Below are 57,671 nucleotides of genomic sequence, written 5' to 3'. Positions count from 1 at the left end.
ACAGCCTTTTCCGCTATACGGCATTCCTCCACATTTACCCCCAGAGGTTTATCGGAAAATACATGTTTTCCCGCATCTAACGCTGCTTCTATCTGCCAGCAGTGCTCTCCGCTGGTTGTAACAATTGCAACCGCATCAATATCCGCCTTTGCCAGCATCTCCCGGTAATCGCTGTACACATCTTCCACACCCAGCACTTCTTTTGCATAATCAAGTTCCGCCGGCATAATGGAACATGCTGCCGTCAATTCTGCATTAGGAATCTTAAATGCCAGATTTTCTGCATGTACTTTTCCTAACCTTCCCAAACCTGCAATTCCAACTTTAATTTTTTTCATAAATGATACCTCTCTTCTTTTCATGTTATTGTTTTTCACTATTTTCCAAGTCCCAGTGGGGAGAAGATAATATATAATACTACAAGCCCTGCCACGCAGAATACAGATGCCGCTTTAATATGTTTCCAGGGCGTTAAATCTACCGCTTTTACATCCTCCAGGACAAAATCCGTTTCTCTTGGATGAATCTTTCCTATAAACAGTAATACCAGCACATCGATGATGAACAATACGCTTAAGATATATAAATAATGGACATTCAATGGCAAAAACTTTGAAATACTATATAAGATAACATGTGAAATCAAAACAATTTTCGGTGCTGATGCCGGAACCTTTTTTGAGAAAATTCCCACGATCACCGCAGCCAGAATCGGCATATTATAAAATCCAAAACAAGACTGAAGGAAATCATATAATCCGGTAGGTGCAAAACTCACCAGAGGTGCTACTACGATGGAAAGTGCTGCCAGTCCGAAACCGAACCGCCTTCCTATTTTAACCAGGTCTTTATCCGTTGCATCCGGATTAAATAATGGTTTATGTATATCCAGTGTGTACATGGCAATGGAACCATTCAATGCGCCGTTAAAGGAGCTTAAGATTGCACCGAATAATACCGCTGCAAAGAATCCCAGTAATGCTTTCGGTAATACATCTAAAACCAGCATTGGATATGCCAGATCGGAATTAGTAAGTGTCGTTCCGAATTTTCCATATGCTATAATGCCGCAGAAGGTAATGAAGAGTGGTGTCAGCAGCTTGAATGCTCCAGCCAGCAAAGCTCCTTTTTGTGCTTCTTTTAAATTCTTTGCTGCAAGCGCTCTCTGAATAATAGACTGATTGGTACACCAGTAAAACAAGTTATTAAACAGCATACCTGTGAAGAGCAATGGCCACGGAACCATAGGCGCCTGTGCATTTGCAGGATTGATCGCATTAAATTTTTCAGCTGGAATCAATTCAATCAAATGCTGGATTCCTACCAGCGGATTTCCTCCTCCAAGAGACGCCAGACCTAATAGCGGAATCATAAACCCGCCAATAATTAATCCAACCCCAAAGATACTGTCTGCGGATGCAGATGCTTTCAAACCGCCGATAACAGCATAAGTGGCTCCAATAATGCCCAAAGCCGTAGCTGTAACTACCACACCCATAAACTGGGAACTTCCCAGCATTTTATCAATTCCGAAAATCTGATTAAATACCAGCGCCCCGGAATACAATACAGTAGGCAGATAGCAGAATAAGTAACCCAGAAGAAATAATACAGAGACAATTCTCTTTACCCTTCCATCATACCTTTTTTCTAAGAACTCTGGTATCGTTGTAATACCCGCCTTAAGATACCTTGGCAGAAAGAGCGCTGCCAGGAAAATAGTTGCGATACAGGAAGTAGCTTCCCATGCCATAGGCCCCATATTCGCCGCATATGCCTGACCGCTTTGTCCGATTAACTGTTCTGTAGACAGGTTAGTCAAAATAATCGAACTTGCAATCACTGGAGCGGTGAGTGATCTGCCTGCCAGAAAGTAACCATCCTGTGTATCCAGGCTTGACTTTCTTGTTTGTTTTACAACATAAAACCCCACTAAAACCATACAAAGTAAAAAACTAAATACCGTAAATAACATTTCCTTACCGCCTTTCTTTCTCCATCTGATGTCTATATTCTAGCTGATATCAAAAGATTTTCCAGTAAGGGAATTTTTAGATTTGTATGTTATTTTTATGGGTCTTTAATTAGGTATGCATATATTTTACCAGATCCAGAATCTGATAATTATCTTGTTGTAATATTTCTATATTTTTGTGTCTTATTTTTAGGTCTGCATATATTATGATGATGTTTCTTTTATTTTTTGATAATCTTCTACATTTTCATTTGTTATAACTTCTACCGGAAGTATCTTCTGATCCTCCTGGTCACTTCCCTTTTTATGATTGACGATATACCGGACGGTCTCCTCCCCAATCTCATAACCGGACTGGGATGCAAGTGCCGCTATCCCACCGTTTTTCACCGCCTCAATGGCATCCTCCTGAGCATCCACCGTTACAATGGCTACCGGACTTCCTTTCATATACTCCATAATACCCAGGGCAGTCACGGCGCTGGTAGCAAGAATGCCGGAAATATCCGGATTTTCATTCATAAGCCTGGTTATTTCCCGTTCGGACATCTGAAGATTACTATACCCGCTTTCCACAAATGCCACCTGAATATCTGTATTTTTCTGTATGTAGTCTTCAAATCCCTTGATTCTGCCAGCATGTGCCATCTGTTTCAAATCCCCGGAAATAATGCCAACTTTCCCCTTATTATGAAGCTGTTTTGCCATATATTTCCCAAGCTCCCATCCGGTTTTTTCATTATCAATCCCAATATAAGGCACCTTGGCATCCGCTATCTGCGTGTCATATGCAAAAACCGGTATCCCCATCTCATTTGCTTTTTTAATATAATCTGCATTACTGTAGGAATCAATAGGAGACACCGCCAATGCATCCACCTTTTTATCCAGAAGGTCCTGAATCATTTTCTTCTGAAGCACGGCATCCGTTTCCGTATCCGGCGAAACAATCAAAACGGAGACTCCTTCCTCATCAGCTGCTTTTTCCATACCGGAACAGACCGACATCCAATACTCACTGTCTCTTGATTTCGTAACAACGCCAATCACATAAGCATCGTTTTTCGAAACTGACTCTTGTCGGTTACTGCATCCAGCCAATAGTACCATACACAATACCCCCAAAAAGAAAATCCCTGTTTTCTTCATACATCTTACCCCGCCAAACCATTTTTATATAGAAAAGAGAGGTTGAAATAACTTTCCTGCCTCTCTCTTTGTCTTTTTTTATTATATCGAATATCCGGCAGGTAAACAAGTGGAGATTCATTTAATTACCTAGAGCGTGTTCTGAAATTACTTTCTGACAGCCGTACGTCACAGTTTGTGGGAGATTTGTCCCAGATAAAGGGCACGTAGCAGGCTACATAACCTGAAACCGGGGCAAATATGCCGCAAAGTGGGGCGTGCAGATGGCGAGAATGAATTTCAAACACGCTCTGGTACTCCATCCGGAAATTCCAGATGTCTCATCTATTTTTATAAATCGTTTGAAATACTTCAATATGTCGTTTGACATTCTCAAACACCCCAGATTCCATTGCCGTATTTAAATCAAAATAATTATGTTTTCCATCCGTACCTATATACGCTTCCACTTTCTCTATCAGACTGTTAAAGCTCGCCGTAGCTATATTTACTTTGCAGATTCCAAGAGAAATTGCCCTTTGAAAATCTTCGTCAGTAATGCCGCTTCCTCCATGGAGCACCAGCGGAACGTTCGTATTTTGATGAATTTTCTCCAGAACATCAAATGCAAGTGTGGGAGCAACAGGATAATTGCCATGGGCATTCCCTATTGCTACTGCCAATGCATCCACGCCTGTTTTTTCACAGAAAACCCTTGCATCTTCCGGATCCGTGCAGCGAATCCCATGGTCACAGCTTCCATCTTCACTACCGCCAACCAATCCCAGTTCAGCTTCTACTGTTGCCTCATATTTTTTGGCTAACTCCACGACCTCTTTTGTCTTAGCCATATTTTCTTCAAACGGGCAGGCAGAACCGTCAAACATCACAGAGGTAAATCCAAATTCCAATGCCTTTTTCACTGTTTCCATTGTCAGACCATGATCCAGATGCACCGCTATATCCACTTTTGCTTCTTTTGCAGCCTGCACCATCATCGGTCCCATTAATTCCAGAGGTGAATGTTTTAACCTCACCTCTGCAATCTGCAGTATAATCGGGGTATTCGTCTCTTCCGCCGCCCGTACGGCACCTTTTACCATTTCCATATTTCCCACACTGAATGCTCCGCATCCCGTTTTTTCCGCCTTTGCTCTTTCTAAAAGGTCTTTCATTTTTACTAATGACATATTCTGATTCCTCCTTATCATAGTTTTAATTTTACAAGTTACTAATTTCTATTCTGGCATAATTTCAATTTTTGCATAAATTCTATTTTGCCGTAAATTCTATTTTGCTGTAATTTCTATTTTGCTGCAATTTCTATTTTGCTGTAATTTCTATTTTGCTGTAATTTCTATTTTGCTGTAATCACCCTTGCTGGTTCCTTTTCTTCGTCGTTTTCCAAATTCTTTCCTGTACTCTTATCGGCCAATTCTCTTTCTAAGAGAATGATAAACATAACGGACAGAGCAGCACATATTATCCCAACTATAAAACCCATGTTTGTATCAAATCCATTGGCTATGATTAAATTTGCAACAAAGGGTGCCCCAAGGGTAGCAATTACAATTCCTGACATAACAAATCCATAGTTTTCTCCTGAATGGGCAAGTCCAAATATAGAACTGGTCAGCGACGGGAAACTCCCCATAATCCCCCCATAGCAGCCATACATCAGCACAATTGCAATAGTAGTAAACACAGATTTCGATAAAACCAGCATCACCATAGCTGCAACAGATACCGTAAGTACTCCTTTTACACATTTCACTCTCCCTATTTTATCTGCGATGGACGGGAGGAACAATCTTGCTGAAGCATTCATTATAGAACCAAACATCACGGCTGATACAGCAATGGACACCGAGATGCCCCGTTCTGTCTGCACTCCCTGCGCAACCGGTGAAATCATAAAATAGGAAATCAGGCCGAAAAGCATTGTGGCAACCAGATAATAAAACTTTCTGGTACGTATCATCTCTTTGGATGTATATTGCTTTTGCAATTTTAGAGCTGCCGTTCCATCCGCAACCCATCCCGGTTGATTCAACGGCCTGACACCTGCCTGTTTAGGATTTTTAATAAAAATGCAGCCCAAAACCCAGGATAGGGCAATGACACTTCCAATCACTAAAAACGCAGTTTTTGGACCACTCTCTGCCAAAATCATCCGGCTGACTGGAGCAAGAAAAAATCCACACAGACCATTTGCAGTAACTACAATTCCCGACGCAAATCCAAGTTTATTGGGAAACCACTTTTGCGCTGTAGAGAGAATGGTCGTATACATCATTCCCTGACCAAATCCCTGCATTACTCCATAAGTAAAATACATAGGCAAAGGCGATGGAATAATCAAAAAAGCTGACAACAAAATACCTGCCGCAAAAATCCCGCCGCCTGCAGCAATTGCAATCTTCGGATTATACTTATCCTGAATACGCCCCCCAAAAATATTTCCAAATACAAACGTTAACATAGACAAATAGAAACACATGGACGTCTGTCCTTCAGTCCATCCCGTCAGTTCCCGGATATAGGGCTGATATAAGGACCATATATGTGGATACCCAGTAAAAAATATAGCAAATGCTCCAAATACCATCATCAGCACCCGTTGCTTTTTCTGCCTGCTGTTTAAATGCATCTTTTTTCCTCCCATGACTCCAAATCAACTGTTTAATAATTGTTAAATAATTTTTCAATAACTGTTAAATAGCTTCTTATTACATCTGATTTGTTTTTTGGATATGTATTGATCATTTTTATGCATTCATCCTAGCATGTTTTGATATTCTTGTCAATTGTTTCTGGTGATCTTTTAATTTTATTTTGGTTATATCATGATTTTCTTATCAAAAAGTCAGAAACATACTACTTGTATAACATAAATAACTCGAATCTATATATCAATGTAAATCACTTTAAATATATTGAAAACTATCAGGTATACTAAGAATTTAATAGAATTTATCAGATACACAATGGTATTTAAAATATATAATATATTAATTTTTTAACTATTTGCATTATTTAATATTTATTTTGATATTAATTTAGGTTTATTCCTTTTTTATTGTATCTATATTTGTTGCGTTTTTTGAAAATTATATAACATTAAGATACATACTTTGTATTTTCTGGCATACACACCCTTAAAAGTAAAAATTCAACAAAATATACCTTTTCAACTTACCCAAAATATACTATAATATACTCATCATTTAGGAGAGGGAACGGACTTATGCGTACAAAAAGAATTGACTCAATTGAACAATACATATTAGAACAAAAATCGGTATCTCTGGATACGCTTTGCGAACAATTTGCCGTATCGAAAAATACCATACGAAGAGATATCGACACCCTGGTAAAAAAGGGAACCATTAAGAAAGTTTACGGCGGCGTCACAGTAGCAGAGGCTCCGCCAATCAGCGACGTCATTCCTTTTGAAGAACGTCATACAAAATACGCTGCCGAGAAAGATGCCATATGCAAAATTGCAGCCGGATTTGTCAAAGACGGAGATATTATTTATATAGACACAGGCACTACCTGTATCAATATGATTGATTATATTTCCCACAAAGAATGTACCATTATCACCAATAGTGTTCAGGTCTGCCTGAAAGCAATTCCTTATCCGAATCTGACCCTGATTTCCCTTCCGGGTACTTTAAAACGGGAAACGCTGTCATTTGTGGGTAATGAAGTAATTGACTATTTAAAAACCTACAATATTACGAAAGCATTTATGGCATGTACCGGACTTACCATCGCAAACGGCCTTACTAATGCAACCCGAGAAGAATACACGGTTAAAAAGGCAGTGATAGAAAACAGCCATACTCATTTCCTGTTAGCCGATCATACTAAATTCGGTCACTTTTCTCTAATGACCTACTGCCCTATGAGCCAGGTAGACCATATTGTTACAGATGAAATGCCGCCTCAGGAATATTGTGATTATTGCCGTGACAACCACATTGAAATACATTATTAGATTGTTTTCAAAATAAGATAAGAAAAGCTCCCACCTGCCGGTGAGAGCTTTTCTTATCTTATTTTTGTTACTTTGTTATTCTGCTATTTTTGCATTATCACAGTTATTCTCTGTGCTGTCTGCGTTTGGATCTGGTTCTTACAACTAATACCACGATCACTGCACCAGATACTACCAGTAATATAACCATCAGCATAATCGGATTTACATCTCCGGTTTTAACTCCTGTCTTATTGGTTGTATTCTTGTTGGTAGATGATGTTGTGGTTGAAGTTACAACTTTGTAGGAAACTGATTTCGTATCCTTCGTTGATGTCTCATTTACCCAATTTGTTCCATCATATTTCTGTTTTTGGAAAGAAACTGACAAAGTATAACTACCGGAACTATTCAACTTAAAACTGCCGCTGTTAGAAGATGCATTATTATCCCAGGTTCCGTTCACATAAGAAGTCCAACTTACCGGAATATATCTAACATCATCTAACGAAGGTGACTGAGATGGAGATTTAATCTCTGATCCCGCTCCCGTTGCTGTAAAGGTTAAAGTAGACCCTGTCTTGTAACTGGTTGTGGTCTGTACTCCTGTAACCTTATTATTCTGCGGATTGCTGATAATTGGGTTACGCAATGTAGTTTGCTCTACCGATACAGATTTGGATGCTTCATAATTTGTTGATTCTTTGTATCTTGCTAAGATTTTATAAGAGGTTTTTTCTTTCAAACTCTTAAAGGAACCTGTGCTGGTCCAGTTGTCACCATCATCGATGGAGTATTCAACTCCGGAAGCCGTCTTCATTGTGATTGAATTGTAGGTAGGAGTAGAAACTTTTACATCTTCCGGCTTCTTGGTGTTTTTCGCTTTGTAGATCTTAGCTGAAGTTGTTTTATTCTTAATGGATGTTGAACTTAATACGTAATTCTTATCAAATCCACTACCCAGTTTAATATCTGAAACACTAACTGCTTTTTTTGTTCCGGCATCAGCACTGTCAAATACAAATTTTCCTGTTGCTGTCGGTTCGTCATTTCCAAAACTGTAACCGTTTGGTGGTGTGAGTTTCAGTTTTCCTTTTGCATTTTTGCTCTTATCATATGTCTTTGATTCAACGGAATCAATTGATGGAGTAACTTTCATTTTATTTACAGTTAATGATACTTCTGTGGTAGCTGTCTGACCATTATTATAAGCTACAACTACTGATGCATTATATATACCAGTATCTAAACCTGTTTTAATCTGTACAGCGCCTAATACCTTACCTGTACCTGTAGTTGTATTAGCAGGAACTGTCAAGTCAGAACTTTTATTAATAATTTCAAATGCATCTTTACTAGCGCCGCTTAACGTTATGTCTGTTATCACCGCGTCGGCATCTCCAGTATTTTTAACTGAAATATTTAAAGATGCAACTTTGTATCCATAATACTTTTCAGAAAAAACTGGTTTTGCTATGGACAATTCAGCTTTTGTATTTACGCTTACCGTAGCCGCTGCTATCTTACTTGCAAATGCTGCATTCGTAGCTTTTACGCGAACTTCGTATGAACCTGCTGCTAAACCAGTAGCTTTACCAGCCGTCATATCTGCCCAAGTACCACCCTTAATACGATACTCATATACTGAACTTCCCGGGTTTGTAACTGTCAAAGTACCATCTGTCTTATCTTTAGCTGACGCATTCCCAGGCGTTACATTCGGTGCATTATCTATACCTGGAATTTTAAATTCATTCCCGTCAGCTTCAGTCTTCAGTTTAATCCAAACAGGTTTATTCAACATTTCATCCGTAATCTTCATACCCTGACCATCTGCCACACAATTTTTCCAGCTTACTTTATTATCAACACTGTACTCCATATCTGATGTAACATTCGTCAGCGTCCCATTAGCATAATCAATCTTAATATTATCAACTGCCGATGCTTTATGCGATCCATTCGTATCAGTCGTTTCTGATTCACCCGGTGTCGTCTTATTGCTGTCTGTCTGACCCGTTGTTTCAGTTGCTTTCTGGCTCTCTGTAGTAGGTGCTTCCGTATCCGGTACTTTGCTATCTTCTGTAGCCTTCGTATCCGTTACCGGCTCAGTTTCCGGGGACTTCTTTTCTGTTGATTCGGTTGGCTCTGTAGCATCCTCTGTTCCCTTCGCCGTTTCTGTCTCAGAACTTGCAGTTGTTTTTTCAGTAGCCTTTTCGGTAGCTTTTTCTGTTGCTTTATCTGTAGTCTTCTCAGATTCTGTCTTTGCCGGAGGTGCTGCAAATGCATTGTCATCATTCGCGTTTACGGTTCCGGAAAAACTAACATCATTTACTGTAATTGATGTTGTCTGGCCCTTGGCATTTGCCGGAAGTTTTAGATAAAGGACTCCTTTATCATCCGTCTTTAAATCTTTGTAGTCATATGTGTAATCTTTCCCGTTTTGTTTAACGGATAATGATTTTACACTTGTTGCCGCTGTGATACCAGGTAATGTAAGTTTTACTTTGTAAAGCGTTGATGTACTGCTTGTAGTTTTTTCTGTTGTTGCTTCGGTAGTAACTGTAGTCTGTGGCGTATTCTCTGTACCCGCTGCTGTAACCGGTAATCCCGTTCCAGCTATCATACTTATTGATAAGCAGATCGCCAACAGTTTATTTACGATCTTTCTCTTCATAACGACACCTTCTCTCCTTTATATTTTATTTTTCGATGACATTCGTCATAAAGCCTGAAAACAAATTGATGCAGCCGAATTATATCTATGAATCATATCTATATTGCCGGCCGGCTCATGATTTTAGAATTAGAGTCTTAACAAGTATCTGTCTGCATACCTATCCCTCATCACAATTGTTTCTATATTCTTATAATACCCGTTAGAATCCTGTTTGTCAACAATTCCCAGACATTATAGGAAAAATTAAGAAAAGGCTTCCCATAATTATAAAAAATTAAGAAAAGAGGGTCTGCATAGTCTGACAACACATCTAAATGTCATAACAGACCACGCAGTACCCTCCTGCTATTAATCTTCAAAAGTTTCTTTTAATTTATCCATAAAGCCCTTTTTCTTTGGCTTTTCCGCACCCGCATTCTTCTGGTTTAAGGAATTTCCGGTTGCTGCATCAAAGCTGCGAAGCGCTTCTTTTGCATCTTCATTCAGCTTGGTCGGTACCTGTACCACCAAGGTTACATAGTGGTCTCCGCGAACAGATTTATTGCGCAGTGAAGGCACGCCTTTTCCTTTTAAACGCACTTTGGTATCTGTCTGGGTACCTGGTTTTACATCATACAGAATATCACCGTCTACGGTACTGATCCGTACTTCACCACCCAGAGCTGCCTGTGCAAAAGAGATCGGTGCTGTTGAGAAAATATTCATATCCTGTCTCTGGAAAATAGGATGTCTTGCAACTCTTACTTCCACCAGAAGGTCTCCTCTTGGACCGCCGTTTGTGCCAGGCTCACCTTTATCACGAATACGGATGCTCTGACCGTCATCAATACCTGCCGGTACACTGACAGCAATTTTCTTTCTGCTGGATGTATAGCCGCTTCCATGACAATCGGTACATTTTTCTTTTACTATCTTACCTGTTCCGCTACAGTCCGGACAGGTCTGCACATTACGAACTGTGCCAAATAAGGACTGCTGTGTAAATACAACCTGGCCTTTACCACCGCATTTCGGACAAGTCTCAGGACTTGTTCCCGGTTTTGCACCGGTTCCGTGGCAGGTTTTACACTCATCCTTTAAATTTAAATCCAATTCCTTCTCGCAGCCAAACACAGCCTCTTCGAAGGTTATACGTACACTGGCGCGAAGATTGGCACCTTTCATAGGACCGCTGTTCGCACTTCTTCTTCCGCCGCCAAATAAATCGCCAAAGATATCTCCAAAAATATCTCCCATATCGGCGCCGTTGAAATCAAATCCACCGAAGCCGCCAGCTCCGCCGCCTCCCTGGTCAAAAGCTGCATGACCAAACTGGTCGTACTGCCTCTTTTTATCAGCATCACTCAGAACTGCATATGCTTCTGAAGCCTCTTTAAATTTCTTTTCCGCCTCTTTATCTCCGGGATTCATGTCAGGATGATACTTTTTGGCTAACTGTCTGTATGCTTTTTTAATCGTAGCATCATCAGCGCCTCTGTCTACGCCGAGGACCTCGTAATAATCACGTTTGCTCTCTGCCATTTTGTTCACCTTTCCTAATACAGATTCTGCCTGATGTAGCCATCAAACAGTTTCCCTGTTAATTCCATTCATATCAATGACTTCAGCAGCCAGATGCTGCTGAAGTCATTGTTTCAAGTATCTATTCTACACTTCTTTGTAATCGCCGTCAACTACATCATCTGCCTGGTAAGCTTCGCCGCCTTCCGGAGCCGGGCCTGCACCTTCTGCTCCTGCCGCTCCCTGAGCCTGCTCATATACTTTTGCAAATAATTTCTGAGCGCTTTCCATTAATTTTTCTTTTCCAGCCTTGATTTCAGCAACCTGAGCTTCAGTCATTTCTTCCGGATTGGATTTTTCAATTAATTCTTTTAATGCTGCAAGATCAGCTTCCACAGCGGTCTTGTCATTAGCATCAATCTTATCGCCTACTTCTTCTAATGCTTTTTCTGTCTGGAATACCATAGAATCTGCATCATTGCGGGCATCAATTGCTTCTTTACGTTTTTTGTCCTGTGCTTCGTATTCAGCAGCTTCTTTTACTGCCTTATCGATTTCATTGTCAGACATATTGGAACCGGAAGTAATTGTAATATGCTGTTCTTTGCCTGTTCCAAGATCTTTTGCAGATACGTTAACAATACCGTTTGCATCGATATCGAAAGTAACTTCGATCTGAGGAACACCTCTTCTTGCTGGTGGGATTCCGTCCAGTCTGAACTGTCCAAGAGATTTGTTATCTTTGGCAAACTGTCTTTCACCCTGTACTACATGGATATCAACTGCTGTCTGGTTATCTGCTGCAGTTGAGAAGATCTGGCTCTTCTTTGTAGGAATTGTTGTATTTCTCTCGATCAATCTGGTAGCAACGCCGCCCATTGTTTCGATAGAAAGTGACAATGGTGTAACATCCAATAATAAGATATCGCCTGCGCCTGCATCGCCTGCTAATTTACCACCCTGTACGGATGCACCTAATGCAACACATTCATCCGGGTTTAAAGTTTTGCTTGGCTCTTTACCTGTCAGGGATTTTACTTTGTCCTGTACAGCCGGGATACGTGTTGATCCACCAACCAATAATACTTTAGATATTTCGCTTGCTGTTAATCCTGCGTCTTTTAACGCTGTTGTAACAGGTGTAGCTGTTCTTTCTACTAAATCATGTGTCAGCTCATCAAATTTAGCTCTTGTCAGGTTCATATCAAAATGTTTTGGACCTTCTGCTGTAGCTGTGATGAATGGCAGGTTGATATTTGTTGTAGTTGCGCTGGAAAGTTCTTTCTTAGCTTTTTCAGCTGCTTCTTTTAATCTCTGAAGAGCCATCTTGTCATTAGATAAGTCCACACCTTCATTTTTCTTGAATTCTGCTAACATATAATCTGTGATCTTCTGGTCGAAGTCATCTCCACCAAGTCTGTTATCACCTGCAGTAGATAATACTTCGATAACACCTTCACCGATTTCAATAACGGATACGTCGAATGTACCGCCACCTAAGTCATATACCATGATTTTCTGTTCTTTTTCGTTGTCAAGACCATAAGCAAGAGCTGCTGCTGTTGGCTCATTGATAATACGTTTTACATCTAATCCTGCAATTTTACCTGCATCTTTTGTTGCCTGACGCTGAGCATCATTGAAGTAAGCAGGAACGGTAACAACTGCTTCCGTAACCTTTTCACCAAGGTATGCTTCCGCATCTGCTTTCATTTTCTGAAGGATCATAGCAGAGATTTCCTGTGGTGAATATTTTTTATCATCAATAGCTACTCTGTAATCTGTACCAATATGCCTTTTAATAGAAGAAATTGTTTTGTCTGCGTTTGTTACTGCCTGACGTTTAGCAGGTTCACCTACCAGTCTTTCTCCTGTTTTTGTGAATGCCACTACGGATGGTGTAGTTCTGGCACCTTCTGTATTGGCGATAACTACTGGTTTACCACCTTCCATAACTGCTACACAGCTATTTGTTGTTCCTAAGTCGATACCGATAATTTTTCCCATTGTTGTTTCCTCCTAATTTAATATATTATGATTTGAGATTGTTATTTACTATTTAAAAGAGGTGACTGTTACATCACACAATTTGCTTAATTTGCCACCTTAACCATGCTGTGTCTTACTACATTTTCACGGTAGGTGTAACCTTTTTGGAATTCCTCGGCAACTATATTATCACCAAGTTCTTCATCTTCAATATGCATTACCGCATTGTGGAAATTCGGATCAAATTCCTGTCCCACAGCCTCAATTGCCTTTACTTCTAATTCTTCTAAAGTTCCTATAAGCTGTTTGTAGATTTTTTCCATTCCTTCAGCAAAAGGATCATCTTTTTTATCTTCTGGAACTGCTGCCAATCCTCGTTCGAAATTATCTACAACCGGAAGCATTTTTTCAATTACACTTTTTGCTCCCACTTCAAACATTGCGCTCTTTTCTTTTTCCGTTCTCTTACGGAAGTTATCAAATTCTGCCATCTGGCGTTTCAGCCTGTCTGTCAGTTCTTCAATTTGAACGTCTTTCTTATCTTTCTTGTCTTTTTTCTTGCCAAAGAAACCTTTTTTTACTTCTTTGCCGTCTCCTGATTCTTTTTCAGCTTCTTCTTTTTCTGTATCTTCGTCAGCTTCTTCACTTTCAGGAGTTTCGTTTAAAGTTTCTGCGGCTTCCTCTTCCGCATTTTCTTCTACTGCTTCCTCTGTGGCCTCATCTACCTTGTCTTCCACAGATTCTTCCATTTCTTTTTTTAAATTTTCGTCTGCCAATTTTGTTACCGCCTTTCCCTAGCTTTTATCAAATAATTCATCCAGCTGCACCATTAATGTTTTCAATGTATTCACAACCTTCTCGTAATCCATTCGCTTTGGGCCGATAATACCTATCGTACCCTGCATTCCTTCACCTAATTCATAGGTAGCTGTTACTACACTGCAGTCTTTCATATTCTTCACCGGTGTTTCATCACCGATATAGACTTGTATGCCATTGTGCTCCCCCTCGGACATGGTTTCATGTACAAGGCTTACCAGCTGCTGCTTCTCTTCCAATGCACTGATCAGCTCGCTGGCCCTTTCACTGTCGCTAAGCTCCGGATATTTAAAAATATTAGTTGCGCCGCTGGTATAAATCTCCAGATCGTCGTCATCCAGTCTTATTGCTTCTGCTACAGCGTCCAGAACACTGTTTACTACCTGGCTGTGAATGCCTGCCTGTTCTTTTAATTTCGCAATCATCCCAAGATTGATCTGTTCTATAGTCAATCCGTTTAAGCTTGTGTTTAGTAAAATATTCAGCTTCAGGATGGTCTCATTATCCAGGCAGTGTTCTATATGAAGCATCTTATTCTTGACTACATTACCTTCTGTCACAACTACGGCCAGTATCTGGTCTTCGCTTACCATAGACAGTTGAATGAACTTAAGCTTCGTCCGGTGATACTGAGGTGCCGTTATCATGGTAGCATAGTTGGTATTTAACGCCAGAACCTTTGCCACCTGTTTTAACACCAGATCCATCTTATCCTGCTTCTGAATCATCAGTTCTTTCATTTCGGTAACTTCCCGCTCTTTTTCCTCCATCATCCGGTCAACATATAATCGGTAACCTTTATCAGAAGGAATCCTGCCAGCTGAAGTGTGTGGTTGAATGATATACCCCAATTCCTCCAGATCTGACATTTCATTGCGAATTGTTGCGGAACTCAGATTCAAATCAGCATACTTAGATATCGTTCTGGATCCTACCGGTTCTCCGGTTTCCAGATACGTTTTTATAATGGCATGAAGAATTTTCGTCTTTCTTTCATCTAGCTGCATCCTTAAATCCTCCTTCCTTTTTAGTTGTTGTTAGCACTCGTCTGAGTGGAGTGCTAACATCTATGTACATAAAATAGCACTCTGCCTTTTTTTTGTCAATAGTATTTATACTTTTTTTAGAAATTATTTTAATTTTTATATTTAACAAAGTATATCATGGATTTAAAAAAGCTTGAACTATTTGACATTTATAGGTAAAATAGTATAGTGAATTTTATCGTTCATGCAATTTCTAACTGCTTTGGTACTAAATACAACAGGATAAGACTAGGAAAGGATACTGCCCACCCGGCAGCATGAATATTATGAAAAAAGGAAATACGCTGATTGTGATCTTTGCATCATTATCAATAGCAGCTTTACTGGCGCTGTCCGCCATTCTGATGCTCTATATGATGGAAGATACAAACCCACTCAAGAAATACCTCCCTTTTTATGAAAATGCCCAAAATGGAGGAAATAATGCCTTTAAAAGTGAAAATGAACAAATGTCTGCTGATCATTTATCCAACCAGGCAAACGGCAATTCTGCAGCAGATGCGGATTCTTCTTTCGTTCTGGTAGGGGATTCCCGAACTGTCGCTATGAAAGAGGCCATGAAATCTGATTCTTCAGATTCTACTGTATATATTGCAAAAGAGGGCGAAGGATATGAATGGTTCAAGCAGACAGGCCTGACGGAGTTAAAAGGTGTCCTGGCTGAATCACCTGACGAGACAGTCGTCTTCAATCTGGGCGTCAATGATGTAGAAAATATCAGTCTTTATCTGACACTATTTAAGGAATTGATTCAGAGCTATCCCGATGCATCTTTCTATTTTATGTCTGTGAATCCTGTAAATGAAGAAAAGTGCAAGGGAATCACAAATGCTGAAATCCAAAATTTTAATGGATCTCTTCAGGAGATATTCAGTAACCGATACCTGGACTGCTACAATTATCTCATAAAGAATGGATTCGATACAGTGGACGGTCTTCATTATACTCAGGATACTTCAAAAGCCATCCATCAATATCTGACTGATCAAATATTCCACTCATAATAAAATGCCTTAGCAAAGACCATCTCGTCTCTGCTAAGGCATTCTTTTTCACTGGATCCTGTCCTAAAACTGGTACAGGCTTTCCAACTCATCCTATATTAAATATATGTATCCTAAAATTCTTCTTCCAGCACCCCACTCATACATATTTCCATAGTGGAAAGATATATTCGAAGCAGTTGGTTTTACACTAGTCATGCTGTATCCGGATTCGGAAACGTATGGCACACCATTGATAATCGCCTCAACCATTGCAATATGTGCATCTCCTGAAGAGTTGTAATCAAAGATTACTAATGAACCAACCTTTGGAGTAGAACCATATGCATAGACCTTGTCTTTCTTATTTGCGTTCCAGATACCTACCGGATCCGGTCCGAAGATAGACATATTTGGAGACTTTCCTGCCTGCAGCATAACTTCTCTTGCTCTTCCGCATGCATACCAGGTACAATTGCCTCTGTTATAGCCGCCGCTGGTCTTCTTACCCGTTGGTGCCAGATAATCAAAGTTGAAGTAAATATTATAGAGTCCTGAATAGTAACTTCCATTATTCAGATCCGGCGGAACTGTTCGCTGAACAAAATTAGCTGTCGATCCACTGGAATTTCCTCCTGAATTACTGCCTCCTGAAGAACCTCCGTTTGAACCGTTATCCGGATTGGAAGGTGTATTGCTTTTTACGGTCAGGGTTCTTTTTACCAATGTTTTGGCTTTCCCTGATTTATCCTTTGCAGTTACAATATACTTATAGGTACCTGCCGGTAGTGTATTAAATGACATCGCACTGTCAATTTCAAAACCTATTTTAAAAGTCTTGGTATTTGGCTTCACTGATCTGGAGAACTTGGTTGCCCCGCCTGCATCAGTAACCTTCGCCGTTACATTCGTAATCTTATAATTGGATTTTACCGTTCCGCCTACCGTATAGAGCCCACCTGCATTTATTGCAAAATCGGAACTTGGTACCGGACTTGTAATCTTTAGGTTGGAAGTTTTAGTGACAACATTGAATGTTCTTTTCACCAAAGTTCTTGATTTCCCAGACGCATCTTTCGCCGTAACCTTGTATAAATACTTACCTTTTTTTAATCTGTCAAACTGTAAAGCATAATCAGCCGGTGAATATGCCAGATTGTATTTCTTCGTATTCGGATAAATATTACTCTTATAATACGATTTCTTACCAGAAGAATTGTATATTCCTGCGGTTATCCTTTTGATCTTATAATTTGATGAGATCCTTCCCTTTAGTGAAAAGCTGGTTCCTAACTTATGAGATACCGGATAACTATGTCCGCTAATCTTTAGTCTGGAGGCTGCCGCTGCTTCCGGCTTCATTGGTATAATCATGCCAACTACTAGACAACACATCAAAATTAAAACTTTAACCTTTTTGTTCATATAAATTCCCTTGTTTTCTTCATACTCCATTTCAAAGTTACGAGCTAATTATACACAATATATTACGACTTTTCAACCACTATTTAACATTTCTTTAAAATTTAATTAATTTCCTTCAGAAATTTGGTTATATTTTGCAGTTAAAAAACCGGATTTATTACACTTTTTATAGCTATAGCAAAAACTGTGCCAGTGTATAATTGCTTAAATCAAATCCTTTTTCTGTTAAGAAGACTCTTTCATCCTCAGTCTGCACCAGCCCTTCATTTTTCAAGCCAAGCACTGTCTTTCCATAGACAGCAGAAAATGGAGTATGGAAAGCCGTTTCGAATTCTACTGTTGAGATTCCCCCTTTCATACGCAGCCCCAGGAACATAGTTTCTTCCATTTGTTCCTGTAACGACAGCACCTCCCTTTCTTCTTTCTTGAAAATTCCCTGGTTGTACTTTGCTAAATCTACTGTATTGCGTAAACGCACATTGTCTATGAGCGATGAGGCACCTAAGCCAAATCCCAGATAATCCTGCCTCAGCCAGTAAGCCTGATTATGCCTGCATTCATATCCCGGTTTTGCATAATTAGAAATTTCATACTGTTCCAGTCCATATTCCCCAGTCAGGCGCCGTGTCTCATAGTACATCCCGCGTTCCTCTTCTTCCGACGGAAGTATGTGACAGTCTTCACCCATATCCCGAAGTTTTGCATCATCGGCATACTTCTCAAAGAACGGTGTTCCCTCTTCTATGATCAGGCTGTAAGCGGAGATATGCTCTACCTTCAGCCGCAAAATCTTTAACAGGCTTTCTTTCCAGGAATCTGCTGTCTGCCCCGGGAGAGCTGACATTAAATCCACATTAATATTAGAAAATCCTGCTTCTCTTGCCAGGTGAAAGCCTTTTAGAAAATCATCATATGTGTGAATTCTTCCAAGAAGCTTTAACTCCTTGTCGTGAACAGACTGAAGCCCCAGACTGAGACGGTTAATGCCCTGTCTCCGGTAGGTGTAAAGCTTATCTTTCGTAAGCGTTCCAGGATTTGCTTCTGTCGTAATCTCTGCATCCTCGTCCATATTGAATTTATTCTGAATTGCCTCCAGAATCCTGCCAGTCTCCTCTTCCTTTAGCACGGACGGCGTACCTCCTCCAATAAATATAGAAGTAACGTGCCATCTTTTCACGTCTTCAAACTGTTGGATTTCAGATAACAGGGATTCTGCATATTTTTTTCTTGCCTCCTCTTCAGAAGTAAAAGACAGGAAATCACAATATGCGCATTTACGAATACAAAATGGTATATGAATGTAGATGCCTAAATTTTTCGTCTGTTCCATTTTATTCATCCTCTCCGGAACAGCAATGTTGACGGGTGAACCGGCAGCACTGCTGTTCCTTATTTGGCTGTTCTTTATTTTACTTTAATTGAATTTATTTTTGATATGGTTCCATCGCTTGTTCTGGTATGGTAAGCGCGGACTTTATAATAATATACTTTCTTAGATTTTATTTTCTTAGTATCTTTATAACTTGTTTTTGCAGTTACTGCAACCTTTTTATATTTTCCTTTCTCTTTATCTGAACGGTAAACCACATATTTTTTCGCTCCGGAAATCTTATCCCAGGATATTTTGACCTGTTTCTTTTTCACGGATTTCAGCTTTATATTGGGGACAGTAAGCGCTTTTGTTTTCAGCTTTGTAACCGCTGAATATTTGCCGGAGTTTTTATTAACCGCCTGAACCTTATAATAGTATGTTTTTTTCGGAACTACTTTTGTATCTTTGTAGCTGGTCTTCTTCGTTTCAGCCTGCAGTTCATATTTCCCATTTTTCTTCACTGAACGGTAAACTTTATAGGAAACAGCATTAGCTGCCTTTTTCCATGTCAGCTTCAGGCTGGATGCCTTAATAGATGCTCCTTTTAGCTGAACCGGTTTTGCCACTGCCGGCTCCGGATTTGGCGCTGGTTCCGGTTTGGGTTCCGGCTTTGGTTCCGGTTTGGGCTCCGGCTTTGGTTCTGGTTCCGGTTCTGGTTTCGGCTCTGGTTTCGGTTCCGGTTCCGGATCGGGTTCAGGCTGTACTTGCGTCTTTTGGAATTCAGCCAATAATTTCCGGTCTGCTGATACCGTAAAATTATAAGCTGCCTCTGAAGATACTTTATTTTCGTCACTTACTTTATCTTCATACCATCCTCGAAACTCATAGCCTTCATCTGCAGCTGCCATTACCGCAACTGTACTTCCCTCCTGAACTTCAATTCCAGAAAGTTCCCCTTCTTCTGATTCGATATAAGCCCTGCCGCCTTCTGATGCCGTTACCGAGATCTGATAGCTGGGAATCACGGGTTGGGATTCCTTCGTAAAGGACTGATATTGATAGTATGTCTGGTTATTCCTATCTTTTCCACAATAAACAGCAATATTCTCTGCATTGCCGCCAATCTTCACAAAGGTATCATCAAAGCTGACCGTAACCTTGCCGTCTTTTACCTTCCCGACACCTGCATAAATTCCATTTACGGTCAGTGCTATTTCCGTGATCTCCTTTGGCACTGTAACTGTCGCTGTATTTATGTTATTTTGGGATACGTCTAATTCTCCTGTTATGCCGTCGTCCAGTCTGTTTGTATTCCAGGAATCCATCAGAGATTCTACGGTAGCGAACTGATTATCCAGCCAGAAAATTCTTGTTGTCAGAAAATTTTTCAGTTCATTAACTTGATAATCAAATCCCCCATACGGAAACCCTCCACTTCCATTCCATCTCTCTGTATTTGCCTGGGCTGCAGGGCCTAAATAACTTCTGTTTGTCTCTATGATGCCATTCGTACTGATCAGATCCCGGAGATAAGTCCCGCGTATTTCCTGATACAGTTCTCTTGCTTTTATGGCAAAGTAAGGATCCTGTATCATATATTTATACCATTGATATTTCTGCTTATCATCATTAAAATGAAGGGTTTGCCACTCTAATGGAAAATTTGTTGCACTGATATCTGATGCTGATGACCAGTCCATATCCCAGATTGGTCCCATGCTGAAAATACCATTAATGTCTTTATACATGTACGTGCTTTTCTTCATTGCATCCTCGTTCATAAATAATTCATTTACCATCCAGAATTTCACAAGGGAATCCATATCAAATAACTGCGGGTAGCTTACTTGATTCTGGCTCCAGCTACTCGAAAAGTCATAGGACTGTATCGCCCTTTCAAAAGCATTTAAATAATCACTGGCATACTGCATTAACTCTCTATTAGAATAAACATATTCTGGACTTTTGAACTTTATCAGATGCCCCAATGATGTATTGAAAGACGATTTTTCATCTTTATAAGAATCTAATTCTATTAAAAAACCACCTGACAGTTTTGGTATCTTAATTTTGTTGTAATTATCCAGATTGTAATTTTGTCCATTAAAATAAACTTGATGAGTAGTCGCCCATGTCATATCCTTAAGCATTGTATTTTCTAAATCCGCAACAAGATTTTCATCAAAATCCGACGTCTTGTCTTCTGCTATAATACCGGCAAAGTCCTCGGAAGCCTTCTCCCAATCATAAATATCCACACGGTTTCCATCCGATTTATAATCCACACGGATCTGCTCACAAAACTGGTAGATTCCGTCATATCTGCCATTCATGATCAATACCACATCCGTCGACTGCATATAGGGCATACCCAGGAATCCGGACAATTCATATGCCAGTTTATTGCGCATCAGGGCACCATCCAGGTGATTAGCAAGAAGAACCCAGTGTTTGTTCTTACCAAATCCAAACATATCTGTCTTTTTATCCAGCTTGATTTTATATGGTTTTTTATCATATCCCATCGTACTGTTGCCGCGGTATCTTATTTCGATATTACCATTATAAACAGTTGCATTCTGATTCATATATTCTTCATTCCGCTTTGTGGTCAGGGTTCCCGCAACGTAATCCTCTTTGTTTTGGATCTCCGCCTCTGTAGTTACATACATAACCGGAAGCTGGCTGCAATATAAACTGCAGGAATAACTATTTTTTCCACCCTCCGTATAGACCGTCACTTCAATAAAAGATTCCAGATCTTCTACCGATGGAATGTAGGAGTTTGTGTCATTATCGATTGCATTACCATTCACGGACCACTTATATTGGTAGTCCCCGGCTAAAGAATCCCCATGCAGCTCCACTTTCAGCGCCATACCCGGCTTCGCATATTCTGTTGTAAATCCTGCATAAACTGCAGCATTCTCAGCCTTAGCTGTCAATACAGGGACCATCATCCCCAGCAGACAAACCCCCGCTGCCATAAATATGTAAACATAAACGGCGGCAGCAAACTTCCCCAATAAATACTTCCTTAATAAATACGTTCCTTCTAAACGTCTTCTTTCTAAATTCCCTCTTTCTAAATACCTTCTCTCTCCCATCTCTTTTTCTCCTCTCACATTATTTTTTTCTCATTGCTTACCCCTTTTCCCCTGCATATCCAACACTCAATTTCTGCTTGGAGTATAACATTTTTCCCTATATTTTACAACGGAATCCGGCTCTATATCAGGGAAGTATAACAATGCATAAAATATAAACCAATATTTCTAAAATTCATTTAAAATGTCTTGACTTTCAAACTATTTAGAGTTATCATAGTGATATCAATTTAATATCATTTTAATCATCTGAAGGAGGATGGGATTATGGAGATCAACAAACAGAAGATAACAGAAGAGAAAAACTTAAAAGCGGCAAACGGCATGGGGATGTTATTTCTGTGCATTATCGGTCTTTTAGGAAGTGTTGCCCTATTCATTGCAGGCATGTCAGTATTTGAAGGTGCTTTACAAGGAATTTTGGCTGTATTGTCAATTATCATTTTCATTGCTGCATGTATTGGATTCGGAGGTTTGAAAGTCATTAATCCAAATGAAGCTCTGGTTCTTGCCCTTTTTGGTAACTACTACGGAACCTTAAAAAACGATGGATTTTTCTGGGTGAACCCATTTTGCTCCGCAATTAACCCAACTGTCAAAAAGTATGTAAGCGCCTCAGCCGGAAACGGTGCAGCCGTTAACATTGGAGGCGAAGGAAGCAAAAAAATATCTCTTAAGACATTGACTTTAAACAATGAAAAGCAAAAGGTGAATGACGAACTTGGTAATCCGATTGAAATCGGAACTGTAGTAATCTGGAAAGTAGAAAATGCCACAAAAGCTGTATTAAATGTAGAAAACTACAAAAAATACCTTTCTATCCAGTGTGACGCGATCACACGAAATGCAGCCAGAAGATATCCTTATGATACCAGTGAAGGCGGGGATGAAAGATCACTTCGCGGCAGCAGCCAGGAAGTCGCTGATATTATGAAAGGCGAGCTGCAGGAAAAAGTAGAGGATGCGGGAATCAGCATTATTGAAGTTCGTATTACCCATCTATCCTACGCTCCTGAGATCGCATCTGCAATGCTTCAGAGGCAGCAGGCAGCCGCTATTATCGATGCCCGTCAGAAAATCGTAGAAGGTGCTGTCAGCATGGTGGAAATGGCTTTACAGAAATTAAGCGAAAACGAGATCGTGGAATTAGACGAAGAAAGAAAAGCTGCTATGGTAAGCAATCTTCTGGTTGTACTCTGCGGTAACAAAGATGCCCAGCCCATTGTAAACAGCGGCTCACTTTATTAACACAAATACCATTATTTCTATAAAAAAAGGGAGGATGGCAGCGTTGGAGAATAAACCAAAAGATAAAAGTAAAAAACAGGTTCCCTTAAGGCTGTCTGCCAGCCTCTGGAATGACCTGGCCCAATGGGCGGAAGATGACTTCCGCTCCATTAATGGGCAAATCGAGTATTTATTGACAGAATGTGTAAAACATCACAAAAACAAGGATTCCTGAACCGGAATCCTTGTTTTATTTCAAATATAACATTCATTTAAAAATTTTAATACTCAGAGAACTAACCTGAGAAGTTCTGTATATGACTGAACAAAAATTTTACTTATCATCCAGCTTCAGTACGCTCATAAAAGCTTTCTGCGGAATCTCAACATTACCAATCTGCCTCATACGTTTCTTACCTTCCTTCTGTTTCTCAAGAAGTTTTCTCTTACGGCTGATATCACCGCCGTAACATTTTGCAAGAACGTCTTTACGCATAGCTTTTACAGTCTCCCGGGCAATGATCTTACTTCCGATTGCTGCCTGAATCGGGATTTCAAATAACTGCCTTGGAATCTCTTCTTTCAGCTTTTCACACATTTTACGCCCTCTTTCGTAAGCGGTTGCCGCATGTACGATAAAAGACAGAGCATCTACATCTTCCCGGTTAACCAGGATGTCCAGTTTCACCAGTTCCGAACGTTCATAGCCTTTCATTTCATAGTCAAATGAAGCATAGCCTCTGGAACGGGACTTCAGCGCATCGAAAAAGTCGTAGATGATTTCATTTAATGGCAGTTCATATTTTAATAATGCCCTGGTCTCTTCCATATATTCCATCCCTAAGTATACACCTCTGCGTTCCTGGCAGAGTTCCATAATCGAACCGATGAATTCCGTTGTTACCATGATCTCGGCGCTTACTACCGGTTCTTCCATATATTCGATTTCGGAAGGATCAGGAAGGTTTGACGGGTTGGTGAGTTCAATCACATCGCCATTCGTTTTATATACCTTATAGATAACACCCGGCGCCGTTGTTACCAGATCCAGGTTGTATTCCCGCTCTAAACGTTCCTGAATGATTTCCAGGTGTAATAGTCCCAAAAATCCACAGCGGAAACCAAAACCGAGAGCAATGGATGTCTCCGCTTCAAACTGCAGGGAAGCGTCATTTAACTGTAATTTCTCTAATGCATCCCGCAAATCGGGATATTTTGCTCCATCCGCAGGATACATACCGCAATATACCATAGGATTTACTTTTTTATAACCCGGAAGCGGTGCTGCACAGGGATTCTGCGCGTTGGTGATGGTATCTCCCACACGGGTGTCTTTTACATTTTTCAAGCTGGCTGTAATATAGCCAACCATTCCGGCACTTAATTCTTCACATGGTATGAATTGCCCCGCACCGAAATATCCGACCTCTACTACTTCCGCAGTTGCCTTTGTAGCCATCATAAGCATCTGGGTACCACGTTTTACCGAGCCTTCCTTGATTCTGCAAAATACGATAACTCCTTTGTAAGAATCGTAGATAGAATCAAATATCAATGCCTGCAATGATGCTTCAGGATCACCCTTAGGCGCTGGTATTTTATTTACGATCTGCTCTAAGACCTCCTCCACATTCAGCCCTGTCTTGGCTGATATCCGGGGTGCATCCTGGGCTTCAATCCCAATTACATCCTCTATCTCATTGATTACACGTTCCGGATCGGCACTTGGAAGGTCGATTTTATTGATAACCGGCATGACATCCAGGTCGTGATCCATTGCCAGATATACATTGGCAAGTGTCTGTGCCTCTATTCCCTGTGCGGCATCTACAACTAAGATTGCCCCGTCACAGGCAGCCAGGCTCCTGGAAACCTCATAGTTAAAATCCACATGCCCCGGCGTATCAATCAGGTTGAAAACATACTCTTCCCCGTCTTTCGCCTTATAGACGGTTCTTACAGCCTGTGCTTTAATGGTAATGCCCCGTTCTCTTTCTAAATCCATATTATCCAATACCTGAGCCTGCATTTCACGGCTGGTTAACAGACCCGTTTTCTCTATAATACGGTCTGCCAATGTTGATTTACCATGGTCAATATGAGCGATAATACAAAAATTCCTTATTTTGCTCTGATCTATCCCTGCCACGTCTGTTCCTCCTCAGTGGGTCGAATCGCTATCCGTCGACTTTATTTCTGCGGGCAACGAGCCTGGCGGACATGCTCGCATGTCCATCCGGCGACTGCCGCGAGGGTCAAATACTCCGCGGCTTGCGGCGGAGTATTTGACTTTCCAAGACAGTGTATCACATTTATTCCCCTCTTGTCTACTCCCCACTGAGCACCTGATGTAAAATATCTGCAAGCGGCAGCATGGCATTGCGCTCTTCCTCTACTGTGCTTAACTGGGTACCGGATTCCACAAGCAGGGTCTTGGGACGCAGATGCATGTTAAACCGGTATGCCATCAGATAATTACTTCTTGTAAAATCAGGATAATACTCCATGGCCTTTAATTTCATCTGAAATGCAAATGCCAGATTATCCGGAATATACGGATTGGGCAGATAGGTGATATCTCCATTCTGGGTTGTTCTGCTAAGTCCGTTGATAAACATGATCTGGGCGGTTTGCTTTCCGTCAATCTCGGTTACCATTTTCTTACCGTCCACTCCATCTCTATGTAAATCAATTACCACTTCGATCGACGGGTTATCCGCCAATACCTGAGATACTTCTTCAAAAGCCAGATCATATGCTTTATTCCGGTCCAGTTCTCCATCTATCAAATCATAAACCCCTGTATTATGGATAACATTATATCCATATTTATTCCGCAGGATATTGGACAGATACTCTCCGATTCCAACAATTGTGGTACTCACATCCCCCGGTATACTGTCTGCGAAAGCTTCCTGGGAATGGGTATGGTAGATTAAAATCTGTGGCTTGGAATTATCCTGTTCCAGAGTCATTTTTTCATTGATCAGATTATTTACATCCAAATGCTCCCTGTCAATCGTCGTCGTCATATCAATCGCATAGAAATTGTTTAGAACATAGTCATAATCCAGAAGTTTATCCATAGGAATCTCTGCGACGGGTGCACGCTTTATTACACCTGCATCTGCGGCAACGCTGTCGGATCCATCCTGGTTGGATTCTCCTGTCTGGCTTTGCGTCTCTCCCTTTGCACTTGCCACCTCAGATTCCATGCTGGCATCTGTTTCATTGGTATCCTCCGGTATTTCTTCTTTGGGCCTTGGCACCATATTGTCCTCTGCCGCAGCTTCCGCAGCCAGAATCATTTCGTATTCGCTTTTACTTTCAATATTCTGCTCGTATCCTTCCTGCATGTTAACATATTCATACAAAGGAAAACTTTCACTAAACAAATCAGACAACCAATGCTCCCCATTGCTTGTCTGATTTGCCGAGTAGGAAAGTCCTGGCATAAAAGTGCCCACTGACATTTCCTCAATTCCTTTGTAGATATTGGAAACTACGGATGACTTCTCAAACCATCCGTTTTCCGATGCAATCCCGATTCCTCTATATATAATGTAACCCCCCAAAACAAAAAACAGCAGCCACAATATGATTCGTATCCATTTCTCCGCATGCTTCATATTCTCACCCCATATTCTTAAATATATGAGGTGAAACTAATTTTTATGCCAACTGCAATGCAATATTTAATGCTTCTGATATGGTATATCCGATTCGTTTCACTGTTTCGTCAATATCCTTTGGTGTTACAAACATGGTATTGAGGTGGGGTGAAATCAGCTCACTGATCATCTGATGCTTCTCCATCTGATTCATTGTTCCCAGTACGCCTCCCAAATCCTGCATCTGGGGAGTGGCATCCATGGTCGCAACCAGGTTTTCCATGGTGTCATTTACAATGGTGGCCGCATCCACAACTGTTGGGACTCCAATTGCAATTACGGGAATGCCAAGAGATTCTTCGTTAATACCGCTGCGATGGTTCCCTACTCCGGAACCCGGATTAATTCCCGTATTCGTTAACTGAATTGTACGGCTGAGCCTTTTGGTGCTCCTGGCAGCCAGGGCATCAACTACAATGGCAAGATCCGGTTTGGTTTCATCCACAACACCCCGGATAATTTCTAATGTCTCCATACCGGTCTGCGCCATAACGCCCGGAACAAGACCGCTGACCTGATTTGCTTTCTCCATATCCATAGAAGCTTTACCATATTCTTTTATTACATGGCGGGTAATTTTCACATTGTTTACAACATTAGGGCCTATTGCATCGGGTGTTACTTCCCGGTTTCCAAGACCTACGATTAGGACAGACTTTTCCTCTTCTCCCATCAGCTCTTTTAAATGTTTGGCAAGTTCTTTGCTGATCTCACGATGATAATCCTCATCCGGCACAGACATATTAGGCGCTTCCAGCGTAATATACGTACCTACCGGTTTACCCATGGATTTTGCACCATTTTCTGTCTCAATTACCACTGTAGTCGTTTTGATCTCCAGTTTCTCGTCTTCCTCCTCCTCAATCCTGACACCTCTGATTTTGACGTCATCCTCTTCAAAACTCTCTTTTGCCTCTAACGCAAGGTCTGTTCGGATATTAAATTTACCCAGCATATGTTCCTCCTTCTATAGGGTGCGCTGTTATAATAGAAAAAAATCCATCGACAGACACACCGTCTCTTGTTTTTACTATTTTTTACATAATTTTGCGAATTATGTATTGACAAGTAAGATATCTTAGACTAGAATATATGAGTATGTTTACATTAGATCGTCCGTGTCCGGCTTTAATGTAACAATAGAAAATAATCATTTCAAATTAAAATATTTTGGAGGTGTACGGATTGGCTAACATTAAATCTGCAAAAAAAAGAATTTTAGTAAACAGGACAAAGGCTGAGCGCAACAAAGCGATCAAGTCTGGCGTTAAAACAGCTATTAAAAAAGTAGATGCTGCTGTTGTAGCACAGGATAAAGAAGCTGCTAAAGCTGCTTTATTATCAGCTACTGCTATCATTGATAAAGCTACTTCAAAGGGTGTTTATCATAAGAATACTTCTGCTAGAAAAGTTTCTCGTTTAGCAAAAGCAGTTAACAGTATCGCATAATTTTATACATGTTATAAGAACCTTCGGCACCGTCAACCGAAGGTTCTTTTTTTATTCTTTTTTCTTTTTCACTTTACAGCCAAGTATCACCGCATATGCCATAATTTATACGCTGTGTGGCATGATCATGTCTGAAAATGATTATGTTCTTGATTTTCAAACACGTTCAAACACTACTTCAATCTACAAAGCGTCCCCCTTACTCAGCAAAACCCCAATTTAAACTAAACTAGTGCGCAGCAGTACTAATGGCTGTATTTCACAATCAGCAGTTCTACACTCATAACATCATTCATCTGCCCTGTCTTAACCGCCTCTTCCGCCTCCACACAATCATTTACTGCCTCTTTCAGCCGATCCAGTGTAAAGGATTCAGCCTGCCGCACATAATTTCTGGCAATAAAACTCTGAAGACCTATCTTAGGTGCTAATGCCTGGGTATCAAATCCCTGATTTCGCAGTTCTTTCACCTGCATCAGCAAATTAAACTGTCTTGTAATCAGAAATAATATTCTCATAGGCGGCTCTTTTAAAGCCAACAGGTCATAATATAAATCCAGAGCCTTTTTCTGTCTCTTTTCCGCAATGGCATTAATCATGTCAAATATCTTGTTAACCGTTCTTGTAGTACATATCGTCTCAACATCCTCTGCCGTGATCACATCACGCCCCATGGTATAACAGACCAGCTTTTCCAGTTCCCTTTGAATATTCTCCATGTCTGTCCCGGTTTTCTCCATAAACAAATGCATGGTAGCCTCTGTAATATTTCTATGCTCTTTTTTCAGTGCACCAAGGATCCATCTGGTCAATGTCTTCTCGTCCTGTCTTCCAAGCTCTACTACTCTTCCTGCACTCTTAACAGCCTTATAGACCTTTCCCCGCTTATCAACCTCATTTTCCACAAATACCATACAGGTTGACTCCGGAATCTGAGGAATATACTCTGCCATCTGAACATTTGCATTTTTAAAGAAACCGCTGTTTTCAATTAATATAAACCGCTTGTCTGCAAAAAAAGGCATGGTCTCAGCCTGATCTATCACTGACCGCACATCAATGCTCTTTCCTTCATAAGAAGTAACATTCATCGTATCCCCTTCCGGTATCAGGGCATCCTTCAGTTTATTCTTATAGAGATTCTTTAAGTATGTCTCTTCACCAAAGAGAAGGTAAGCCTTCTTAAATTCTCCTTTATTTAAATCTTCCAGTAAACTTTTCATAGATATGTAACCATCCTAACTTTCATCATTTTCTTATTATAAAAGAAATGAAGATAGAATTCAACTATTCTTTCTGTTCTGACAACAGGGAATGTCTTTCCCTTACACAGCTCATAGATTGCTTCCCGAATATAGATCTCATGATCTGCATAGTCACTACAATTCTGTTTCTCTTCTCCTTAAAAGCTCCGCACGGCACGTATCCATCGTTGCATCATCTAATTTATATTTTTTCAATAATACGATACAAATCAGTAATGGAATAACCGGAATCGCAAATCGCATAATATTGATTCCCATTAGTGTTGCTGCTGACTGTGTTTCCGCCTGTGGCACATAGCCGATACATGATAAGAATAACCCGGCAAATCCACTGGCGATTGCCATACCCAGTTTTGTTACAAAAGAATTCAACGAGAAAATGACACCATCAATTCTCACATTCGTCTTCCATTCTGTATAATCACCCGCATCTGCAATCATGCTTGTCAATGTTACAGTTGGTATACTGATTACAATACCGTAAACTACCAATAAAATCATTAAAACAACTAAATTTCTTCCTAATAACAGCATTAAAATGCTTGCTATAACACCAATAATAATACTAGCAACTGTTGCTTTCATTCTGCCAAAATGTTTTGCAAATCCAACTGCAAAGAACATACCCACAACCGTTGCTCCCATCGATACGAACATCAATACTGAAATTAGATTCGGTTTTCCCAGATAATACGTCAAATAATATACATTTACAGAACTGATGATGTATGTTGTTAAGTAAGTGCAGAAACTTGCTACGAGCAATAATTGTACATGCTTATTAGCCTTCAGTATTCCAAACATTTCTTTGATTGAAGTCTTTTCCTTTGAAATATTTGTCGTTTCTTTATTTGTTGCAAATGTAATCCAAGCAAATATAATTCCTATAATTCCAAAAATTAATGCAAGTCTTGAATATCCTAATCTTGTATTTGCAAGTTCAACACCACCACCAAGTTTTGCCACTAACGGATAGGTAAATGTACCTACCAGCAGATAAGCGATAAATGTAAATGTTCTCTGTGATGTTATCAATTTGTTTCGTTCGTTTGGATCATTTGAAATAGCAGGAATCATTCCCCATAAAGGAACATCGTATGCCGTGAATGCCATCCCTGCCAATGTATATGTAACAGTGGCCCATACAATCTTCCCAGTCATACTGTCAAATGACGGGGTTGTAAATGTAAGCCAATAAAAAATGCACATAAAAACTGGAACAATCAACAGGTAAGGTCTATAGCGACCCAATTTCGTATTGGTCCGATCAACGATTGTTCCCATCATCGGATCATTTACTGCATCCCAAACTCGTGTCAACATCAATATCATTCCGGCAACGCCTGCTGAAATTCCAAACACATCCGTGAAGAACACAAGTAGAAATGTTGAAATCAATCCTCCTGCCAAATCTTTTCCCAAACTGCCCATACCATAAGTTAATACCTGATACTTTTTTATCTTATTGTTCATTGTTTTTCCCTTCCTTAATATAACTTATTTACTTTTACCTTTTTCTTTATTTCAATGGGTGTGAGATAAATTTCCCAAGGTCTAGTATTCTTTATTTCTTTACTTTATGAGCTTTTTGGATTACTATAACTATAACATGTTCCCAAAATATAATTATCAAAAATGCTTCATTTTATATAACATTTGTGCTATGGAGGAAATTATGTACGATTATTCATCTTTAGAATCTCATCAAACACAGACTGTCTATCGCTGTGCCAAAGATTTTTATACCGCATCAAACACAGCAGAAGATTCCGGCACGCTGTATTTAGAAGACTTCTGTAGTGCCGATTTTGCTATTTCCGGTTCATTTCATGTTCATCCACCTTTTTTATGTAGCCAGAATGCACGGACAAATTTATTTTACCCTGAATTCTTTGCCATTTTTGACATGGATGAAAACTATTACACCAAAAGAAAAAATGTAAATTCATACGAAATCTGCTACACGTTAGATGGCGAAGGATTTCTGGAATATAAAAACAGAAAATACATATTAAAAAAGGGGGAGGGATTTTTTATAGACTGTACTCTTCCACATCATTACAAAACACATGGGAAAAGCTGGAAAACTACTGTATTTCATTTTAACGGACCACAGGCAAATAACTTCTTTGAACACTTTATACAGAACGATAATGTGAAGTTTTCATCTGTCTCCTGTCCTAACTTTGAATTGTATCAGTCAAATATTTTAAAATCTATAAATAAAATTGTACCCTACGCTGAATATCAGACCTCCTGTCTTTTTACACTTTTGCTCACGGATCTTTTGAATTCAGATCTGTCTTTTATGGAACAGAAAAAGGTGCAGTCTGATATTATGAAAAATATTGTAGAATATATTAAAGAAAACTATGGCGAAAATATTCAATTTGAACAGCTTAGTTCTGATTTTGGTTTCAGTCGATCGCATTTTTCCAGAGAATTCAAAAGATATATGGGATTTTCACCAAAAGAATATCTGCTGCAATATAGAATTCATCAGGCAAAAATTCTATTAAACGGAACGAATCTGGCAATCAGTGAAATCGGTTATCGTGTTGGTTTTCATGACGAATCACATTTTATTCAGATTTTCAAACAAAAAGAGGGGATAACCCCTCTTAAATTCAGAAATAACTATTTGATATAAAAACTAATTGATATAATAACTATTGGTATGCGCAGGAAAAATTATGCTTACCTGCTGACACTCCACAAACGCTGCCATCCGGCATATAAATCTGCGCAGTTTCCGGTACTTCTACATGAAGAAGAAATCTATCCGATTCAATTTTCCATGAAGATACCACTTTTCCCTTGCATGTCTGGATACTGGCATTTGCAAACTGCAGACTGCCTCCCGGAAGTGGCTTAATTTTAATTAGTTCAAATCCCGGCTTTAATGGTTTAATTCCTGCTACTGTATTAAATAACCACGCTACGACACTACCCGGTGCATAATGATTCATGGAATCTCTCGGTACATTTTTTTCATCTTTTCCGATCCAGTTTTCCCATATCGTTGTTGCGCCTTTTGTAACTGCGTACAGCCAACCCGGTTGTTTTGTATTTTCCAGCATTTTGTATGCAGTCTCTATATACCCGTATTCTGTCAAAATAGGAAGTATGCTTGCCGTCGTCAGAAAGCCTGTTCCGATTTTGTATTCATTTGCAATTATTTTTTTATTTAGATCTTTTACGATGGTTCTTTTTTCACTTTCTGTCACAAGATCCAATGCAACCGGTCTTACAAAACGGCACTGTCTATCAGATACTACATGCCCATTCTTCAGAAATTCTTTTTGATAAGCCTCACATATATTTCTATATAGCTCATCATATTTTCTCTCGTCATCTTCTTTATGAAGTATGCCTGCAATCTTCGACAATATTTTCGCTGAATATCCAAAATATGCCGTTGCAACCTCTTCATCCGGATGTTCAATTGCAGTCTTCACATCCTCAATCATAACACTTCCCGGTTCAAGCCATTCTCCAAAATGAAATCCTGTGTCGATGATAAATTTGCGATGTCTTTCGGTTCTATTTTTATTAGCATCATGAATTTCAAGCGCTCTCTTTTGGTTAAAGTCCACTAAGCATCTGATGGAATCATAATACTTTTCCAAAATCTCTTTTTCACCATAAAACTGATATAAAGTCCAAGGTAATGTGTAGATGACATCCTGCCAGCCTGCTGAGCCATACGCCTCATCCATTAATCCAAAGTCCGGAACCATATATGAGACAGCGCCATCTTCTCTTTGCTCCAGCCTCACGTCTTCTAGCCATTTCAGTATAAATTTCTTCGGATCAGATAAATAACACGCACTTTCTCCAAATATAGAAATGTCTCCGGTCCATCCGGTTCTCTCTCTCGTAGGACAATCTGTTGGAATATCAACAAAATTGCTCCTTTGACTCCATTTTACATTTTCTACCAGTCTATTAATCCATTCATTTGAACATTCAAATTCACCATTCACACGAATATCTGAATAAACTGCAATCGCTTCAAAATTTTCGGCCTTTACTTCTTCCGGCCAATTTTCAAGCTTTACGTATTGAAAACCACAATGTGCAAATGTAGGCTTATATTCCTGATATCCTTCTTTTAATTTATAATCAATCATTTGTCCAAAAGGCTGGTCCATTTCATCTGACCCTTCCGGCTCAAGATTTTTTAATGTGAAATTGCCATTTTCATCAAGCGTCTCTCCATGAACCAAACGTACCTTATGATTTTCAGGTCCTTTCACCTTGAATTTTACATATCCTGAAAGATTTTGTCCAAAGTCCAAAATCGTATTTCCATCCGGTGTCTGAATAACTGTCGGCCAAAAATGTTCCTGTTCCAACACAGGTTCACCTTCGGACGGAACTAATTCTCCGGTGTATTCTCCACTACAGACTCCATGCCATAAGCTGTCATCATAATCTATATCTTTCCAATTATGCATTTCCCGTGTTGCATCATATTCCTCACCTGTTTTCAGATCGTTTTTACGAATCGGACCATCCTGCGTTGCTTTCCAACTACAGTCTGACTTTATTTCCTGTTTTGTTCCATCCTTATACTCAATCTGCAGAAAACAGAAAAATTTAATTTTTTTGCCATAATAGTAGATCTTCTCTGCCAAACCCACGCGACCTCGATACCAGCCATCTCCTATTTCTGCACAAATCACATTTTTACCTAATTGTAGCTGCTCCGTCACATCATACTTTTGATATTGCAATCTTTTTGAGTAATCTGTCAGTCCGGGCAGCAATATCTGATCGTCTACTTCTTTTCCGTTCAAGAATGCCTTATACACTCCACAAGCGGTTGTATACAGCACTGCTTTTTGCACACTCTTCTCTAACATAAAACATTTTCGTACATAAGAAGCATTTTGCCGCTCTTCTGTAGAAATCAACAGTTCTGGTTCCAGAAACATCTTATTCCATGATTTCATAAATATTTTCCCTTCATTTTTATTTCAATCCTGAAGGCTCATTTTGTAAATTTATCCACCCATTTGATTGCATTATACAATATTTTCACGAAGCATACTGTTTCATTTTCGCCTATTTTTATAACTTTTGTGCTTTTATTTTGGACCATTCCATCCTTAACTGCCTGTTCCTTTCTGTCAGGGATGTCGTCCTGCGCATGGTTTTCACACTTAACATGTCCGAAAACTTTACCACCGGCTTTATTTGCGTCCTCCTTACCTTTGGGCGGGATTTGGAACGTGAAAAAGAGCAGGGGAATTTCCCCTACCCTTGCAATGCTTCCTTTTTCAGTTCCCTTTTCCGCTTCGTCATTAATCCTCCGATGCGTCCGGTTTCTTTTGCTGATAAGGTCTTCCACCCGGATTCTAATACCTTATCCAATAATCCAAGTTCCTCTGCAATTTCATATTTTAATTCTTCCTCTGGCGTCAAGTTATCTAACTCAATTGGTTTTTCTTTTTTCTTTGACATAAATTAAGCCATACCCCTTTCTGTTTTATCAGGAGTATGGCCTGTTTCATTACTTTTATTCAATTCTTTTCATTAACTTTTTAATATTCATCCGGTATAATAATGGCTGCAACAATGTAAATTATAATTCCTGTAGTTGTACATCCAAGCAATACCATCAGCAAACGGATGATTGTAGGATCTACTTTAAAATATTCTCCGATTCCGCCACATACGCCGCAAATCCAACGATTACCTTTTGATTTATATAATTTTCTGGGTTCCATACTGAATTCCTCCTTATATTAACAATATTTATTATTATGCGCTAATCTGTTCTTTCATATATTAATAATTAACCTCTATGCTTCCAACACCACATTCAATCTTCATTTCTTTATCTGCGCCATTGTCAATCTTTTTATCATTGTCTAATGTGGAATAGCTTTCACCATCTATATTGACATTACCAATGCCACAGTCAATATCATAATCAAAATCTTCTGCTTTTCCGGTCAGGTTCATACTGATTCTGCCTACACCGCAATTCAGATCGGCATCACCTGTTATTGTCCCGTCTAATGACATACTGCCAACTCCACAGTCAATGGAAACTTTTTTACCTTCAAAATCAGATACCTCTAAACGTCCAACTCCCACTTCAAAATCCGCTTCCTTGAATACACTCTTATTGGGAATCCGAAGCGTCACTTCTGCCGTCTCGAAATTTGCCCCTATGTTAAAGGAATGATTACTTTCTTCCTTAATTACCAGCGTGCTTCCTTCTTTTTTACACTGAAACCCTTCCGGCACGTTTCTGGCTTCTAACTGGAATTCATCTCCATCATATGATTCTACTACCATATCCACAACGCCGATGTCAATCTTAAGTTTATCGATATCCCGAAAAGTTTCGTCCATATCCTTTACTTTCTGATTGCCTTTATCGCCCCAGAAAAAATTATGATTTGAAGAATTCCATCCCCATCCGTATTTAGAAGGAAAAGATACATTGCTCAGATCACTGAAACTTACTCCCAGGCTTACTGCCACGATGCAAAATGCCAGGCCCAGTGCTGCTAATACTCCGCTGATAATTAAGCAGACCTTTGTAAATGTTTTCATAATTAACCTCTCCTCCTTCTAAATAATCTGCCGCAGAGACTTGTTATTCCACGAAGCATCCAGGGTACCACTCTTCCAACTACCCAGAAAGCCAGCAGCAGTAAAAGCAATCCAACTGCCAGAGCAAGTAATCCGAGTCCGCCAAGCAGAAAACCGATAGGCGGCGCTACAAACATTTTTGCAATACCAACTCCCACTAATACCACACCGGTTACAAAACATGCGAAAGTTCCAGCAATTACTGCTACACCTACACCAAACAGAACTCCTAAAATTCCCATTACCAGTCCAAACCCTGCTGCCAGAATCGGTATCCCAACCGGCACTGCAAATATACAAAGCAGCACAATCAATATAATCTTACCTGTACCAAATCCTTTTTGCTCTTTTCCGCGTTCATCCTCATATCCGTAGCCCTGTGTACTTCCACCATAGGACTGGCGGTCATAACTCTGTCTGTTATATCCTGTTCCATTCTGAGAATTGCTGCTCTGATATCCGCCGCTGTTCTGATAACTGCTGCCACTCTGATATCCGTTACTGCTCTGATATCCGCTATCTCCGGACTGGGTTTCCTGCTCATCTTTTTGATATCCGCCTCTGGGTTCCGGCACCTTATTATTTTCACGAAAACGGTCATCCTGATAGCCGCTTTCCGTGTATTCACCTGCTTCATCATCTGATCCGTTTAACCCGTCTTTAATCATTGCCGCTACCTTTTCCGGACTGCCCAGAGTAGCAATTACATTTACTTCTTCCGACTCTCCTGCATCCTCAAAATAATCCTGGTAATACGCAAGAGCCTCTTCTCTCTCACTGTCAGGTACATCCTGCAGCAAGTATTCTAATTGTTTCATATACTCTTCGCGATTCATTCCTATGCCCTCCCTGTAAATATCTTCGTAATATTTGAAGAATATTGCTTCCATTCTGTCTTATACAGATTCAGCTGTACGGTACCTTTTTCTGTGATTTTGTAATACCGTCTGTTTCTTCCTCCGCATTCCATATCATATACTTCCAGACAATCATCTTTTTGCAGTCGTCTAAGTACCGGGTATAAAGTTGATTCCGAAACATCCAGAGCACTTCGCACATCCTGGGTAATTCGGTATCCATATGTTCCTTCCGGTTCCTTTGATACAACAGCAAGTACGATTGCATCCAGCAGGGCCGCGCCTGTGTTAAATACCATGCCATCAACTCCTTCGTTGTTATTTGATAAACAATACTATTTAAGTTCTTATATTATTTTTATCTCAATACTATATGGTGTATAGTATTGCTTTGTGACTATATTATATGACATATAATATTGGTTTGTCAATAGAAAATATAAAAATATTTTTAATCAAAAAGTGACGCAAAAAAAGAGACACAGTTATAGTTATACTGTATCTCATTTTTTCTGCCGCTTTCCTTTCACCATTGTATCCACGCTATCAATAATACATTACCGAATACACAGAGCGTCACTCATCACACATCTTCTGCTTTTTGTAAATGTCCTAGCAGATGTAAGCCCTTCTCCAGTTCTGCTGCAGATAGTAAATGTTGTAAAACCTTCACTTTCAAATCCTAATCCTGCATAAGAAGGTGCATTTTTTACAAAAATCGCCGTATCAATTGTCTTGCCAAACTTTGTAAGATTATGAATATTAGTAGAGTGCATATGTGCAGAATGTTTATTCCCACGCTCCAGAACAACTGCCATTTCAATTCCTTCCTCTACATTTTTCACGCGTACAATTCCCAGGATTGGCATCATCAGCTCTTCATATATCAGGGGATTTTCTTTATCTCCTTCAAATATAATACATCGAATGTTGTCCTCTGCCTTTACACCTATTTTTTCTAAAAGAGTCTTAGCACTTTTGCCTACACATTGACGGTTTAATGTCTTTCGCCCATCTATTTCAACAAAAACCTCATCTATTAACTTCCTGACTTCAAAATCAGTTGCAAAATAACATCCTTCTTTTTTCATATAAAATATTAACTCATCCGCTATTTCGTCAACTGCCACTACCTCTTTTTCTGTAAAACAGGGAAGATTATTGTCAAAAGTACAACCATTTACAATATCTTTTGCCGCTTTTTTGATATCTGCCGTTTCATCCACCAATACCGGTGGATTTCCCGCCCCTGCTCCCATGGCACGCTTACCAGAGGTTAAAACAGCCGTAACTACTCCCGGACCTCCTGTAGCAACCAAAAGAGAAATATCTTTATGCAAAAAAATTTTTTGACTCGTTTCTAATGTCGGTACTTTTAACGCTGTTGCTATATGATCTGGTCCTCCAATTTCGACACTGGCTCTATTGACCATATCAACTGCCAGATTTGATACATTTTTGGCTGCAGGATGTGTACAAAAAACAACCGTATTACCTGCTGCCAACATTCCTATCGTATTACATATAACTGTTTCAGAAGGATTCGTGCTTGGACACACTGCTCCAATTACACCAAATGGCCCCTGCTCAACCAATGTAAGCCCCCTGTCTCCTGTCCATGCTGTTGTCTTTAAATCTTCTGTTCCAGGAGTTTTGTCTGCTACAAGATCATGTTTTTTTATCTTATCAGGTACATTTCCCATACCGGTTTCTTCCACCGCTGCCTCTGCAAATAACTTTGCATTTTCCTTTGTTTTTTTTCTGATATTGCAGATAATTTTCTCTCTAAAATCCAATGTCATGTCCCGGACTATTTTTTGTGTCTGCTTTGCGTTTTCAATAGCCTCTTCCACCTCTTCATATATTCCATGAAGTTTGGCTCCCTCATGATATACTGATTGCTCAGCTTCTATTTCTTTGATTACCTGCTCTACGATTTTATTGATTGATAAAGAATCCATAGACATTTTTCTCTCCTTTCTTCCCGACAAAAACTATATTTTTTCTAAAAATCTCCCATGGATATCAAAATCTTCATAGCATTTTCTTCTTTAATAGCCAAAAATCCCTTTTCAACATCTGCCAACGGATATACTCTTGACACATATTTTTCAAGATTAAGCATCCCATCAGATACATATTTGAGAATCTGCCTCATATAATCCGCCGTAGTGGCATGTACTCCATGTACGGAAAGTTCTTTATAATGTATCAGATTACTGTCCAGAAAACCTTTACCATCTCCTGCAATTCCTCCAAACAGACTTATCCTTCCCATTTTAGATGCAATTTGCAATGCTTCTGTATGAACAGCAGCAACTGATAAAGCTGTAATTACAACGTTTGCTCCCCTTCCTTCTGTTAAACGCATTACCTCTTTTACCGTATCCTGGGATTTTGGATTAATCATGGTAATTTGCGGCAGCATTTCTTTGACGATCCTTGCCCTTTCTTCAGCAATTTCCACCATAATAATATTCTTTACCCCTTTGATCCGGGCAAGTTCAGCATGGATACAGCCAATAAAACCACTTCCATAAATTACCATATAATCTTCTTCTTTTACATTTAAATAATTTTGGGCATTAAGAGCACATGCAGCGGGTTCTGTTAATACTGCTGAAAAATCAGTTACATTATATGGTATACGTACAGTATTCATCATACGTATCGCTTGTCCTGGTATTTCCATTTTTTCTGTAAATGCTCCCTCAAGCTGAAACCCTAACGTCATTAAAGAATCACACATATTCGTATGCCCTGTCTTGCAAGGCCAGCATTCTCCACAACCAATTGCAGGCGCCACTGTCACACGTTCTCCAACCCTTAACCCATTTTGCCGGGCATACTTACCCGCATGAGAAATGATTCCAACTGCCTCATGCCCTAATACCCTTGGAGGGCGAATCTTATCATTTCCTTTTGTATACGTCCTGTAGTCCGTGCCACAAATTGCAGCATATTTTATTTCCAGAATAGCATTATCTTCTGTTGGTACAGGTTCTGGCATTTCTTTTACTAGCATTTTTCTATTCTTGTCCATTACATATGCCTTCATTACTTTTCTCCGCCTTTCTATCTAAACGATCAAGAAGTTCATTCAATCTTATGCCATTATTAGGCACAAACTGCTTCCAATACGCCAGCGTCTCCATAAGCTTCTCAATAATATCTTCTCTGTATTCAGTATTTCCAGCAAAGATTTCAAAAGCCAGGTATATCTTGTTACATTTGTCCGGCATCCCCCCATCTAAAGCCTTTTCATAGGATTTTGCAATAGAACGCAATAATTTTTCTCCTTCTATTATCCCCTTTTTATTATTCTTATCTGTAAACGCAGTATGGGATGCCTCAATACCATCTGTCTGCTGCAAATGTATAATGGGGGAATAGCACCCCATTTCTTCTAACCACCGATAAGGATTCCAATCTGCTTCCCCGTCAGAAAAAAGATAAGGGTAACGTCTCATATCTTCTGCCATCAGACACAATGTCTTTTCAGAAACATCCTTATTTTTAACAGCATTTTTCCAAAGTTCCAACGTGTGTACCGCACCAAGCCACCAATTATGTTCCTTTTGCATCACGCCTGGATTTCGTATGCTTTCTGCCAGCTCTTCTTTTAAAGGCATTTGGAACTTCTTTTGCCCAATCATATGTCCCACATCTATCGTAAGGTAAACTGGACTATTCCCCCCCTTGGCACAATCAATTAGAAATCTTTTTGCGCCTGCGATCGTCCAGGGTGGTTGATGCGGTGCATACATTGCCTCGATGCAAAAATATATTCCATTATCTTCTGCACATCTTCCAATTTCCCGAAGCCTCTTTATTATTTTTTTTCTATATATTTTATATTGATCCGGATCCTGCAGGATATTATCCGGTATTGCAAAAAAAGACATTCCCATATGGGATCCTCGTTTTCCCAATCTACGAATTGCTTTTTTCACCCATTCCTCCATAAGGTAGTCTGCCATTTGATCATTTGGATGTCCCAGACCGGCAGTCCGATATGTCTGATATCCGGTGAAAAAAGTATCCACCTTTATCGTTGAACATTTTTCTTGTTCCTCTAACTCCTCAAACCACTGGTCAAGATACCAGTCAGGTGAATATAAAAAATCTATTTCATTATCAAAACTAGCTTGTACACTTGTAAACCCCATATTTTGAATTAGGGGAACCCATTCCTTAGGGGACACCCACCTCTTTATGGCGAAGCAATTATCTAATGTCAGATAAACTTTTGGATACTCCATTCGGCACCTCCTGGCTCTACTCTGTGGAAATTTTCTGGACTTTCTTGTGCTCTCTTAAAATAGTAATTGCAGATGGCAATGCAATCGCTACAACTACAACAATACCGCTCACTGCCTCCTGCCAATAAATATTCACGCCAAATAATACAATAATATTAGAAATAACACAGATAATCGCTGCTCCTAAAAATGATCCGATAGGGTTCCCTACACCGCCTGTCAGCAATACACCTCCGATAACGCAGGCCGCAATAGAATTCATCGGCCAGTTTGTACCGATTGTCGCCTGAGCAGAGCCTAAACGTGCTACATAAAGCATTCCTGCAATTGATGATAAAAAGCCAACTATAGCATACGTCAAAATACGGATTCTATTTACTTTTATCCCCATAATGCATGCTGCTTCACGACTGTTTCCGATAGCATAAATATAACGTCCTGTTCTGGTTCGTGACACAAATAAAACAACACAGCACAGAATTATGATTGCAATGATAAATGGGATTGGCATTCCAAAGATATTGTTCTGTCCGATAAACAGAATTTCCTGAGGTATTTTTGTAACGGCCTGTCCTCTTGTGATTACCATCGTAATACCTCCGTATACTCCCTGCATACCAATTGTTGCAACCATTGCATTAATTTTCAGCTTTGAAATTAACATTCCATTCACACAGCCTAATAAAATACCGCTTACAATCCCTATTAAAAAGGCCAGTATTGGATTAACAGATGCCTGCGTCATCAACAGCCCACCCAAAATGCCCGACAATGTAGCTATCTTACCAACCGAAAGATCCAACTCTCCAAGCAGCAACAGCAACGATTGTCCGGTAGCAATTATACCAATAAATGCTATATCTCTCATCAGAGACTGCAAATTAAATATTGTTATAAAATAAGGTGAAAAAACAGCCGCTATTATAACCAAAAGAACCAGTACCACTCCGGTGAGAACTACACTATTCTTTGTTATACCGGAAAATAATTTTTTTAAAGACTTGCGTTTTATATTAACCATAGCCTCTTTCTCCTCTCGTATCACACTCTTAGCCTAAACCTAAAATAGCACTTAAAATTTCCTGATCATCTGCATTTTTCTCATGCTCTCCTACCTTTTTTCCATTATATAAAGATATAATACGGTTGGAACATTTTTTAATTTCATTCATTTCAGAGGAAATCAAAATAATACCAACACCCTTTTTCTCCGCAATCTCTTTCATCAATCGGTAAATTTCTGCCTTTGTCCCAACATCAATTCCCTTTGTGGGCTCATCAAAGATTAAAATTTTAGGCTCACAGCACATAGCGCGTCCGATTATGACTTTTTGCTGATTCCCTCCTGATAAGAATTTTATTTTTTTATTAAGATCTGATGTTTTTACATCATATGTATCTACAATATTTTCTGCAAGTTGCCTTTCTTTACTTTTCGAAATTCCAAATTTGCCACATAAATTTTTTAGAAAATTGATAGAAGCATTTTCCTGCACACTTAAATCCTGCAATATTCCCTGGCTTCTCCTTTCTTCCGGGAGATAAAACATACCATTTAAAACAGAAAAACTTGTGTCCCCAAGCTTCCATTTCTTCCCTTCCACCAAAACCTCACCACCATAAGACGGAAGATAGCCAAAAACAGCTTGCATCAGTTCACTTCTTCCAGCTCCAACAAGGCCGGTAAATCCTAATATTTCGCCTCTGTGTAGTTGGAAACTGATATCCTGGAAACATTCTCCTGACAAATGCTTTGCTTCCAACAAAATTTCCGATGTAACATTTTTTGAATAGAACAACTCCTTATCATCTACTGCATGTCCAGTCATTTCTGTTACAGTTCTTTCAATATTGATCTCCTTTATATCTACCATACCAGTATTTTTTCCATTTCTGAAAATCGTTATCACATCTCCAATTTCAAAAACTTCTTCTAATTTATGTGAAATGAATACAATACACTTGTTTTCCTTCTTCAATTGTTTTATGATTTCAAACAGTTTCACAGTATCTTCTGCTGTGAGGCTGGTCGTCGGTTCATCAAGCATGAGGATATTATATCCTTCAAATACCGTCGCCCTGGCAATCTGTAAGAGCTGTTGTTGCGATACCGGAATATTACTTACTTTTTCTTCCGGGTTAGCACTGATACTAAATCTTTCTAATATATGTTTGGAACGCTGATTCAGTTTTTTCTGTGATATCATTCCAGATATATTGGATCTTGAAAATGGCATAAACAGATTCTCCGCTACAGTCAAGTGTGGAAACAAGTCAATTTCCTGAGGCACATATGCCACTTTTTCAAATAACTTTTTATTTTCTCCTGCTTCCTTGTCATGTATAATAATTTCTCCTGCTTCCGGAATATAAACTCCTGTCAAACATTTAATCAAAGTACTTTTACCCGCCCCATTTTCACCGCATATACAATGGATTTGTCCGCTTTCCAATGTAATATTAACTGAATCTAATGCTACCACTCCTGGAAACACTTTTGTAATATTGCGTGCTGTCAATAATTTCATAGGCTATCTTTTGCCTCCTTTTCATTTCAGCCGGCCACTTAAAGCGACCGGCTGCAATTCACAAGAAAAACATTGTAACTTGGCATCCTCAAAAATCTTCTCAAACAAATGAATACTTCTATCTTTATTACTTCACTACAGCATTTTTTGCAATATCAATCCACTCATCTACATTGTCTTTGTCAATATACAGGATACCCGTATCTACAAAGGCAGGTAAATCCTCTCCTATATACGCCTGTAAGAGCATCATTACGCTCATACTTCCCTGCATCTGAGGAATTGTTGAATAAGAACAGGTTATGATACCCTCTTTTACATACTCTAGAATCTGCATCAGGTTTTCTGCTCCAACAAATGTAATCTCACCTTGCTTTCCAGCTTCCTTAATTGCAGCTGCAATACCAATAGGACCGGACGCATCTACACATAAATATCCGTCCAGATCAGGATTTGCCGCAATCGTAGCCGCTGCCTGCTGCTGTGCAATTTCAATATTATCCTGGGAAATCCCTCCATCAATTATCTCGATGTCAGGGTAATCCACTAAAACTTTCTTAAAAGTCTCATACCTCTCACTGTGATTTGGTGCTGTTGTAACCCCATGCATCAACGCCACTTTCCCCTTTTCTTTTAACAATTCCACAAGTTTTTTTGCTTCCAATTCTGCCTGTTCCGCAAAGTCATTTCCTATAGCCGTCAGACCAGAACCCTCAACAGCCGCATCAAAGAGAACTACCGGAATTCCCTGAGACTTAATTTCTTCAATAATCTGTTTGCTTCCCTCATAATCAATAGGGTCGATGGCAATACCATCCGGTTTTGTAGCCGCTACCTGCTCTAAAACAGAATTTTGTTCTGTAATCTCAGCAGTACTGGGAGCACGGTAATCTATTGTTATTTTAATTCCTAATTTATCAGACATTGCCTGGGCTTCCTGTTTCGCCCCATAATTTACTGCTTCAAACCATTCATGGACAATTTTAGGAATAATTACAAATGTAAGTTCTTTTCCCGTGTCTGATACCGCACTTTCTTCATCACTGCTACTTTTCGTACCCTCCTGCTCCTTTGGTGCTGATTGATTAGTCGAATTGCTGCACGCTGCCAAACCCAAAATCATAAAACATGACATTAAAACCGCCAATACCTTCTTCATTCTTTTTCCTCCTAAGTATGCTTACTTTTTATAGATTCCTATTTACAAGAAAATGAAACTATTTGGGCGCTGCATTTTATCTTTTATATTCTATTTTTTTGTTTGGAAGATTTTCTTTGGTATTTTATATACTTAAGCTTGAATCATGGTACATTCTACCATTCATGACCGTAATCATTTTTAAACCGCTTATTTTCCAGTGCAATCATTTTTTCAGGTATCAATTGTATCTGTATATCTGCACCTTTTAAAGCTAAGTAGCATAATGCAGATTTTTCAACAACCTGACAGCAGACAAGGGCTTCTTCTAAATTTTCTCCGCAGCAAACAGGTGCATGATTGCGAAGCATTACTGCATTTTTATGTCCTAAATATTTTGCTGCAGCAGCCCCAAGCCTTTCATGTTCACCGGCACGGATATACTCTGGTGTTATTGGTATAGAACCGCCTATCAATTGTGTCATCTCTTCCGTAAATGCAGGAATTTCTGCATCAACTGCACACATAGCAGAAGCATATTTCGGATGGTAATGGACAATTGCTTTAACATCAGGTCTGGCCCTGTAAATCAGCCTATGTACTTCTCGTTCCGTTGTCGGACTTCGAAAACCCTCTAAAATATTTCCTTCTAAATCAATCATTACCATATCTTCTACCGTCATCTTCCGGTAATCTATCCGGCTGGGTGTAAGAATAATTCCTTCTTCAACTCTGACGCTGATGTTACCCCAGGTTCCTACCACCAGTTCTTTATCCTGAAGCCATAAACACGCATCAATAATCTGCTGCTTAATTTCCTTATAGCTCATGTTTTTTCCTCCTTATGAAAATTATTTTTCAATGAATTTTACACATCCACATCTTTTAAAAACCTGCTTCTCATATCCCACCATTCCATGTTAAGTTCATATCCTTTTTTATATAATTCATAAAGTTTATAATATTTTTGATGGTTTTCCGGATTGCTGCGGAATCTCTTTTTTTCATGAACTGTTATACGGACAGCATCTTTATAATCTTTGTAAATCCCTAAAGCGACACCTGCATTCATTGCCGCACCTTTTGCACCTAATTCCGATCCTTCATTCACAACTACATCTGTATTCATTGCATCAGCAAAAATCTGCATCCACACATCGCTCTTTGCCCCGCCGCCACTTACACAGATTTCTTTTAATTTACCCGGAACACTTTTATAACAGTCAACCATCGCCATAGCAATGCCTTCATATATGGAACGCAGCATATCCTCTATTCTTGTCTTGTATGATATCCCCATAAACGAACCCTTTATATTATCTTTAAAAAATGGTGCTCTCTCTCCTCCCGCCATAATGTAAGGATGATATACGATTCCGTTTGAACCTATCGGTACTTTTTCTATCAACTCAGAGCAATATAGATATAAATCCTTATTTTCTGAAATTGCCTTAATTCGGATTTCTTCACCCATATTTTTTAAAAACCACTCTAAATTAGGAGCTCCCCCCAGTGAAGAAACCAATCTTATCCACCTGTCTGGCAAACAATGGGAAATAGTCATACCCGCCATATATGGCTCCGGTCTGGGCTCATTCATGACAACAGAATGTATGGCAGCAGTCCCAATTACTGTAACAGCCTGACCATCCTCAACGGCTCCACTTGCAAGTGCACATGCCGGTATATCCATCGGCCCTCCTAAAACAATAACACTGTCTGTTAATCCAAGTTCTTCTGCTAATGAAATATCAATAGATGAACAATTATCCTTTGTAGAATAAACATATGGAAACTTCTCTTTATATTTTTCTAAACCAAAAAGTTCAAAAAGTTTATCATCATACTTCTTTGTTCTGACATTTAACATAGGTATAGACATATCCGTATCATCTGTTGATATTTTTCCTGTAAATTTATAAAACAGCCAATCTTTCAAATGGAAAAAAACCATAGCCCTATCTAACATCTGCGGCATATGCTTTTCCATCCAGCGTATTTCCGCACAGATTGCCGATCCAAACACAGCTGTCCCACAAATTTCGAAAGCCTTTTCTAATACCCCCTCTTTCCGCCATTTTCTGATTTCCTCATCCGTGCGTCCATCACAGAAACATATACCCGGACGAATAGGACAGCCTTCCTTGTCCACCATCCAAAGCCCATCTCCCTGAGCTGTTATACCAATTCCCAATATATGCTCCGCACTTACCTTTGTAAGCACATCTTTCAGGCACAGCAGACACTTATCCCAAATCACATCCATATCCTGTTCATACCAATTCTCATATGGTGTTATTCCATCTAACGTTTCTCTTTTTACAAATAACTCTCTTCCCAAAAGATCAAAAACAACTGCCTTAATCCCGGACGTACCCGAATCAATACCGATTAAATACCCATCCTGATTCATTTCTATCCCCCTTTGTTATGTTAACTATTTTTGTTAATTTGTTATTTTTTGTTAATTTATGTTATTTTAACATGTTAATTACCTCATGTCAATACTCTTCCATAATTTTCCATACTGAAATTACTCTAGTTATCTCTATTATGTTTCTTATATCATTTTGTTAATTTGATATATTTTTATGTTATTTTACTCATTGACTAATTTAAAAATATTTGTTATGATCTTTATAAAATAACAATAGATGCCAAATGCATTAATAAGATAAAAGAGGTGTTAAACATGTCTGCAAAAACAGAAAGAAGTACAAAAATAATAGATATTCTAGAAAAAAGATCTCCCTGTACAACAAAAGAGCTGGCTGCTGCATTAGATGTTTCAGAGATGACGATACGACGTGACGTAGCAGAGCTTTCAAAAAAAAATATAATAACAACCTACTATGGTGGAATATCACTGAACAAGTATGGTGAATCACTCCCAACCGATAACATTCCTCCTAAAAAAGATTATTCATTCGAAACAGAACGTGACAGTCACTGCGAAGAGAAGATGAAAATTGCTCAATTTGCAAGCACTATGGTTGAACCTTTTGACTCCATTGCCATTGATAACGGAACCACCTGCTGCAATATTCTAAATTATATTGATGAAGATACCTCCTGTATTATCTACACCTATTCTCTCGAGGTTATGAATCGGGTCATACAAATGAATAACGAAAAATTAAGGCTATTCATCTTTGGCGGATACTATCATAAATATATTAAAATTTTTGAATATAATGAAATTTTAGATACCATAAAGAAAATGCATATTAATAAATTATTCCTTGGAACGGTAGGGGTAAGTACCACTTATGGGCTTTCATGTTCACAACCTTATGAAATTGCTATAAGAAAGGCTTTAATTGAAATCAGTGATAAAGTAATTCTTTTGGCTGATTCTTCAAAGATAGGAAAATCCTGGTTTGACCATTATGCCGACTTAAATGATATAGACATTTTTATAACAGACTCTGGAATTACCCCAGAACAGAAAAAGGAATTTGAATCAAAAAATATAATTTTACACATTGTTTAAAGTTTTATTTTTAACCTAAAAAAGGAATCGGGAGATAATAAACATTACTCCAGCTTTCCTTTTTTCAAAAAATCATATCTGATAATACTAATTAATATTGATAAGATAATCAATAACTGGTTCATGACTCCTCCCACAGAATGATAGTAACCGTCATAAATCAGCCACCCTATGCTTGAAGGCAATGTCAAAAAACGCACCTTTTTGGCATCTTTGAGACCATAAGAAACCGTTGTAATTATTTTTCCCGCTATTGCAAGTATACTTAAAGGCGAATTCCACGTTAATATTCCCGTAACAAACATAATTACTGAAAAAAATACCATCCAGCCATAGGTATTTTTGTTTTTCTTTTGGCAATTGATATAAATCAGATTTCGAAAACAGCTGATAATATTCATAACAGCTCCCGTCACTGCTCCTAGCAAAAGATATTGCACTGAAAATATGAAATCATTCAAAAGCTTTAATTTTACAATATTTTTACTCTTATTGCACTGAAATGAACACACACCAAAGACAAGGCCAAAAATCCCCAATGCCTGAACAAAAAATGTATATACCTGATTATCTATAATTATAATACACCTCCACTTCAGAGCCTGTCAGAAAGCAATTTTTAAACACGCTATAGAACTATAGTATAAATAAAATAACACCCATCTGCAACATTGGTGGGAAATATGAAACATTTTCATGATAACAGGGATAAATGCGCAGAAATGTGCAGGAAGGAGTTTATATGTATCAGGAAGAACGCATTCAGGAATTACTTAAATTAATCGAGTCGGAGGGTTATATTACGGTGAAATACCTTGCGCAAAAGCTGCACATCAGTACATCCAGTGTACGTCGGGATCTGCAAAAACTTGAGGAATCCGGTTTGGTATATCGCAGTTATGGAGGCGTACAATCACTAAATGATACAAACAACGTCCCCAACTTTACAGTTCGGATCAAAGAAAACAAAATTCAAAAACAGCAAATTGCCAGAAAGGGGATAGAATTAATTCGTGAGAATGATGTAATTTTTATAGATAGTTCCAGTACCTGCTTCTATCTTACTGAATATGTGAAATATTTTAAACACCTGACCATTTTTTCGAATAATCTGGAAGTACTCACCTTTGCCTCCCAGAACCATCTTTCTGCATATAGCACGGGCGGATTGCTTTCTCCTGAAAACCCATCAGCATTAATAGGTTCTTATGTAGAACATTTATTAAATAACATTCATGTAGATCTTTTTTTCTTTTCTTCACAGGCTTTATCAAACGATGGTATTATCAGCGACTGCCACGCAGAAGAAAATCATGTACGGTCTATTATGCTTAAACATTCTTCCCGTAGTGTATTCCTCTGCGATAGCAGTAAAATAAATAGAACCTCAGCATTCCAGTTATGTTATCTGGATGAGATTGAGTATATTATTTGTGATAAAGACCCTTCAAATTCTTTAAACCTGACACTAAACCACACTAAAATTCTCCTCTGTTAAGATCTATTTACTTGTAATACTCCCAATATTCTTAATCAAAACCGAAATACTCCCATCCGGATTTGTAATAAACTCAACAGCATTTTTATTATTATACTCTTCCATTGGAATCTTAATTTCAATCCCGGTATCGGTCATGAGATGCTGCTTTCCAAATTTTTTAGTAGTATTTGGATTTTGGGGAGCAACCGGTTCGCTGGTTAGATTATACTTCTCCATCTTTTCCTGCACTTCTTCTTTTAATTCGGCTTTCTCCTTAAAAATCTTATCCATTACCACCGGAATATCCAGGCTGCCTTTTTCCGCCAGTTCCTGGTTGATGATACTCTTTGTCTCCATCTGGACTTCAAATTGTTCGGATTCATTGTAATATTTCTTCTGAACATCCTCAACCACCCTTGCCACTATCGCCAGCTTAGTTTTGGAAGATAATGTTCCTTTACACCCCAGAAACAAAGAAGAAAAATAATTGGTTTTCACTCCATTAACGTCGTATTTCTTTTCAATTAAAGAAATAGCAAAGTCCTCCATATTGATGACTGCTGCTTCTGTGAGCTTTTGTGTTTCGCCCGGAAGAATTGCCTTTTGTTTGATAATATCATTATTATTACCCCAGGGATCTTCGTTTGTCATATGGGTATAAGAGGTTTTATAATTCATTTTCAACAGCGCCAGATATGGGTGCTGCTCTATTGTATATGTAACCACCATCAAGTCAGCTGGTGGAATTTCAATATTCTGATTCATAATCGTATATAAAAGCTTTCCGATCTCCTGGGAGATTAAGACGAATTTCTCGTCGTCCCATTCTTTTAAAAGTTCATATACTTTTGATTCATCTTTCATAAAACTACAGTTTTTAATTTCATCTCCGGTTATAATACGATGGATATGGCTTCTCAAAAAATCACCCAGATCGGATCCATGATCCAGTACTGCATCTGATAAAACCGGCATTCCAATGGTAGAATCCATAATATGAACAATCGCATTCGTTATCCGGATATCTTCTTTTTCCATAATACACTCCTGTTTTTTATTTCGATAATAGCTTTATGACTTACGGGATTTACGATAGCAGAAAGCACTGATTAAGGCACCAAGTACCACACCCCCGAGAATCATAACTGCACAATGAAGGAAAAAAGTATCCGGTAAAATTGTAATTACCGGATCTTTAACCGGATCGAATATCCAATAGTCATTGTAAAAAAAGATGTGGTGAAACGTCACAAAGGCCTTATCCCAATTTGCCGCAATAAATATTCCAAGTACAGCCGGCACCGCAACTGTAAGGATTCCGGCAATTTTCAGGAAACCGAATTCTTTTCTTTTACGTTTCCATATAGTGCCGGCAATTCCCAAAATCAGGGTTACGATCCCGATAACTTCAAAAGCTACGAAGATTCGTTTTACTTCTACAAAATGAATCCTTCCGGGTTCAGACATTGCCAGGGTTGGGAAATTCAGCTCACTTTTTCCAGGCAGGACATTATAATCGATCAATGCATCGTAATTTTCCTTTATTTCCTCTTTTGGTAAGCCTGACATCTCGCTGATATTCAGATGGTCAATGTCAAAATAATACAATGGCCTGAAATTCAATGTCAGTATTACCGAACAAGAGATAATAAATAACATATAAATCAATGCCAGCACCCAGTTGCTTACGGTTTTTTTCATATTATCTTCTTTCCTCCAGCACGCGTTTTTCTATATCAAATCGTGTCTGAAAATGCAGCACTATCCTGCAAAATAAGCTTTGATAATCTCCAGTGTCTGTTCTAACTCAGGCTTTGTATGAGCCGCTGATAAAAACATTGCTTCAAACTGTGAAGGTGCAAGATAAATCCCATGCCCCATCATATATTTACAATAACGGGCAAATTCTGCCGTATCCGATGTTTTAGCAGAAGCATAATTATCTACCGGATTCTCTGTAAAAAATACACATCCAAGCGAACCTACGTGATTGATCGTACAGTTTGCATTGGTTTCTTTTAATATATTGTCAATTTCTGCATAGAACCAATCACCCATGGCATTTAAATTCGTATAAATTTCCGGATGATCCTTTAAGATGTGAAGCTGTGCCAGTCCTGCTGCCATTGCCACCGGATTTCCGCTCAATGTTCCCGCCTGATAGACAGCTCCTACAGGTGAAACCATTTCCATAATTTCTTTTCTTCCGCCATATGCTCCAACCGGCATACCGGCACCTATGATTTTTCCAAATGTTGTCAGATCCGGCTTTACCCCGAAGAATCCCTGTGCCCCATCCAGCGCAAGACGGAAACCGGTGATGACTTCATCAAAAATCAAAAGGCTGCCATATTTATCACACAGTTCGCGAAGGCCTTTAAGAAATCCTTCTGATGGGGGTACAACGCCCATATTGGCTCCTACCGGTTCCACAATGATAGCAGCAATATCTTTACCCATCTCCTGGAATAAAGCTTTTACGCTTTCCAAATCATTATAAATTGCAGAAAGAGTATCTTCCGTGCAACCTGCTGGAACACCCGCACTGTCCGGAACACCGCTTGTCATGACCCCGGATCCTGCTTTTACCAGCATAGCATCAGAATGTCCATGATAGCATCCCGTAAACTTTACAATTTTATTTCGGCCGGTGTATCCTCTTGCTGTACGAACTGCACTCATTACGGCTTCTGTCCCCGAGTTTACCATACGCACCATTTCAATCGAAGGCACAATCTCGCAGATCAGTTCTGCCATTTCTACTTCCTTGCGGGTTGCAGCGCCAAAACTCAAACCATCCTTACAGGCATCCAGAACACTTTTCAGAATTTCCGGGTGATTATGTCCTAGGATCATTGGTCCCCAGGAACAAACGTAATCCAGATACTTGTTGCCATCCACATCTGTCATATATGCACCGTCTGCACGCTCAATAAATCGTGGTGCCTCCCCGATAGAACCGAATGCCCGCACAGGGCTGTTCACTCCGCCCGGAATAAAATTTACGGCTTCATTAAAAAGAGATTCTGATTTTGTCATTAGCCTATTCTCCCTTCATCCATCATTTTCGCCAGTTCCTTAGCAAAATATGTAATATAAATATCACTTCCTGCACGATACGCGCTGACTGCCATCTCCTGGATAATCTTTTCTTCATCGATAAATCCCATTTTAGCAGCAGCCTTTACCATTGCATACTCCCCGCTGACACTGTAACTTGCTACCGGTACATTCACTATTTTAGAAACTTCCGATATCATGTCCAGATAAGACATTGCAGGTTTTACCATAATAATATCCGCACCTTCCTCTATATCCAGAAGCGCTTCCTTGATTCCTTCTTTCCGGTTATGGAAATCCATCTGGTATGTTTTGCGGTCACCAAAAGATGGAGCAGAACCGGCTGCATCCCGGAACGGCCCATAAAATGCAGAGGCATACTTTACCGCATATGACATTATGGGGGTATTCAGGTGCCCGGCTCGATCCAGCATTTCACGTATGGCACGCACCCTTCCATCCATCATGTCTGAAGGCGCTACCATATCGGCTCCTGCTTCAACATGGGACAGCGCTGTATCTGCCAAAAGCTTAAGCGTTGCATCGTTATCCACATCCTGCCCCCGGAGAACACCGCAGTGGCCATGGGAAGTATATTCACACATACAGACATCTGTGATCAGATACATATCCGGAAAGTTTTTCCTGGCTTCCCGCAGCGCCTTCTGCACAATCCCATTTTCATCATAGGCTCCACTTCCCACTTCATCTTTTTCATCCGGGATGCCAAAAAACATCACACTTTTTACCCCGGCATTATTCAATCGTTCCAGTTGAAAATTCATACGGTCCACACTATAGCGATACTGTCCTTCCATGGAGGGAATTTCTTCTTCTATCTGTTCCCCTTCCCGTATAAAGATCGGATAAACCAAGGATGATTTATCCATCCTGGTTTCGCGCACCATCTTTCTTAATACTTCATTTCCTCTGATTCTTCTTGGCCTGATTAACATATCCATTTTATAATCTCTTCTTTCTGATTTATAAATATTGATGCAATACGGTATTTTTTAAACACGCTCTGTCGAACAAAGCTCTTCCAGACACTCCACTACACTGTCCATTGTTGCCATTCTGGCTACTGCAGTCTGCATCCCAAGTTCAGCTGCAGCTGCCGCGGTCTGCTTTCCAATACATACTGCCTTTACCTTGGTGTAATCGATATTTTTGACCGCCTGAGAAAATCCTCTGACCGTTGACGCACTGGTGAAGACTGCATAGTCTATATTACCCTGCTTAAATTCTTTTTGTTCATCGATCAGTTCCTGGGTTTCATAAACCGTGTCATAGGTTGCCACATCCTGAATCTGAACTCCCTTTACCGTTTTTAACTCAGCCAGTAATTCCTGACTGCCCATTCTGGCTCTTGGTATCAGAATTTTCTCTGTTCCGGTACATTCTTTTGCCAAGGCAGCTCCCAGCGTTTTTCCATCATAGATTTCCGGCATGAGGTCTGCATAAAAGCCCCGGTCTTCAAGTGCTTTTCCGGTTCCCTGCCCGATAACTGCAATTTTCGTCTCTGCCAGACTTCGGATATCTATCTTTTCTTCCTTTAATTTGTCAAAAAACACCTGTACTCCGGTAGGACTGGTAAAAACCACCCATTGATACTGCTTCATGTCCCGAAGACATTTTTTCAGTTTCTCATTTGTACGGACAGGTTCCGTGCGTATAGCAGGAAGTTCTAATACCTCTGCTCCTTTTTTACGAAGTTTCTCGCTCATAACAGACATTAACTGCTTTGGCCTCGTTACCAGAATCTTATTGCCTGCCAGCGGAAGATCTTCGAACCAGGAAAATTCGTCTGCCAATGCACATACTTTGCCTACTACTATAATTGCAGGCGTTTCGATTCCCTGAAGCTCTACTTCTTTCTCCAAATCAGATACCGTAGCTACAATCCGTTTTTGTCTGGCAGTAGTTCCCTTTTGTAAAATAGCCGCCGGCATATCCCCATTCATTCCGGCATCCATAAGCCCCCGGCAAATATCTCCCAGAGAACTTACTCCCATGAGAAATACTAAAGTTCCCCTGGTTCTTACCAGTGCTTCAAAGTCTATATCATATGGCTGCCCCTGTCGTTTATGACCTGTAATAATATGTAACGAGGAACAAAAATCTCTATGGGTTACTGGAATTCCATTATATGCAGGAACCGACAATGCACTTGTAACACCAGGAACCACTTCATATGGAATGCCATTCTTTTTCAGCAATTCCAGTTCTTCTCCGCCCCGTCCAAATAAAAAGGGATCTCCCCCCTTCAGTCGTACAACCTTTTTTCCGCCTAATGCCTCTTTTACCAAAACCTGATTTATTTCTTCCTGAGGCATGGTATGACGATTTGCACGTTTACCAACGTCGATCAGTTTTGCAGATGAGGGTATCATCCCCAGCACGCCCTGTCCAACCAGTGCATCGTATACGACTACCTCCGCCTCTTCTAATACCCGTTTTCCTTTTATTGTAAATAATCCCGGGTCGGATGGCCCTGCGCCAACCAGCCAAACTTTTCCTGCCATATCAGTTGCCTTCCTTTCTGTATTGCTCCCGCAATTCCCTTGCCAAAGCTGCTCCCGCTTTCGCGGCATTTGAGACAGTCTCTACTTTGCTGCCCTTGATATAAGTATTTGATTCTTCATCATAATAAAGCCCTGTCAGGGTAATTTTTCCTTCTTTTACAACTGCATGTGCTGCTACCGGAGAACTGCATCCCCCGTTTAATTCTCTTACAAAAGCCCGTTCTGCCTCTGCTGCGTAACCGGCTTGTTCATCTGCATAATCTTTTAAAAATCCGTAGTCTTCTCCGGCTCTTCCCTGAATTGCCAGGATCCCCTGACCTGCTGCAGGCATCATCTCCTCCGGCTCAAAATACCGGCTGATACGCTCTTCCAATCCCAGCCTCTTAAGACCGGCTGCTGCCAGAAGAAGTGCACTGTATTCTCCATCATCCAGTTTTTTCAGGCGCGTCAGAACATTCCCGCGTACGGTCTTAAACTGCGCATTTGGAAATATTTCTTTCATCTGCAGGATTCTGCGCAGGCTGGAACATCCTATCGGAAGAGAAGAATCCCACTGCGCAGCGCCTTTTGGCAGTACCAGCACATCTCTTGGATCTTCCCTTTTCGAATAAGCTACGATTGGCAGTTCATCCGGCACTTCCATCGGCATGTCTTTTAAACTGTGAACAGACATATCACTTCTTCGATCCAAAAGCGCTTTGTCCAGTTCTTTTACGAATAAACCTTTGCCGCCGATTTTATCCAGGGTTTTATCCAGAATAATATCCCCCGTGGTCTTCATCGTCAGCATTTCCACTTCTATTTCCGGATGGTTATTTTTGATATGCTCCATAACCATCTCCGTCTGTATTACAGCAAGCCTGCTCTCCCTGCTGCCGATACATATACTTCTGCCCATATTACTTTCCCCTCTAGCTTTCATATACTTTATTTAATCCTTCCACGCATTCCCGGAAGGTTTCTTTACTGACTTCATCCCGCAGTCCGAACATCATTTTATTCACCACTTTCCCTGCCGCAGACTCAATGCTTTCCTGTAAACTAGTCTGAATATCCCGCTCCACCGGCAGATCTTTTAAAATCTTCTGGATGCGTAGCTTCAAATCAATTACGGCACTGTTCCTGATATCCTGAATTTTGGGAATCATGTCCCTGCATTCATACCATTCAAAAAATTCATTGATCTGACCCTGCAGAATCATTCTGGCATCTTCGATATTCTTTTTTAATTTCTCATTCTGCATATCTATATGAAAATAATCAATATCATATAACTTTATATGGGGAAGCTCTCTGGCTGACGGCTCAATATCCCTTGGTACTGCCAGATCAATCAGCACCATATCATGACAGACGTCCGCCTCCCTGACACAATGTTCTTTTAGTGTATAGTTAGGACTTGCTGTTGCGCTGACGACATAGTCACACTCTCCAAACAGGGACATACGTTCTCCGTAATCAATTCTCCTGCAGCCATGTGGAATTTCTACGATACCGCTGCGATACTGCCTTACGGTAACCGTTACATCAGCACCTTCCTGACACATTACCGTGGCCGTCAGCTTTCCCATCTCGCCATTCCCAATGACCATGCATTTCTTACCACGAAATGTATATCCTTCCTTTTTCAATACTTCTATCGCCTGATGAATCACGGATTGGTTAGCAGTAGACATCGTCACATTGGTCTTCACCTTTTTTGCTGCTGTAACCGCCATGCGGAACAATATTTCAAGGACATTATCGGTGGCATAGTGTTCTCTGGCAAAAGAAAGCGCATCCTTTACCTGGGTTATGATCTGGTCTTCGCCTAAAATTTTGGATTTCAGCCCGCAGGATACCTCGAACAAATGCCGTACCGCCTCCTCTTCCCGACGCTCCACAAAGTATTCCCGGTACAACTCCTTAGGCACCTGGCGTATCTCACACAAAATCTCATACAAAGAACCTTTAAAATCTTCCAGGCAGCTCACCCATAATTCCATTCGGTTACAGGTAGAAATAATAATACTCCCCTGTATGCCTTCAATTTTTTTCAGTTCCCCGAAAGCCTGGGCGGTACTCTTTTTTGTAAAAGAAAAAATTGTCCGTACATCCAATACTGCCCTGCTGTGGTCAATACCTATCATCTGAATCCCCATAAAACATTCCTCAA

General features: G+C 39.7%; 48 protein-coding genes and 1 pseudogene (1 of these 49 running past the window's edge). 9 read left to right on the top strand and 40 right to left on the bottom strand.

The annotated features are described in order from the left end of the window. The 5 genes from CD03_RS0131250 to CD03_RS0131230 form a co-directional block, all read right to left on the bottom strand. A protein-coding gene (locus CD03_RS0131250) for a Gfo/Idh/MocA family protein (RefSeq protein WP_027296985.1) crosses the window boundary here: on the bottom strand, positions 1-338 show its beginning. 682 nt of this gene lie to the left of the window's left edge; 338 of the gene's 1,020 nt are visible here — the first part of the coding sequence; the start codon lies at positions 336-338; the stop codon falls past the left edge of the window. 38 nt (positions 339-376) lie between these two features. Next, positions 377-1,975, bottom strand: coding sequence for a solute:sodium symporter family transporter (locus CD03_RS0131245; RefSeq protein WP_027296984.1), 1,599 nt, complete (start codon positions 1,973-1,975; stop codon positions 377-379). A gap of 204 nt (positions 1,976-2,179) precedes the next feature. Further along, a complete protein-coding gene (locus tag CD03_RS0131240; RefSeq protein ID WP_242849175.1) occupies positions 2,180-3,085 on the bottom strand; it encodes a substrate-binding domain-containing protein in 906 nt (301 codons plus the stop codon). 359 nt (positions 3,086-3,444) lie between these two features. Then, complete coding sequence (locus CD03_RS0131235; RefSeq protein ID WP_027296982.1) at positions 3,445-4,293, bottom strand: class II fructose-bisphosphate aldolase; 849 nt, start codon at positions 4,291-4,293, stop codon at positions 3,445-3,447. 167 nt (positions 4,294-4,460) lie between these two features. Further along, positions 4,461-5,753, bottom strand: a complete 1,293-nt coding sequence (locus CD03_RS0131230; RefSeq protein WP_027296981.1) for an MFS transporter — start codon at positions 5,751-5,753, stop codon at positions 4,461-4,463. A gap of 597 nt (positions 5,754-6,350) precedes the next feature. On the opposite strand from CD03_RS0131230, the gene CD03_RS0131225 reads away from it, so the two are divergent. Continuing rightward, the gene (locus CD03_RS0131225) at positions 6,351-7,109 is read left to right on the top strand and encodes a DeoR/GlpR family DNA-binding transcription regulator (RefSeq protein WP_027296980.1); all 759 of its coding nucleotides are present in this window, start codon (positions 6,351-6,353) and stop codon (positions 7,107-7,109) included. Positions 7,110-7,212: 103 nt separating this feature from the next. Here the strand turns inward: CD03_RS0131225 and CD03_RS0131220 are convergent, their stop codons facing one another. From CD03_RS0131220 to hrcA, 5 genes are all read right to left on the bottom strand, one after another. Then, the gene (locus CD03_RS0131220) at positions 7,213-9,765 is read right to left on the bottom strand and encodes a YDG domain-containing protein (protein WP_027296979.1); all 2,553 of its coding nucleotides are present in this window, start codon (positions 9,763-9,765) and stop codon (positions 7,213-7,215) included. 351 nt (positions 9,766-10,116) lie between these two features. After that, the gene (gene dnaJ / locus CD03_RS0131215) at positions 10,117-11,289 is read right to left on the bottom strand and encodes a molecular chaperone DnaJ (RefSeq protein ID WP_027296978.1); all 1,173 of its coding nucleotides are present in this window, start codon (positions 11,287-11,289) and stop codon (positions 10,117-10,119) included. 126 nt (positions 11,290-11,415) lie between these two features. Next, positions 11,416-13,275, bottom strand: coding sequence for a molecular chaperone DnaK (gene dnaK / locus CD03_RS0131210; RefSeq protein ID WP_027296977.1), 1,860 nt, complete (start codon positions 13,273-13,275; stop codon positions 11,416-11,418). 86 nt (positions 13,276-13,361) lie between these two features. Next, positions 13,362-14,006, bottom strand: a complete 645-nt coding sequence (gene grpE / locus CD03_RS0131205) for a nucleotide exchange factor GrpE (RefSeq protein ID WP_081820514.1) — start codon at positions 14,004-14,006, stop codon at positions 13,362-13,364. 45 nt (positions 14,007-14,051) lie between these two features. Continuing rightward, positions 14,052-15,083 carry a heat-inducible transcriptional repressor HrcA gene (hrcA, locus tag CD03_RS0131200; protein WP_027296975.1) on the bottom strand — a complete coding sequence of 344 codons (1,032 nt, stop codon included), beginning with the start codon at positions 15,081-15,083 and terminating at the stop codon, positions 14,052-14,054. A 296-nt stretch (positions 15,084-15,379) separates the two neighbouring features. Here hrcA and CD03_RS0131195 point away from each other — a divergent pair, with 296 nt between their 5' ends. Next, a complete protein-coding gene (locus CD03_RS0131195) occupies positions 15,380-16,126 on the top strand; it encodes a hypothetical protein (RefSeq protein ID WP_047832938.1) in 747 nt (248 codons plus the stop codon). A 93-nt stretch (positions 16,127-16,219) separates the two neighbouring features. Here CD03_RS0131195 and CD03_RS0131190 read toward each other — a convergent pair whose 3' ends face one another. From CD03_RS0131190 to CD03_RS35465, 3 genes are all read right to left on the bottom strand, one after another. Further along, positions 16,220-17,530: a CHAP domain-containing protein gene (locus CD03_RS0131190; protein WP_160295789.1), complete on the bottom strand. Its 1,311-nt coding sequence runs from the start codon at positions 17,528-17,530 to the stop codon at positions 16,220-16,222. A gap of 172 nt (positions 17,531-17,702) precedes the next feature. After that, entirely contained in the window at positions 17,703-18,860 is a 1,158-nt protein-coding gene (gene hemW, locus CD03_RS0131185; RefSeq protein WP_027296972.1) for a radical SAM family heme chaperone HemW, read from the bottom strand. Positions 18,861-18,934: 74 nt separating this feature from the next. Further along, complete coding sequence (locus CD03_RS35465; RefSeq protein ID WP_044289793.1) at positions 18,935-21,949, bottom strand: CotH kinase family protein; 3,015 nt, start codon at positions 21,947-21,949, stop codon at positions 18,935-18,937. A gap of 267 nt (positions 21,950-22,216) precedes the next feature. Between CD03_RS35465 and CD03_RS0131175 the strand changes: the two genes are divergently transcribed. Both CD03_RS0131175 and CD03_RS35460 read left to right on the top strand, forming a co-directional pair. Continuing rightward, positions 22,217-23,197 (top strand): SPFH domain-containing protein, encoded by a 981-nt coding sequence (locus CD03_RS0131175; RefSeq protein WP_027296971.1) that lies wholly within the window; start codon positions 22,217-22,219, stop codon positions 23,195-23,197. Between the two features lie 34 nt (positions 23,198-23,231). Then, on the top strand, positions 23,232-23,411 hold the full coding sequence (locus CD03_RS35460) for a hypothetical protein (RefSeq protein ID WP_044289791.1): 180 nt from the start codon (positions 23,232-23,234) through the stop codon (positions 23,409-23,411). Between the two features lie 99 nt (positions 23,412-23,510). On the opposite strand, the gene lepA is transcribed toward CD03_RS35460, so the two are convergent. From lepA to gpr, 3 genes are all read right to left on the bottom strand, one after another. Beyond that, entirely contained in the window at positions 23,511-25,325 is a 1,815-nt protein-coding gene (gene lepA / locus CD03_RS0131165) for a translation elongation factor 4 (RefSeq protein ID WP_027296970.1), read from the bottom strand. Positions 25,326-25,503: 178 nt separating this feature from the next. Then, positions 25,504-26,805: a stage II sporulation protein P gene (locus CD03_RS0131160; protein WP_027296969.1), complete on the bottom strand. Its 1,302-nt coding sequence runs from the start codon at positions 26,803-26,805 to the stop codon at positions 25,504-25,506. 43 nt (positions 26,806-26,848) lie between these two features. Then, positions 26,849-27,802, bottom strand: a complete 954-nt coding sequence (gene gpr / locus CD03_RS0131155) for a GPR endopeptidase (protein ID WP_027296968.1) — start codon at positions 27,800-27,802, stop codon at positions 26,849-26,851. 230 nt (positions 27,803-28,032) lie between these two features. Here gpr and rpsT point away from each other — a divergent pair, with 230 nt between their 5' ends. Then, on the top strand, positions 28,033-28,296 hold the full coding sequence (gene rpsT, locus CD03_RS0131150; protein ID WP_027296967.1) for a 30S ribosomal protein S20: 264 nt from the start codon (positions 28,033-28,035) through the stop codon (positions 28,294-28,296). Between the two features lie 245 nt (positions 28,297-28,541). Here rpsT and holA read toward each other — a convergent pair whose 3' ends face one another. Continuing rightward, entirely contained in the window at positions 28,542-29,519 is a 978-nt protein-coding gene (holA, locus tag CD03_RS0131145; RefSeq protein WP_027296966.1) for a DNA polymerase III subunit delta, read from the bottom strand. 156 nt (positions 29,520-29,675) lie between these two features. Next, complete coding sequence (locus CD03_RS0131140) at positions 29,676-31,034, bottom strand: MFS transporter (RefSeq protein WP_027296965.1); 1,359 nt, start codon at positions 31,032-31,034, stop codon at positions 29,676-29,678. A 202-nt stretch (positions 31,035-31,236) separates the two neighbouring features. Here CD03_RS0131140 and CD03_RS0131135 point away from each other — a divergent pair, with 202 nt between their 5' ends. Next, positions 31,237-32,211, top strand: coding sequence for an AraC family transcriptional regulator (locus CD03_RS0131135; RefSeq protein ID WP_027296964.1), 975 nt, complete (start codon positions 31,237-31,239; stop codon positions 32,209-32,211). A gap of 19 nt (positions 32,212-32,230) precedes the next feature. Here the strand turns inward: CD03_RS0131135 and CD03_RS35455 are convergent, their stop codons facing one another. After that, positions 32,231-34,519, bottom strand: a complete 2,289-nt coding sequence (locus CD03_RS35455; protein ID WP_052378063.1) for an alpha-L-rhamnosidase — start codon at positions 34,517-34,519, stop codon at positions 32,231-32,233. Between the two features lie 152 nt (positions 34,520-34,671). On the opposite strand from CD03_RS35455, the pseudogene CD03_RS40270 reads away from it, so the two are divergent. Continuing rightward, positions 34,672-34,797 (top strand): annotated as a pseudogene (locus CD03_RS40270) (IS91 family transposase); the annotation flags it as partial. Between the two features lie 26 nt (positions 34,798-34,823). Here CD03_RS40270 and CD03_RS37545 read toward each other — a convergent pair. From CD03_RS37545 to CD03_RS0131065, 13 genes are all read right to left on the bottom strand, one after another. After that, entirely contained in the window at positions 34,824-35,030 is a 207-nt protein-coding gene (locus tag CD03_RS37545) for a small, acid-soluble spore protein, alpha/beta type (protein ID WP_044296589.1), read from the bottom strand. Between the two features lie 80 nt (positions 35,031-35,110). Further along, entirely contained in the window at positions 35,111-35,296 is a 186-nt protein-coding gene (locus tag CD03_RS0131120) for a PspC domain-containing protein (RefSeq protein ID WP_027296962.1), read from the bottom strand. A gap of 61 nt (positions 35,297-35,357) precedes the next feature. After that, entirely contained in the window at positions 35,358-36,134 is a 777-nt protein-coding gene (locus CD03_RS36660) for a DUF4097 family beta strand repeat-containing protein (RefSeq protein WP_027296961.1), read from the bottom strand. A gap of 2 nt (positions 36,135-36,136) precedes the next feature. After that, on the bottom strand, positions 36,137-37,009 hold the full coding sequence (locus CD03_RS0131110; RefSeq protein WP_027296960.1) for a DUF1700 domain-containing protein: 873 nt from the start codon (positions 37,007-37,009) through the stop codon (positions 36,137-36,139). Positions 37,010-37,011: 2 nt separating this feature from the next. Continuing rightward, positions 37,012-37,329 (bottom strand): PadR family transcriptional regulator, encoded by a 318-nt coding sequence (locus CD03_RS0131105; protein ID WP_027296959.1) that lies wholly within the window; start codon positions 37,327-37,329, stop codon positions 37,012-37,014. 258 nt (positions 37,330-37,587) lie between these two features. Continuing rightward, positions 37,588-38,997, bottom strand: coding sequence for an aldehyde dehydrogenase family protein (locus CD03_RS0131100; protein ID WP_027296958.1), 1,410 nt, complete (start codon positions 38,995-38,997; stop codon positions 37,588-37,590). 38 nt (positions 38,998-39,035) lie between these two features. Beyond that, positions 39,036-40,073, bottom strand: coding sequence for an alcohol dehydrogenase catalytic domain-containing protein (locus CD03_RS0131095; RefSeq protein WP_197041715.1), 1,038 nt, complete (start codon positions 40,071-40,073; stop codon positions 39,036-39,038). After that, on the bottom strand, positions 40,060-41,292 hold the full coding sequence (locus CD03_RS0131090; RefSeq protein ID WP_027296956.1) for a TIM barrel protein: 1,233 nt from the start codon (positions 41,290-41,292) through the stop codon (positions 40,060-40,062). The genes CD03_RS0131095 and CD03_RS0131090 overlap by 14 nt, the downstream gene beginning before the upstream one ends. A gap of 16 nt (positions 41,293-41,308) precedes the next feature. After that, positions 41,309-42,313, bottom strand: a complete 1,005-nt coding sequence (locus CD03_RS0131085; protein ID WP_027296955.1) for an ABC transporter permease — start codon at positions 42,311-42,313, stop codon at positions 41,309-41,311. A 28-nt stretch (positions 42,314-42,341) separates the two neighbouring features. Beyond that, positions 42,342-43,820 carry a sugar ABC transporter ATP-binding protein gene (locus CD03_RS0131080; protein WP_027296954.1) on the bottom strand — a complete coding sequence of 493 codons (1,479 nt, stop codon included), beginning with the start codon at positions 43,818-43,820 and terminating at the stop codon, positions 42,342-42,344. A 127-nt stretch (positions 43,821-43,947) separates the two neighbouring features. Continuing rightward, positions 43,948-44,979: a substrate-binding domain-containing protein gene (locus CD03_RS0131075; protein WP_027296953.1), complete on the bottom strand. Its 1,032-nt coding sequence runs from the start codon at positions 44,977-44,979 to the stop codon at positions 43,948-43,950. Positions 44,980-45,134: 155 nt separating this feature from the next. After that, positions 45,135-45,788, bottom strand: a complete 654-nt coding sequence (locus CD03_RS0131070; RefSeq protein WP_027296952.1) for a class II aldolase/adducin family protein — start codon at positions 45,786-45,788, stop codon at positions 45,135-45,137. A 38-nt stretch (positions 45,789-45,826) separates the two neighbouring features. Continuing rightward, the gene (locus CD03_RS0131065) at positions 45,827-47,371 is read right to left on the bottom strand and encodes an FGGY-family carbohydrate kinase (protein WP_044289790.1); all 1,545 of its coding nucleotides are present in this window, start codon (positions 47,369-47,371) and stop codon (positions 45,827-45,829) included. A gap of 279 nt (positions 47,372-47,650) precedes the next feature. Between CD03_RS0131065 and CD03_RS0131060 the strand changes: the two genes are divergently transcribed. Beyond that, positions 47,651-48,451, top strand: coding sequence for a DeoR/GlpR family DNA-binding transcription regulator (locus CD03_RS0131060; RefSeq protein WP_027296950.1), 801 nt, complete (start codon positions 47,651-47,653; stop codon positions 48,449-48,451). A 44-nt stretch (positions 48,452-48,495) separates the two neighbouring features. Here CD03_RS0131060 and CD03_RS37540 read toward each other — a convergent pair whose 3' ends face one another. Continuing rightward, positions 48,496-48,990, bottom strand: coding sequence for a YgjV family protein (locus CD03_RS37540; RefSeq protein ID WP_255348124.1), 495 nt, complete (start codon positions 48,988-48,990; stop codon positions 48,496-48,498). A gap of 203 nt (positions 48,991-49,193) precedes the next feature. Between CD03_RS37540 and CD03_RS0131050 the strand changes: the two genes are divergently transcribed. Then, on the top strand, positions 49,194-49,949 hold the full coding sequence (locus tag CD03_RS0131050) for a DeoR/GlpR family DNA-binding transcription regulator (RefSeq protein ID WP_197041713.1): 756 nt from the start codon (positions 49,194-49,196) through the stop codon (positions 49,947-49,949). A gap of 3 nt (positions 49,950-49,952) precedes the next feature. On the opposite strand, the gene CD03_RS0131045 is transcribed toward CD03_RS0131050, so the two are convergent. From CD03_RS0131045 to hemA, 7 genes are read right to left on the bottom strand one after another with little or no spacing between them, the layout of a single operon-like run. Continuing rightward, positions 49,953-50,969, bottom strand: coding sequence for a nucleoid-associated protein (locus CD03_RS0131045; protein WP_027296947.1), 1,017 nt, complete (start codon positions 50,967-50,969; stop codon positions 49,953-49,955). Between the two features lie 33 nt (positions 50,970-51,002). Beyond that, the gene (locus CD03_RS0131040) at positions 51,003-51,632 is read right to left on the bottom strand and encodes a TIGR01906 family membrane protein (protein ID WP_027296946.1); all 630 of its coding nucleotides are present in this window, start codon (positions 51,630-51,632) and stop codon (positions 51,003-51,005) included. A 60-nt stretch (positions 51,633-51,692) separates the two neighbouring features. Continuing rightward, on the bottom strand, positions 51,693-52,970 hold the full coding sequence (gene hemL / locus CD03_RS0131035; protein WP_027296945.1) for a glutamate-1-semialdehyde 2,1-aminomutase: 1,278 nt from the start codon (positions 52,968-52,970) through the stop codon (positions 51,693-51,695). Beyond that, entirely contained in the window at positions 52,970-53,953 is a 984-nt protein-coding gene (hemB, locus tag CD03_RS0131030; protein WP_027296944.1) for a porphobilinogen synthase, read from the bottom strand. Before hemB ends, hemL begins: the two co-directional genes overlap by 1 nt. A gap of 51 nt (positions 53,954-54,004) precedes the next feature. Continuing rightward, complete coding sequence (cobA, locus tag CD03_RS0131025; protein ID WP_027296943.1) at positions 54,005-55,516, bottom strand: uroporphyrinogen-III C-methyltransferase; 1,512 nt, start codon at positions 55,514-55,516, stop codon at positions 54,005-54,007. A 1-nt stretch (position 55,517) separates the two neighbouring features. Continuing rightward, positions 55,518-56,414, bottom strand: a complete 897-nt coding sequence (gene hemC, locus CD03_RS0131020; protein ID WP_027296942.1) for a hydroxymethylbilane synthase — start codon at positions 56,412-56,414, stop codon at positions 55,518-55,520. Between the two features lie 13 nt (positions 56,415-56,427). Continuing rightward, complete coding sequence (gene hemA, locus CD03_RS0131015) at positions 56,428-57,657, bottom strand: glutamyl-tRNA reductase (protein WP_027296941.1); 1,230 nt, start codon at positions 57,655-57,657, stop codon at positions 56,428-56,430. Positions 57,658-57,671 lie beyond the last annotated feature (14 nt).

This window comes from Robinsoniella sp. KNHs210 (assembly GCF_000686105.1).
GTDB classification, from domain to species: Bacteria; Bacillota; Clostridia; order Lachnospirales; family Lachnospiraceae; genus Robinsoniella; species Robinsoniella peoriensis.
Note: the sequence above shows the minus strand (reverse complement) of the source record. Positions and strands in the feature narration are given on the sequence as shown.

What these genes read in the sequence shown, in the direction of transcription:
- CD03_RS0131065 (WP_044289790.1), bottom strand. Translation starts at nt 47,371, where the DNA reads ATGAATCAGGATGGGTATTTAATCGGTATTGATTCGGGTACGTCCGGG.
- CD03_RS0131140 (WP_027296965.1), bottom strand. Translation starts at nt 31,034, where the DNA reads ATGAACAATAAGATAAAAAAGTATCAGGTATTAACTTATGGTATGGGC.
- CD03_RS0131100 (WP_027296958.1), bottom strand. Translation starts at nt 38,997, where the DNA reads ATGTCTATGGATTCTTTATCAATCAATAAAATCGTAGAGCAGGTAATC.
- dnaK (WP_027296977.1), bottom strand. Translation starts at nt 13,275, where the DNA reads ATGGGAAAAATTATCGGTATCGACTTAGGAACAACAAATAGCTGTGTA.
- hemW (WP_027296972.1), bottom strand. Translation starts at nt 18,860, where the DNA reads ATGGAACAGACGAAAAATTTAGGCATCTACATTCATATACCATTTTGT.
- CD03_RS0131230 (WP_027296981.1), bottom strand. Translation starts at nt 5,753, where the DNA reads ATGCATTTAAACAGCAGGCAGAAAAAGCAACGGGTGCTGATGATGGTA.
- holA (WP_027296966.1), bottom strand. Translation starts at nt 29,519, where the DNA reads ATGAAAAGTTTACTGGAAGATTTAAATAAAGGAGAATTTAAGAAGGCT.
- CD03_RS35465 (WP_044289793.1), bottom strand. Translation starts at nt 21,949, where the DNA reads ATGGGAGAGAGAAGGTATTTAGAAAGAGGGAATTTAGAAAGAAGACGT.
- CD03_RS0131080 (WP_027296954.1), bottom strand. Translation starts at nt 43,820, where the DNA reads ATGAAATTATTGACAGCACGCAATATTACAAAAGTGTTTCCAGGAGTG.
- CD03_RS0131045 (WP_027296947.1), bottom strand. Translation starts at nt 50,969, where the DNA reads ATGGAAAAAGAAGATATCCGGATAACGAATGCGATTGTTCATATTATG.
- CD03_RS0131120 (WP_027296962.1), bottom strand. Translation starts at nt 35,296, where the DNA reads ATGGAACCCAGAAAATTATATAAATCAAAAGGTAATCGTTGGATTTGC.
- CD03_RS0131090 (WP_027296956.1), bottom strand. Translation starts at nt 41,292, where the DNA reads ATGGAGTATCCAAAAGTTTATCTGACATTAGATAATTGCTTCGCCATA.
- CD03_RS0131070 (WP_027296952.1), bottom strand. Translation starts at nt 45,788, where the DNA reads ATGAGCTATAAGGAAATTAAGCAGCAGATTATTGATGCGTGTTTATGG.
- cobA (WP_027296943.1), bottom strand. Translation starts at nt 55,516, where the DNA reads ATGGCAGGAAAAGTTTGGCTGGTTGGCGCAGGGCCATCCGACCCGGGA.
- CD03_RS36660 (WP_027296961.1), bottom strand. Translation starts at nt 36,134, where the DNA reads ATGAAAACATTTACAAAGGTCTGCTTAATTATCAGCGGAGTATTAGCA.
- CD03_RS0131110 (WP_027296960.1), bottom strand. Translation starts at nt 37,009, where the DNA reads ATGAATCGCGAAGAGTATATGAAACAATTAGAATACTTGCTGCAGGAT.
- CD03_RS0131105 (WP_027296959.1), bottom strand. Translation starts at nt 37,329, where the DNA reads ATGGTATTTAACACAGGCGCGGCCCTGCTGGATGCAATCGTACTTGCT.
- CD03_RS0131195 (WP_047832938.1), top strand. Translation starts at nt 15,380, where the DNA reads ATGAATATTATGAAAAAAGGAAATACGCTGATTGTGATCTTTGCATCA.
- hemC (WP_027296942.1), bottom strand. Translation starts at nt 56,414, where the DNA reads ATGGGCAGAAGTATATGTATCGGCAGCAGGGAGAGCAGGCTTGCTGTA.
- CD03_RS35455 (WP_052378063.1), bottom strand. Translation starts at nt 34,519, where the DNA reads ATGAAATCATGGAATAAGATGTTTCTGGAACCAGAACTGTTGATTTCT.
- hemA (WP_027296941.1), bottom strand. Translation starts at nt 57,657, where the DNA reads ATGGGGATTCAGATGATAGGTATTGACCACAGCAGGGCAGTATTGGAT.
- CD03_RS0131235 (WP_027296982.1), bottom strand. Translation starts at nt 4,293, where the DNA reads ATGTCATTAGTAAAAATGAAAGACCTTTTAGAAAGAGCAAAGGCGGAA.
- gpr (WP_027296968.1), bottom strand. Translation starts at nt 27,802, where the DNA reads ATGCTGGGTAAATTTAATATCCGAACAGACCTTGCGTTAGAGGCAAAA.
- CD03_RS37545 (WP_044296589.1), bottom strand. Translation starts at nt 35,030, where the DNA reads ATGTCAAAGAAAAAAGAAAAACCAATTGAGTTAGATAACTTGACGCCA.
- hemB (WP_027296944.1), bottom strand. Translation starts at nt 53,953, where the DNA reads ATGGATATGTTAATCAGGCCAAGAAGAATCAGAGGAAATGAAGTATTA.
- CD03_RS0131040 (WP_027296946.1), bottom strand. Translation starts at nt 51,632, where the DNA reads ATGAAAAAAACCGTAAGCAACTGGGTGCTGGCATTGATTTATATGTTA.
- CD03_RS0131075 (WP_027296953.1), bottom strand. Translation starts at nt 44,979, where the DNA reads ATGAAGAAGGTATTGGCGGTTTTAATGTCATGTTTTATGATTTTGGGT.
- CD03_RS0131060 (WP_027296950.1), top strand. Translation starts at nt 47,651, where the DNA reads ATGTCTGCAAAAACAGAAAGAAGTACAAAAATAATAGATATTCTAGAA.
- dnaJ (WP_027296978.1), bottom strand. Translation starts at nt 11,289, where the DNA reads ATGGCAGAGAGCAAACGTGATTATTACGAGGTCCTCGGCGTAGACAGA.
- CD03_RS0131220 (WP_027296979.1), bottom strand. Translation starts at nt 9,765, where the DNA reads ATGAAGAGAAAGATCGTAAATAAACTGTTGGCGATCTGCTTATCAATA.
- CD03_RS0131050 (WP_197041713.1), top strand. Translation starts at nt 49,194, where the DNA reads ATGTATCAGGAAGAACGCATTCAGGAATTACTTAAATTAATCGAGTCG.
- CD03_RS0131245 (WP_027296984.1), bottom strand. Translation starts at nt 1,975, where the DNA reads ATGTTATTTACGGTATTTAGTTTTTTACTTTGTATGGTTTTAGTGGGG.
- CD03_RS0131135 (WP_027296964.1), top strand. Translation starts at nt 31,237, where the DNA reads ATGTACGATTATTCATCTTTAGAATCTCATCAAACACAGACTGTCTAT.
- CD03_RS0131190 (WP_160295789.1), bottom strand. Translation starts at nt 17,530, where the DNA reads ATGAACAAAAAGGTTAAAGTTTTAATTTTGATGTGTTGTCTAGTAGTT.
- CD03_RS0131095 (WP_197041715.1), bottom strand. Translation starts at nt 40,073, where the DNA reads ATGGACAAGAATAGAAAAATGCTAGTAAAAGAAATGCCAGAACCTGTA.
- CD03_RS0131085 (WP_027296955.1), bottom strand. Translation starts at nt 42,313, where the DNA reads ATGGTTAATATAAAACGCAAGTCTTTAAAAAAATTATTTTCCGGTATA.
- hemL (WP_027296945.1), bottom strand. Translation starts at nt 52,970, where the DNA reads ATGACAAAATCAGAATCTCTTTTTAATGAAGCCGTAAATTTTATTCCG.
- hrcA (WP_027296975.1), bottom strand. Translation starts at nt 15,083, where the DNA reads ATGCAGCTAGATGAAAGAAAGACGAAAATTCTTCATGCCATTATAAAA.
- CD03_RS35460 (WP_044289791.1), top strand. Translation starts at nt 23,232, where the DNA reads ATGGCAGCGTTGGAGAATAAACCAAAAGATAAAAGTAAAAAACAGGTT.
- CD03_RS0131240 (WP_242849175.1), bottom strand. Translation starts at nt 3,085, where the DNA reads ATGGTACTATTGGCTGGATGCAGTAACCGACAAGAGTCAGTTTCGAAA.
- CD03_RS0131175 (WP_027296971.1), top strand. Translation starts at nt 22,217, where the DNA reads ATGGAGATCAACAAACAGAAGATAACAGAAGAGAAAAACTTAAAAGCG.
- CD03_RS0131225 (WP_027296980.1), top strand. Translation starts at nt 6,351, where the DNA reads ATGCGTACAAAAAGAATTGACTCAATTGAACAATACATATTAGAACAA.
- CD03_RS0131160 (WP_027296969.1), bottom strand. Translation starts at nt 26,805, where the DNA reads ATGAAGCATGCGGAGAAATGGATACGAATCATATTGTGGCTGCTGTTT.
- grpE (WP_081820514.1), bottom strand. Translation starts at nt 14,006, where the DNA reads ATGGAAGAATCTGTGGAAGACAAGGTAGATGAGGCCACAGAGGAAGCA.